55 protein-coding genes, 1 tRNA gene and 3 pseudogenes are annotated in these 48,981 nt (G+C 68.9%); 23 read left to right on the forward strand and 36 right to left on the reverse strand.

The window, feature by feature from the left end; genetic code table 11:
- Window positions 1-91 precede the first annotated feature (91 nt).
- Window positions 92-580, reverse strand: coding sequence for a VOC family protein (locus AB0367_RS34780; protein WP_366230751.1), 489 nt, complete (start codon window positions 578-580; stop codon window positions 92-94).
- 19 nt (window positions 581-599) lie between these two features.
- Here AB0367_RS34780 and AB0367_RS34785 point away from each other — a divergent pair, with 19 nt between their 5' ends.
- From AB0367_RS34785 to AB0367_RS34815, 7 genes are all read left to right on the forward strand, one after another.
- Window positions 600-1,586: a YafY family protein gene (locus AB0367_RS34785; RefSeq protein WP_366230752.1), complete on the forward strand. Its 987-nt coding sequence runs from the start codon at window positions 600-602 to the stop codon at window positions 1,584-1,586.
- A 178-nt stretch (window positions 1,587-1,764) separates the two neighbouring features.
- Window positions 1,765-2,301, forward strand: coding sequence for an RNA polymerase sigma factor (locus AB0367_RS34790; RefSeq protein ID WP_366230753.1), 537 nt, complete (start codon window positions 1,765-1,767; stop codon window positions 2,299-2,301).
- Window positions 2,301-3,272: a CU044_5270 family protein gene (locus AB0367_RS34795; protein ID WP_366230754.1), complete on the forward strand. Its 972-nt coding sequence runs from the start codon at window positions 2,301-2,303 to the stop codon at window positions 3,270-3,272. The genes AB0367_RS34790 and AB0367_RS34795 overlap by 1 nt, the downstream gene beginning before the upstream one ends.
- Window positions 3,269-3,859 (forward strand): hypothetical protein, encoded by a 591-nt coding sequence (locus AB0367_RS34800; protein ID WP_366230755.1) that lies wholly within the window; start codon window positions 3,269-3,271, stop codon window positions 3,857-3,859. Before AB0367_RS34795 ends, AB0367_RS34800 begins: the two co-directional genes overlap by 4 nt.
- Window positions 3,856-4,959 (forward strand): peptidoglycan-binding protein, encoded by a 1,104-nt coding sequence (locus tag AB0367_RS34805; RefSeq protein WP_366230756.1) that lies wholly within the window; start codon window positions 3,856-3,858, stop codon window positions 4,957-4,959. Before AB0367_RS34800 ends, AB0367_RS34805 begins: the two co-directional genes overlap by 4 nt.
- Window positions 4,956-5,615 (forward strand): ABC transporter ATP-binding protein, encoded by a 660-nt coding sequence (locus tag AB0367_RS34810; RefSeq protein ID WP_366230757.1) that lies wholly within the window; start codon window positions 4,956-4,958, stop codon window positions 5,613-5,615. Before AB0367_RS34805 ends, AB0367_RS34810 begins: the two co-directional genes overlap by 4 nt.
- Window positions 5,612-6,796 carry an ABC transporter permease gene (locus tag AB0367_RS34815; protein ID WP_366230759.1) on the forward strand — a complete coding sequence of 395 codons (1,185 nt, stop codon included), beginning with the start codon at window positions 5,612-5,614 and terminating at the stop codon, window positions 6,794-6,796. The genes AB0367_RS34810 and AB0367_RS34815 overlap by 4 nt, the downstream gene beginning before the upstream one ends.
- 233 nt (window positions 6,797-7,029) lie before the next feature.
- Here the strand turns inward: AB0367_RS34815 and AB0367_RS34820 are convergent, their stop codons facing one another.
- Window positions 7,030-8,007 carry a YafY family protein gene (locus AB0367_RS34820; RefSeq protein WP_366230760.1) on the reverse strand — a complete coding sequence of 326 codons (978 nt, stop codon included), beginning with the start codon at window positions 8,005-8,007 and terminating at the stop codon, window positions 7,030-7,032.
- Window positions 8,008-8,099: 92 nt separating this feature from the next.
- On the opposite strand from AB0367_RS34820, the gene AB0367_RS34825 reads away from it, so the two are divergent.
- Together AB0367_RS34825 and AB0367_RS34830 are read left to right on the forward strand one after the other, a co-directional pair.
- A complete protein-coding gene (locus AB0367_RS34825) occupies window positions 8,100-8,618 on the forward strand; it encodes a VOC family protein (protein ID WP_366230761.1) in 519 nt (172 codons plus the stop codon).
- A 201-nt stretch (window positions 8,619-8,819) separates the two neighbouring features.
- The gene (locus AB0367_RS34830; protein ID WP_366230762.1) at window positions 8,820-9,215 is read left to right on the forward strand and encodes a hypothetical protein; all 396 of its coding nucleotides are present in this window, start codon (window positions 8,820-8,822) and stop codon (window positions 9,213-9,215) included.
- Between the two features lie 1,132 nt (window positions 9,216-10,347).
- On the opposite strand, the gene AB0367_RS34835 is transcribed toward AB0367_RS34830, so the two are convergent.
- The 3 genes from AB0367_RS34835 to AB0367_RS34845 all read right to left on the reverse strand — a co-directional run bounded on the left by AB0367_RS34835 (window position 10,348) and on the right by AB0367_RS34845 (window position 12,266).
- Window positions 10,348-11,229, reverse strand: coding sequence for a hypothetical protein (locus AB0367_RS34835; RefSeq protein WP_366230763.1), 882 nt, complete (start codon window positions 11,227-11,229; stop codon window positions 10,348-10,350).
- Window positions 11,219-11,740 (reverse strand): SigE family RNA polymerase sigma factor, encoded by a 522-nt coding sequence (locus AB0367_RS34840; protein ID WP_366230764.1) that lies wholly within the window; start codon window positions 11,738-11,740, stop codon window positions 11,219-11,221. The genes AB0367_RS34835 and AB0367_RS34840 overlap by 11 nt, the downstream gene beginning before the upstream one ends.
- A 169-nt stretch (window positions 11,741-11,909) precedes the next feature.
- Window positions 11,910-12,266 carry a hypothetical protein gene (locus AB0367_RS34845; protein WP_366230765.1) on the reverse strand — a complete coding sequence of 119 codons (357 nt, stop codon included), beginning with the start codon at window positions 12,264-12,266 and terminating at the stop codon, window positions 11,910-11,912.
- 234 nt (window positions 12,267-12,500) lie between these two features.
- Between AB0367_RS34845 and AB0367_RS34850 the strand changes: the two genes are divergently transcribed.
- A complete protein-coding gene (locus AB0367_RS34850; protein WP_366230766.1) occupies window positions 12,501-13,307 on the forward strand; it encodes a hypothetical protein in 807 nt (268 codons plus the stop codon).
- Window positions 13,308-13,861: 554 nt separating this feature from the next.
- Here AB0367_RS34850 and AB0367_RS34855 read toward each other — a convergent pair.
- The 14 genes from AB0367_RS34855 to AB0367_RS34920 form a co-directional block, all read right to left on the reverse strand.
- A tRNA-Lys gene (locus tag AB0367_RS34855) sits at window positions 13,862-13,936 on the reverse strand.
- A 341-nt stretch (window positions 13,937-14,277) separates the two neighbouring features.
- Window positions 14,278-14,616: a GntR family transcriptional regulator gene (locus AB0367_RS34860; protein WP_366230806.1), complete on the reverse strand. Its 339-nt coding sequence runs from the start codon at window positions 14,614-14,616 to the stop codon at window positions 14,278-14,280.
- Window positions 14,617-14,859: 243 nt separating this feature from the next.
- Window positions 14,860-15,261 carry a winged helix-turn-helix domain-containing protein gene (locus AB0367_RS34865; RefSeq protein ID WP_366230767.1) on the reverse strand — a complete coding sequence of 134 codons (402 nt, stop codon included), beginning with the start codon at window positions 15,259-15,261 and terminating at the stop codon, window positions 14,860-14,862.
- A 275-nt stretch (window positions 15,262-15,536) separates the two neighbouring features.
- Window positions 15,537-15,812, reverse strand: coding sequence for a hypothetical protein (locus tag AB0367_RS34870; RefSeq protein WP_366230768.1), 276 nt, complete (start codon window positions 15,810-15,812; stop codon window positions 15,537-15,539).
- A gap of 2 nt (window positions 15,813-15,814) precedes the next feature.
- The gene (locus AB0367_RS34875; RefSeq protein WP_366230769.1) at window positions 15,815-16,294 is read right to left on the reverse strand and encodes a tetratricopeptide repeat protein; all 480 of its coding nucleotides are present in this window, start codon (window positions 16,292-16,294) and stop codon (window positions 15,815-15,817) included.
- A complete protein-coding gene (locus AB0367_RS34880) occupies window positions 16,291-16,620 on the reverse strand; it encodes a hypothetical protein (RefSeq protein ID WP_366230771.1) in 330 nt (109 codons plus the stop codon). Before AB0367_RS34880 ends, AB0367_RS34875 begins: the two co-directional genes overlap by 4 nt.
- Window positions 16,617-16,877, reverse strand: coding sequence for a hypothetical protein (locus AB0367_RS34885; protein ID WP_366230772.1), 261 nt, complete (start codon window positions 16,875-16,877; stop codon window positions 16,617-16,619). Before AB0367_RS34885 ends, AB0367_RS34880 begins: the two co-directional genes overlap by 4 nt.
- Complete coding sequence (locus AB0367_RS34890) at window positions 16,874-17,830, reverse strand: hypothetical protein (protein WP_366230773.1); 957 nt, start codon at window positions 17,828-17,830, stop codon at window positions 16,874-16,876. The genes AB0367_RS34885 and AB0367_RS34890 overlap by 4 nt, the downstream gene beginning before the upstream one ends.
- Window positions 17,831-18,221: 391 nt before the next feature.
- Complete coding sequence (locus tag AB0367_RS34895; protein ID WP_366230774.1) at window positions 18,222-18,431, reverse strand: hypothetical protein; 210 nt, start codon at window positions 18,429-18,431, stop codon at window positions 18,222-18,224.
- Between the two features lie 735 nt (window positions 18,432-19,166).
- Window positions 19,167-19,490 (reverse strand): GNAT family N-acetyltransferase, encoded by a 324-nt coding sequence (locus AB0367_RS34900; RefSeq protein ID WP_366230775.1) that lies wholly within the window; start codon window positions 19,488-19,490, stop codon window positions 19,167-19,169.
- A gap of 288 nt (window positions 19,491-19,778) precedes the next feature.
- Window positions 19,779-21,329: an APC family permease gene (locus AB0367_RS34905; protein WP_366230776.1), complete on the reverse strand. Its 1,551-nt coding sequence runs from the start codon at window positions 21,327-21,329 to the stop codon at window positions 19,779-19,781.
- A gap of 96 nt (window positions 21,330-21,425) precedes the next feature.
- Window positions 21,426-22,262, reverse strand: a complete 837-nt coding sequence (locus AB0367_RS34910; RefSeq protein WP_366230777.1) for a GPP34 family phosphoprotein — start codon at window positions 22,260-22,262, stop codon at window positions 21,426-21,428.
- 883 nt (window positions 22,263-23,145) lie between these two features.
- Entirely contained in the window at window positions 23,146-23,811 is a 666-nt protein-coding gene (locus AB0367_RS34915; RefSeq protein ID WP_366230807.1) for a helix-turn-helix transcriptional regulator, read from the reverse strand.
- Between the two features lie 146 nt (window positions 23,812-23,957).
- On the reverse strand, window positions 23,958-25,166 hold the full coding sequence (locus AB0367_RS34920) for a helix-turn-helix transcriptional regulator (protein WP_366230778.1): 1,209 nt from the start codon (window positions 25,164-25,166) through the stop codon (window positions 23,958-23,960).
- Window positions 25,167-25,235: 69 nt separating this feature from the next.
- On the opposite strand from AB0367_RS34920, the gene AB0367_RS34925 reads away from it, so the two are divergent.
- Complete coding sequence (locus AB0367_RS34925) at window positions 25,236-25,943, forward strand: haloacid dehalogenase-like hydrolase (protein ID WP_366230779.1); 708 nt, start codon at window positions 25,236-25,238, stop codon at window positions 25,941-25,943.
- A gap of 571 nt (window positions 25,944-26,514) precedes the next feature.
- A complete protein-coding gene (locus tag AB0367_RS34930) occupies window positions 26,515-26,640 on the forward strand; it encodes a hypothetical protein (protein ID WP_366230808.1) in 126 nt (41 codons plus the stop codon).
- 177 nt (window positions 26,641-26,817) lie between these two features.
- On the opposite strand, the pseudogene AB0367_RS34935 reads toward AB0367_RS34930, so the two are convergent.
- The 7 genes and pseudogenes from AB0367_RS34935 to AB0367_RS34965 form a co-directional block, all read right to left on the reverse strand.
- A pseudogene (locus tag AB0367_RS34935) lies at window positions 26,818-26,991 on the reverse strand (helix-turn-helix transcriptional regulator); the annotation flags it as partial.
- A gap of 72 nt (window positions 26,992-27,063) precedes the next feature.
- Window positions 27,064-27,651, reverse strand: coding sequence for a class IV adenylate cyclase (locus AB0367_RS34940; RefSeq protein ID WP_366230780.1), 588 nt, complete (start codon window positions 27,649-27,651; stop codon window positions 27,064-27,066).
- A 28-nt stretch (window positions 27,652-27,679) separates the two neighbouring features.
- Window positions 27,680-28,327, reverse strand: coding sequence for a hypothetical protein (locus AB0367_RS34945; RefSeq protein WP_366230781.1), 648 nt, complete (start codon window positions 28,325-28,327; stop codon window positions 27,680-27,682).
- The gene (locus tag AB0367_RS34950) at window positions 28,245-28,817 is read right to left on the reverse strand and encodes a hypothetical protein (RefSeq protein WP_366230782.1); all 573 of its coding nucleotides are present in this window, start codon (window positions 28,815-28,817) and stop codon (window positions 28,245-28,247) included. The genes AB0367_RS34945 and AB0367_RS34950 overlap by 83 nt, the downstream gene beginning before the upstream one ends.
- 61 nt (window positions 28,818-28,878) lie before the next feature.
- Window positions 28,879-29,745, reverse strand: coding sequence for a radical SAM protein (locus AB0367_RS34955; protein WP_366230783.1), 867 nt, complete (start codon window positions 29,743-29,745; stop codon window positions 28,879-28,881).
- A gap of 142 nt (window positions 29,746-29,887) precedes the next feature.
- Window positions 29,888-30,580 (reverse strand): haloacid dehalogenase-like hydrolase, encoded by a 693-nt coding sequence (locus AB0367_RS34960; RefSeq protein WP_366230784.1) that lies wholly within the window; start codon window positions 30,578-30,580, stop codon window positions 29,888-29,890.
- Window positions 30,581-30,726: 146 nt separating this feature from the next.
- Window positions 30,727-30,918 (reverse strand): hypothetical protein, encoded by a 192-nt coding sequence (locus tag AB0367_RS34965; RefSeq protein WP_366230785.1) that lies wholly within the window; start codon window positions 30,916-30,918, stop codon window positions 30,727-30,729.
- Between the two features lie 15 nt (window positions 30,919-30,933).
- Between AB0367_RS34965 and AB0367_RS34970 the strand changes: the two genes are divergently transcribed.
- Together AB0367_RS34970 and AB0367_RS34975 are read left to right on the forward strand one after the other, a co-directional pair.
- Window positions 30,934-31,506: a hypothetical protein gene (locus tag AB0367_RS34970; protein WP_366230786.1), complete on the forward strand. Its 573-nt coding sequence runs from the start codon at window positions 30,934-30,936 to the stop codon at window positions 31,504-31,506.
- Window positions 31,507-31,513: 7 nt separating this feature from the next.
- Complete coding sequence (locus AB0367_RS34975; protein WP_366230787.1) at window positions 31,514-31,906, forward strand: NUDIX domain-containing protein; 393 nt, start codon at window positions 31,514-31,516, stop codon at window positions 31,904-31,906.
- Here the strand turns inward: AB0367_RS34975 and AB0367_RS34980 are convergent.
- Window positions 31,894-32,457, reverse strand: a complete 564-nt coding sequence (locus tag AB0367_RS34980) for an HD domain-containing protein (protein ID WP_366230788.1) — start codon at window positions 32,455-32,457, stop codon at window positions 31,894-31,896. The genes AB0367_RS34975 and AB0367_RS34980 overlap by 13 nt on opposite strands.
- A gap of 287 nt (window positions 32,458-32,744) precedes the next feature.
- Here AB0367_RS34980 and AB0367_RS34985 point away from each other — a divergent pair, with 287 nt between their 5' ends.
- The 4 genes from AB0367_RS34985 to AB0367_RS35000 all read left to right on the forward strand — a co-directional run bounded on the left by AB0367_RS34985 (window position 32,745) and on the right by AB0367_RS35000 (window position 37,024).
- Window positions 32,745-33,443 (forward strand): carbamoyltransferase C-terminal domain-containing protein, encoded by a 699-nt coding sequence (locus AB0367_RS34985; RefSeq protein ID WP_366230789.1) that lies wholly within the window; start codon window positions 32,745-32,747, stop codon window positions 33,441-33,443.
- Between the two features lie 96 nt (window positions 33,444-33,539).
- Window positions 33,540-34,901: a GDSL-type esterase/lipase family protein gene (locus AB0367_RS34990; protein WP_366230790.1), complete on the forward strand. Its 1,362-nt coding sequence runs from the start codon at window positions 33,540-33,542 to the stop codon at window positions 34,899-34,901.
- 58 nt (window positions 34,902-34,959) lie between these two features.
- Window positions 34,960-36,393, forward strand: a complete 1,434-nt coding sequence (locus tag AB0367_RS34995) for a PfkB family carbohydrate kinase (RefSeq protein WP_366230791.1) — start codon at window positions 34,960-34,962, stop codon at window positions 36,391-36,393.
- A gap of 238 nt (window positions 36,394-36,631) precedes the next feature.
- Window positions 36,632-37,024, forward strand: a complete 393-nt coding sequence (locus tag AB0367_RS35000) for a hypothetical protein (RefSeq protein WP_366230792.1) — start codon at window positions 36,632-36,634, stop codon at window positions 37,022-37,024.
- 104 nt (window positions 37,025-37,128) lie between these two features.
- Here AB0367_RS35000 and AB0367_RS35005 read toward each other — a convergent pair whose 3' ends face one another.
- The 3 genes from AB0367_RS35005 to AB0367_RS35015 are packed head-to-tail and all read right to left on the reverse strand — an operon-like array spanning window position 37,129 to window position 38,881.
- On the reverse strand, window positions 37,129-37,971 hold the full coding sequence (locus tag AB0367_RS35005; RefSeq protein WP_366230793.1) for a helix-turn-helix transcriptional regulator: 843 nt from the start codon (window positions 37,969-37,971) through the stop codon (window positions 37,129-37,131).
- On the reverse strand, window positions 37,968-38,501 hold the full coding sequence (locus AB0367_RS35010) for a DUF6879 family protein (protein ID WP_366230794.1): 534 nt from the start codon (window positions 38,499-38,501) through the stop codon (window positions 37,968-37,970). Before AB0367_RS35010 ends, AB0367_RS35005 begins: the two co-directional genes overlap by 4 nt.
- Complete coding sequence (locus AB0367_RS35015; protein WP_366230795.1) at window positions 38,492-38,881, reverse strand: hypothetical protein; 390 nt, start codon at window positions 38,879-38,881, stop codon at window positions 38,492-38,494. Before AB0367_RS35015 ends, AB0367_RS35010 begins: the two co-directional genes overlap by 10 nt.
- 218 nt (window positions 38,882-39,099) lie before the next feature.
- Here AB0367_RS35015 and AB0367_RS35020 point away from each other — a divergent pair, with 218 nt between their 5' ends.
- From AB0367_RS35020 to AB0367_RS35030, 3 genes and pseudogenes are all read left to right on the forward strand, one after another.
- A complete protein-coding gene (locus AB0367_RS35020) occupies window positions 39,100-40,035 on the forward strand; it encodes a hypothetical protein (RefSeq protein ID WP_366230796.1) in 936 nt (311 codons plus the stop codon).
- Between the two features lie 183 nt (window positions 40,036-40,218).
- Entirely contained in the window at window positions 40,219-40,524 is a 306-nt protein-coding gene (locus AB0367_RS35025) for a hypothetical protein (protein WP_366230797.1), read from the forward strand.
- A 7-nt stretch (window positions 40,525-40,531) separates the two neighbouring features.
- Window positions 40,532-40,800: pseudogene (locus AB0367_RS35030) on the forward strand (DDE-type integrase/transposase/recombinase); the annotation flags it as partial.
- 111 nt (window positions 40,801-40,911) lie between these two features.
- On the opposite strand, the gene AB0367_RS35035 reads toward AB0367_RS35030, so the two are convergent.
- Together AB0367_RS35035 and AB0367_RS35040 are read right to left on the reverse strand one after the other, a co-directional pair.
- On the reverse strand, window positions 40,912-42,546 hold the full coding sequence (locus AB0367_RS35035) for an amidase (protein WP_366230798.1): 1,635 nt from the start codon (window positions 42,544-42,546) through the stop codon (window positions 40,912-40,914).
- On the reverse strand, window positions 42,543-42,851 hold the full coding sequence (locus tag AB0367_RS35040) for a hypothetical protein (protein ID WP_366230799.1): 309 nt from the start codon (window positions 42,849-42,851) through the stop codon (window positions 42,543-42,545). Before AB0367_RS35040 ends, AB0367_RS35035 begins: the two co-directional genes overlap by 4 nt.
- A gap of 224 nt (window positions 42,852-43,075) precedes the next feature.
- Here AB0367_RS35040 and AB0367_RS35045 point away from each other — a divergent pair, with 224 nt between their 5' ends.
- Complete coding sequence (locus AB0367_RS35045; protein WP_366230800.1) at window positions 43,076-43,606, forward strand: hypothetical protein; 531 nt, start codon at window positions 43,076-43,078, stop codon at window positions 43,604-43,606.
- Between the two features lie 457 nt (window positions 43,607-44,063).
- On the forward strand, window positions 44,064-45,128 hold the full coding sequence (locus tag AB0367_RS35050; RefSeq protein ID WP_366230801.1) for a hypothetical protein: 1,065 nt from the start codon (window positions 44,064-44,066) through the stop codon (window positions 45,126-45,128).
- Between the two features lie 18 nt (window positions 45,129-45,146).
- On the opposite strand, the gene AB0367_RS35055 is transcribed toward AB0367_RS35050, so the two are convergent.
- The 4 genes and pseudogenes from AB0367_RS35055 to AB0367_RS35070 form a co-directional block, all read right to left on the reverse strand.
- A complete protein-coding gene (locus AB0367_RS35055; RefSeq protein ID WP_366230803.1) occupies window positions 45,147-46,082 on the reverse strand; it encodes a DUF3883 domain-containing protein in 936 nt (311 codons plus the stop codon).
- A 113-nt stretch (window positions 46,083-46,195) separates the two neighbouring features.
- The gene (locus AB0367_RS35060) at window positions 46,196-46,852 is read right to left on the reverse strand and encodes a DUF6308 family protein (protein WP_366230804.1); all 657 of its coding nucleotides are present in this window, start codon (window positions 46,850-46,852) and stop codon (window positions 46,196-46,198) included.
- A 667-nt stretch (window positions 46,853-47,519) separates the two neighbouring features.
- Window positions 47,520-47,615: pseudogene (locus AB0367_RS35065) on the reverse strand (transcriptional regulator); the annotation flags it as partial.
- Window positions 47,616-48,190: 575 nt separating this feature from the next.
- Complete coding sequence (locus AB0367_RS35070; protein ID WP_366230805.1) at window positions 48,191-48,853, reverse strand: hypothetical protein; 663 nt, start codon at window positions 48,851-48,853, stop codon at window positions 48,191-48,193.
- Window positions 48,854-48,981 lie beyond the last annotated feature (128 nt).

Consider the following 48,981-nt stretch of genomic DNA (forward strand, 5'->3'; position numbering starts at 1 on the left):
ACAACGGCGCCAGCCGAGACCACTCCGCATCAGAGAGATCAACCGCCATGAGGGAGAACACTACCGCCCAACAAGATCCGTCAGACAGGCCCTAGTGTTGCTGCCGGGCGATCGCCTCGGCGCTGACCGGTGTGAATAGGTTGACCAGCGTTCCGTCGGGGTCGCGGAACAGCAGTGATCGGTTGCCCCAGGGCATTGTGGTCGGATCTTGAACGAAATCGCCGATCATGTCGCGCAGCCGGGCGAACTCGGCGTCGACATCGTCCACGCGGAACTCGATGATTGCCGTCCGGTTGGCGGCCGGCTCGGCCGAGCATTCGCCGAAGAGCTTGACCGTTGCGGTGCTGCCGATCGCCAGCGTCGCCCCCGGCAGAATGATCTCAGCGAAGTCAGGCGTGTACCGGCGGGCGGTCTGGCCCGTGACTTGCTCGTAGAACTCGGTGAGACAGCCGACCTGGTCTGTGATGATGCGGACCGACACGAATTTCATGACGTTGCTCCCTCGTTGCGGGTTGGCCAGCAAGACGCTAGGCCCGATACCGGGCACAATCCGCCCGGTATTGAGGGAGAATTTGACCATGACACGGCCGACCGCACGGGTGCTCGCCCTCCTCGAGATCCTGCAGACCGGCGGCACTCACACCGCTACTGACCTGGCCGAACGCCTCGGCGTCGACGAGCGCACCGTACGCCGCTACGCCGAGCACCTGCTTGATCTGGAAGTGCCGGTCGAATCGGTACGCGGCCGCTACGGCGGATACCGGCTGGCGCCCGGATTCCGGATGCCACCGCTCATGCTGACCGATGAGGAAGCACTTGCCGTCCTGCTCGGCCTGGTGGCAGGCCGCCGAGCCGGCCTGGTGCCGACATCGCCGGAAGCGGCCGCAACCGCAGCCGCCAAGGTGCGCAGGGTACTGCCCAAAGCGCTGGCCTCCCGGCTCGAAGCACTGTTGGCGACCACTGACTTCACCACACCGGGGCGTGAGGTGCCGACGCCGGAGGCCTCGGTCATGCTGCGGCTGGCGGAAGCGACGCGACAGCACCAACCCGCCGTCATCAGCTACACCGACCGCACCGGACGCCGCAGCGAGCGCACCGTGCATCCCTACGGGCTTGTGACGCACTCCGGGCGCTGGTACGTGACCGGCACCGACTCCGCATCCAGAGAACTGCGTACCTTCCGGCTCGACCGCATCATGCAGGTACGAATCGCGCACGGCACCTTCGCGGTACCCGAGGGCTTCCAGCCCGCCGACGTTGTCCTGACGAGCCTGGCCGGCACGCCATGGCGGCATCAGGTCGCCGTCGCCGTGCAGGGCACCGCCGACGAGGTACGGGCGCGCCTGCCGCACGGAATCGCCAGGGTCGAACCCGATGCCGACGACGGCCCGGACTGGGTTCTCGTGCGGCTGCGGGCGGAGCGACTCGACTGGATTCCCGGCGTCCTGGCCGGGCTCGGACTGCCCTTCGTCGTGCGAGAGCCCGCGCAACTCCGCGACATCGTGCGCGCGTGGACGGCTCGCATCGCCGGATGCGCAGCCGCGACGTCTCCCCAGGAGGCGATCGCCGCCTGGGGACCGAGGTGATCAGCGCCGTTCGCCGCGCCTGCGACCCCTGCAGCACAGTCAGCCCACCACATCCGCGCTCTACGCAGCGTGATTGAACAGCAGCTGTTCAGTCGCCAAAAAATGCCGTGAACCCGGGCCGGGGGAAGTGGAAATACCTATCGTGATCCGGGAGGCAATGGGCGTCGACGCTGAGTCGATGCGCGCTGCCCGTACGGACCCGGACCGGTTCGCGGATCTGTACGACCGCTACGCAGCGCAGCTCTACCACTACGCGTACCAGCGAGTGGGCGCGCAGACCGCCGAGGACGTCGTCGCCGACACGTTCCTCGCCGCGTTCGCGCAGCGCGACTCCTACGACCCGGAGCGGCTCGACGCCCGGCCGTGGCTGTTCGGCATCCTCACCCGCAAGCTGGCCCGGCACTTCCGGGCGGAGAAGACGCACTACCGCGCGCTGTTGCGGACCGCGGCGGAGTCCGCCGTCGACGGGCACGCCGATCGTGTCGCGGCCCGCGTCGCCGCGTCCGCCGTTCGCGCCCCGCTCGTCGCCGCGCTCGGCAAGCTCTCCACCGGCGACCGTGACGTGCTGCTGCTCATCGCCTGGTGCGACTTCAGCTATGACGAGGTGGCCAGAGCGCTCGACATCCCGCTGGGCACCGTGCGGTCCCGGCTCAACCGCGCCCGGCGCAAGGTCCGCGCCGTGCTGGGCGACATCGACCCCACCGGGGAGGCGTGATGGACCCCGACCTGCGACTCGTGCGGGAACTCGGCGAGCAGCTCGCGCCGCCGACCGGAGCGCTGCCGGCCGACCTACGGCGCCGGGTGCTGTCCGCGCCCGTCCGGGCGCCGCGGCCACGGAGCTCGGTCAGGTCGCGCATCTGGCAGACGGCGCTGGTCGGCGCCGCGACGGCCGTGGCCATCACCGGCCCCGTGGTGATCACCAGCTCCGGCGACGGCCGGCCGCCGCCGGCGACGGTGGACGTGGTGCGGCTCGCGTCGGAGCGGGCGGCGGCCGTACCGGCGGCGACCGCTTGGCCGGACCAGTTCATCTATACGGAGTCGGTGGTGCTCTACCGGACCATCGACGGGCGGTCGACGCCGACGCCGGCCGACGAAGGACCGCTCCTCGTGCGCGAATGGCGGTCCATCGACGGTACCCGCGATGGCCTGGTGCGCGAGCGCCCGCGCGACCAGCCAGCGGCCGCCTGGCGCGACGCGACGGTCGCCGGATGCCGCGACGGCTACCAGAGCACGGCCGTGCCGGAGTGGCGTGTGCCGTGCATGCCCGACCTGGGCTCCGACGGCAGCCTGCCGGTCGACGTCGACGCGATGCTCGCCTACCTGCGCCGGTCGGGCACCAGCGACTACCAGGCTTTCGACAACGCCGCCCGCGTGCTCTACGTCAGCCAGCACGCGGCGGCCGTGCAGGCGGCGGCGGTCGCGGCGCTCGGGCGGATCCCGGGCGTCATGGTGCGTCCCGGCGTCGTCGACGCGGCCGGACGTCCGGGTGTCGCGCTCGCCTACCGGAGCCGCGATGCCGAGACCGAGCTGGTCTTCGACGCCTCCACCTACGCCTATCTCGGCGTGAACCGGACGATCCTCCGGCTCACGACACCCAACCAAGCCACCGAGCCGGCCTCGCGGATCCTGATCCGCCAGGCCGTCGAGCACGTGGCGATCGTCGACTCAGTCGGGAGTGTGCGATGAGACGCGCTGTCATCGTCGTGGTTACGTTCTTCGGCCTCGCGGCGTGCTCGTCGTCCCCACCGACACCCGAGGTGGCCAGCGCGCGACAACCCTCGGCCTCCGCGGCGGCGGGCCAGTCGGCGGCAGCCAGGGAGACCGACTACGACAAGGCGCTGCGCTACACGCACTGCCTCACCGAGAACGGGGCTGAGACGCCCGACCCGGTCGAGGGGGAGCCGCTCGTCACCGCCTACGTCACCACCACCAGGACCTCCGTGGAGGGGGAGCCGCTCGTCAAGACCTACGACATCACGCCCGGTCTCTCCGTCGAGACGACGGTGGCGCGCATCGAGGCGCACGAAAAGTGCAAGCAGTTCCTGCCGACTACCTGGCCGGTCAAGGTGGACCAGGCTGAGATCAAGCGGTCCCGTCCCTACTTCGACTGCATGCGCAGCCACGGGATCGACGAGCCGATACCCGACGAGAACGGCGTGGTCCAGGGCCGGACCGACCCCTCCTACAGGTCGACGCCGGAGTACCAGGACGCGGTGGCGAAGTGCCGGCACCTGTACGCCGACCCGGCCAACGACCTTCCCGAGAACCGATGAGGCGGTGGCTCGTCGCGGTCGCCGCATCCGGCGTCGCGGTGCTGGTCGCGGCCGGTGCGGTGGCCTACGCGTGGCCGTCGGGCCCGGCCGCCGGACCCGGGCCGGAGGCCGAGACGACCACGATCACCCGCACGACGCTGGTCGACGTGACCGTGGTCAACGGCAAGCTCGGCTACGGCCCAGAGCAGGAGCTGATCAGCCGCCTGACGGGCACGGTGACGGCGCTGCCGGAGGTGGGCACGACGATCGAGCGCGGTGCGGGTACCGTCCGGATCAACGACCGGCCAGTAGTGCTCCTCTACGGCACGCTGCCCGCCTACCGTGACCTCACCCCGCCGACCACCTCGGACCATAGGTCGGACAGTGACCAGTCGGCGGCAGCGAGCCCGACCGGTTCGGCGGCGCCCGCCGGCGGAACCGTCGGAGCCGACGTCAGGCAGTTCGAGACCAACCTGAAAGCGCTGGGATACACCGGGTTCACCGTCGACGACGAATACACCGCGTCGACCGCCTCGGCGGTCAAGCGCTGGCAGCACGATCTCGGCCTGCCGGAGACCGGGACCGTCGAGCTCGGCCGGGTCCTCTACACGCCCGGCCCGATCCGGGTCGCGTCACACGTCGTCAGGGCCGGTCAGGTCGCCGAGGGGCCGCTCCTCACCTTCACCGAGACCACCCGGCTCGTCACCGCGTCGCTGCCGGCGCGCAGCGCGAGCCTGGCGGCGGTGAAGACGAAGGTGACCGTGGAGCTGCCCGGCGGGTCGACGGCGCCCGGGACGGTCCAGTCGGTACGGACACCCGACGCCGCGTCCGCCCCGGAGCCCACCGTCGAGGTCGTGGTCGCCGCCGACGACCCCAAGGCGTTCGCGGTACCCGGCGACGGCACGGTCCGCGTCCGGTTCGTCGCGTCCACCCGTAAAGACGTGCTCGCCGTGCCGGTCGGCGCCCTGCTCGCGCTCGCCGAGGGCGGCTACGGTCTGCAGGTCGTCGAGGGCTCCACGACCCGGATCGTCGCCGTGACCACGGGGCTGTTCGCCGACGGCCGCGTCGAGGTGAGCGGGCCCGACATCCGCGAGGGCATGACCGTGGGGATGGCCCGGTGACCGTCGTGGAGCTCAGAGGGGTCACGAAGACGTACCAGGGGAACGTCACGGCCGTGCGCGGTGCCGACCTGACCGTCGGCCGCGGCGAGCTCGCCGCGATCGTGGGTCCGTCCGGCTCGGGGAAATCCACATTGCTCAATTTGATCGGCACGCTCGACCGGCCGACCGAGGGCCGCGTCATCGTCGCGGGGCGCGACATCGCGACGCTCGGCGACCGCGCACTGTCGGCGCTGCGGGCGGCGTCGATCGGGTTCGTGTTCCAGCAGTTCCATCTCGCGGCCGGGGTCAGCGCGCTCGACAACGTCGCCGACGGGCTGCTGTATGCGGGCGTGCGGCGCAAGGAGCGCCGCACGCTGGCCGCCGCGGCGCTGGCGCGGGTCGGGCTCGCGCACCGGGCACACCACCGGCCGCACGAGCTCTCCGGCGGCGAGCGTCAGCGGGTGGCGATCGCCCGCGCGGTCGTGGGCGAGCCGGATCTGCTGCTCGCCGACGAGCCGACCGGCAACCTCGACAGCGCCGCCGGAGCCTCCGTCATGGACCTGCTGCGTACGCTCAACGCCGGCGGTACCACCGTGATCGTCATCACCCACGACGGCGCGATCGCCGACACGCTCCCCCGCCGCATCCGGGTCCACGACGGCATGGTCACCGGATGAGCCGGCCGGGGCGCCGTCTCGCGGTCGGTGACGTGCTCCGGCTCGGCGCCGTCGGCCTGCGATCCCGGCCACTGCGGGCCGTGCTGTCAGCCCTGGGCATCGCGATCGGAATCGCCGCGATGCTCGCCGTGGTCGGCATCTCCGGCTCGGGCCGAGCCGACCTGCGACAGACCCTCGACGCGCTGGGCACCAACCTCTTGAAGGTGGCCCCCGGCGAGAAAGCTGTGCTGCCCGACGGCGCCGTCGGCATGATCGAGCGGATCGGGCCGGTGACCAACGCGGCCGCGCTCCGCAAGCTGCCCGACGACGTGCACGTCTACCGCAACGACCGGGTACCGCCGCGGCGGACCAACGGCATCGTCCCGTTCGCCGCCGACCTCGACCTGACCGAGACGGTCGGCGCGACCGTGGCGCGCGGCGTCTGGCTCAACCCGGCCACCGCCGACTTCCCGGCGGTGGTGCTCGGCGCCGAGTCCGCCCGGCGGCTCGGGATCACCACGCCCGACCCTCGGACGGTGGTGTACATCGGCCACGAGGGGTTCACGGTCGTCGGCATCCTGGCGCCGGTCACGCTGCTGCCCGAGCTCGACAGCGCCGCCCTGATCGGCACGAACGCCGCACGGACATACCTCGGCGCCGAAGGCCGCCCGACGACGATTTACCTGCGTACCGTCGACTCGCAGGTCACAGCCGTCCGCGACGTGCTGGCGGCGACCGCCAACCCGGAGGCGCCGTACGAGGTCGCGGTGTCCCGACCCTCCGACGCGCTGGCGGCCAAGCTCGCCACCGAACGCGCCTTCAACGGCCTGCTGCTCGGCCTCGGGGCGGTCGCGCTGCTCGTCGGCGGCGTCGGGGTGGCCAACACGATGGTGATCACCGTCCTCGAACGGCGCGCGGAGATCGGCCTGCGCCGGTCGCTCGGCGCCACTCGCGGCCAGATCCGGCTGCAGTTCCTCACCGAGGCGGCCCTGCTCTCGACGCTCGGCGGGTTGACGGGCGTGGCGCTCGGCGCGCTGGTCACCGCCGCCTACGCCATCAGCCAGAGCTGGCCGGTCGCGCTGCCCGCCTGGGCGCTGCTAGCCGGCGTCGGCGCCACGGTCGTCGTGGGTGCGGTGGCGGGACTCTATCCGGCTGTCCGCGCCGCCCGCCTCTCGCCGACCGAAGCCCTGACCGCGACGTAAGGCCTTCGGAAACGGGGTGGCCGTGTTCCTGCGCGACGTACCGACCCTCGGCAACGACGTGCACGACGTGCGGTTGGCGGCCGCCGCAAGCCGGCACCGCGGGTGTTTGGCTGCGCCGAGATCGAGCACTGCCGCCTCAGCGGCATCGAGGTCGTCAACGATCACATCGAGGTGCATCTTGGAACACATCAAACTGGCTGGCGGTGACGGTGGGCCGACGCGGCCACGCCAGCTTATGGTGACCGCGTCCCGTGCCGGCCTGGTCCCGACGTGGCGGCCTGGAACAGCGCAGCTGTTGACCTGAGGTGGGCGGCTAGCTCCGCCGGGCCGCTGACCTCGAACGACAGCCCGATCGACGCCAGTCGCAGCGCATGCCATTCGCCGGTGTCCGGCGGCGCGAGCCACCGGCAGGTCCCGTCCGGCTGGTCGGTCAGGGTACCGGGCGGCGGCCTGCCGAGACGGTCCACCACGTGGGCGGCCGGTGCGTGGATCACTACGTCGGCCGGGTAGGTCGGGGCCATCCGCATCGTCCGGCTGGCGACGAAGGCGGCGACGTCCCCACCAGGTAGGTCCCTCGTGGACGCCCGGGCACCGGTCGCGGCGAGCTGCGTAACCCGGTCCAGCCGGAAGGTCCGCCAGTCGTCGCGATCGAGATCGAAAGCGAGCAGGTACCAGCGTCCCCCGGCCGTCACCAGGGCACGCGGCTCGACGTGCCGGCCCTCGTCGCGGTACCGGAACCGCAGCCGCTCGTGGTTGGCGATCGCCGCGGCGGTGACGGTCAGCGCGTCGGGGTCCACGGGATCCGCGGCCAGGAAGAACGGGTGGGCCACAGTTGAGGAGGCCAGTGCGTCGACCCTGCGACGCGGCCGGTCCGGCAGAACCTGAAGTAGCTTGCGCAGCGCCCGCACCGCCGCTTCGTCCGCCCCGGCCACCGCCTGCGTCGCCGCCGTGCGTAGCCCGACGGCCACGGCGACCGCCTCGTCGTCTTCCAACAACAGCGGCGGCATCGCCGCGCCAGCCGTCAGGCGGTACCCGCCCAGCCCGCATTGCTCGGCGTGCACCGGATAGCCCAGCTCCCGCAACCGGTCGATGTCGCGCCGCACGGTCCGGCCGGACACCCCGAGCCGCTGCGCCAGCTCGCTTCCCGGCCACAGCCGAGGAGTCTGCAACAGCGACAGCAGGGACAGCAATCGGGCACGCGCGCCGGACATGGCTGCCATTGTGCCGCTCAAGTAGGACCGAAATTGACCTACACGAGATCTACCGTGGGCGCAGGTCCGCTACGACACGAGGGAGATTCGCCATGAGCATCACCCCACCGGCCGGGTACACGACCGTCGCGCCGTGGATCGTCACGCCGGACACCGGGCAGCTGCTGCACTTCATCACCACGGTGTTCGACGGGGTCGAGCTGGGGTGCGTACCGCTGGAGGACGGGACGATCGGTCACGCCGAAATCCGCGTCGGCGACACCGTCCTGCTCGCCTTCGACCGGCTACCGGACTGGCCGGCCATGCCGTCGCTACTGCGGGTCTTCGTCGCCGATGCCGACGAGACGCTCGAGCGCGCGGTCGCCGCCGGAGCCCGCCTAGTCACCGCACCGGCCACCCAAGCCTTCGGCCAGCGGGGCGGTCGAATACGTGACCCGTTCGGCAACATCTGGTGGATCAGCGCGGTGGTCGAGGACGTCGCACCCGAGGCAGGAATGCGGCGGCTCGCCGAACCGCCGTACGCCGAGGCGATGCACAACGCCCAAGAGACCCTGGACCAGGAACTGAGCGGCCGCACCGACAACGTCGTCAGCCGCCCGCTGATCGACTGAGCCCGTACCTGTCCTGACGCCACATCGCAGAAGCTTCTGCGCCCAATCGCCACACCGCATTACCCAGCTTCAGACACGACTCTTCTCGGCATGTCCGCGAGCCAGCCGACAAACTCGTCGTAACGTTCCGTAGTAAGCCGATCGCGGCATATGCGGATGTCCGCGCCCACCCTCAACGCCCCGCCGGGCATCATCGATACCATGCTCGTCGAGGTGGAGAAGATCGCCAAGTTCCCATGGAGTCCTGTTCTGGCCCAGATCAGTACGCCCTTCGGGCGAGCGGCGGTTCGCTGGTGCGGCGATCCGAACGCCGCCGCGGGGCAGCACCATGTCGAGTGGGAGATCGACGAGGAAATCACCTGGGGCAAGAACGCCAAACCGGCCAGTGAGGCTGCTGCGGGGCTGCGACAAGGAGGTCACTGCGTGATCGTTCGTGGCCGGCTGGACGTCACCGTCGATGGCGCGGCGGTTCTGGATCTGGCCGGCACGGGGATCCTGCTGGACCTCGCCGCTCCAGTCCCCACCGAGGTCGCCGGCACATGGGTCGAGCTGTTCATCCGACGCGAAAACATCGCTCTGTACCCCTACAACCTCTGATCTGGACGCGCCCAGAGCCAACCAGCACGAACGGCCGGCGCACTACTTTCAAGCAAATCCGGATACCCGCCGGGTAGTGCCAGCGCCGATCGGCCTTGACCGCCTGGACGCGGGTTGCCAGGTACCTTCACCGAACTGCCCGGCCATGAACTCGAGCAACCAGTCGAGCAACCGGGCGGACAAAAGGGGCGAAATCGCACCAGAAATACGCTTGCGCGTGCCTATTTTTGCTGGTGGGCCGCCAGGGACTCGAACCCTGAACCTACGGATTAAAAGTCCGAAGTGGACGATCAACTCGCTCAAAGTCAAGCATAGCAAGGAAAAGTCCGTGAAGGGCGCGGCTCGTCCGAGTTGATCCGGCAACGTCCGTGCTGGTCAGATGGCTCGGCTCCCCGCAAACGCCAATGCCCGCTTTGGATCGGACGCGGAAGTTCCTGAGCCGTACGACTCCGTCCGTGCCAGGTAGCGAACATCCGAGCAACCTGCGAGCAACCGATCATGTGCGAGCCCACGCCCGCACGGACTCTGTAGTCTCGCCTGCATCCGGATCCGTCAAGACAAGACGCTACAGTGCGTTACGGCCTGACCGGTGAGGGTGCTTGATCAATTCACTCATCTGCCGAATACAGTGCACCGGATCATGACGCCGGGTCACTCCGGTACTTCGCCCCGACGTCTTGGTGCCTGACCCAGGCAAGATGGATCGGGCCTGTTCAACCCGGACAAGATGCGCACCACGCGCTATCGCTACCGAGGAACAGCCATCCCCACGCCGTGGGCGGCCCCGGGATGAACCACCACGGAACCCCTAACGTGACTTGTGGAGAGCCCGGTGCCGGGACGACCGGCACGCCGGGTTCGGGAGGCGACCCAAGGAAACGGGCTGGTCGAAATGCCGGTATCGTGCCTCGGGTCGACCTCACACTTCCAAAGCGCCGTTCCTGCCGACATAGGCGATCTAGGCGGGGGTCCAACGTTGGGGGTTGTACCTCTAAGCTCTATCGATCAGAAGGTCGTACCCGGTCCAACGCCGTACCAGAACGCGGCCAGCTCTTGTTGGAGCCGCCGCACGGATCTGTCTACCGGCTGTCCGGGTCGTTGATCTCGACGGTCGTGTCTGTCCGTATGAAGGTCAGCCGACCGCGCCGCTGGTCGGGCCGCTGCTCGGGCCGTCGATCGGCTTGTGGGTGAAGCCGGCCGGTGGGGTCACGGCGAGCGTGGCCAGGTTCTCTGGCGTGCGGGCGAGCCACGCGTAGTCCAGCGTGTTCCGATGGCCGGCCTTGTCGACGGACAGCCGGACAGGCAGGTACGACTCACTGTCCACCAACAGATCCATGGTGCCCGTGGTCACCTTCGCGGCCGGGGTGACCCGCAGACGCAGGGTCTGGTGCCCGTCCACCACTTCCGTGCCGAGCACCTCCAGTTGCCCACCCGAGATCGCGGTCCGGATGTTGACGCGGTCCTCGAAGACCCCTGTCACTTGCGCCATGGTCTTCGCATCCGAGGGCACCTCCAGCCGGTAGGTGGACCAAGCGTGGTGCTCGTAGTCGATGACGGTCACCATCGTGGGATTCGTGGACGTGCTGGAACCGCTGAGCCGGGGGCCGTCCTTGGTCGAACTGTCGAACCGGAACTGTCCGGTGGCTCGGTCGATCTGCATGACCTCGGTCACCCCGCCGGGCACGACGGTGGTCGTCCGCTCGATGTACCCGGAGAGGTTGTCCAGCGCGGCCGTGACATGCGCGGTGACGTACGCAACATCGTGCAGGTCCACCGTCTTCGTCGGACCCACCGTGGCCGGGGCGGCGTCTCGCCCCATTCCGCCGACGGTGATCAGGCCGGTGGCCACGACCGCGGCCAGGGTCGGGACGATCACCGCGGCGCGCACGGTCGCCACGTGGCGTGCGTGCCGGCGGCGCAGCGCGGCCGGCCGGCCGGGCTCGGGTTCCACATCGGCCACCTCGGCACGCAGCCGGGCGCCGAGTCGCTCGCCGAACTGCTCGTCACTGAGCATGGGGTACCTCCGCGAGGGATTCGGTGTCGTCCTCGGCGAGGAGTTCGCGTAGCCGGGACAGGGCGCGGGACGTGTACGACTTGACCGTCCCGGTCGAGCAGCCGAGCAACTCGGCGGTCTGTTCGATCGGCAAATCCTCGAAGAAGCGCAGCACGACCACTTGCCGCTGGCGGACCGGCAGCTGTGCCAGTGCCAGCGTCACCACCCGGCGCTCAATGACGCCGTCGAAGCCGGGATCGCCGCCGTGCAGCGCCTCCAGGTCCTGCGGCGGCTCCTCCCGGGGCCGCCGGACCAGGCTGCGTATCCGGTCGTGGGACAGGTTGATCAGCACCCGACGCACGTACGCCTCGGGTGCCCCGCGGACCTGCCTCCAGCGGCGCATGGCGCGCAGCAGCGCCGTCTGCACCAGGTCCTCGGCATGCTGCCGGTCGCCCGTGAGCAGGTACGCGGTGCGCAGCAGGGCGGCGAACCTGGCCTCGACAAAGGCGTCGAAGCTCGAATCAACTTTCACGCCGACAAGGACTCCACCCGCCCCGGATAGGTTGCCACGGCGCGGCCTGACTGATGCCTCGACGAGGCCCGTGGTCGTTCCGGCCGCAGCAGAAGCGCATCCGCTCATGCCGCCGATCGTGCGTGATCCTCCGCTGGAGGCGCCTTCCTCATGGGGCTATCGAACGGCCTCAGCCTGGAGCCTCGCATCGGACACCGACGCTTGCTATCGCTCCGGTGCGCACGAGTTCCCGGATCGCCGTAGTCATGGCCCTCACGCCCGGCTCCGGCACGATCAGCTGGTCGACGGCCCAGAAGTAAACGCCGTTCGCGACCTCACCGGTCTCCTTCCACCTCGCCAGCAGGCGACGCACCTCATCAACGGTGAAAATCGTCAACGCCCAGCTGGAGCCGTCAGGAAGGTCGACGAAGGCGTCGACGTTGGCCACGGACTCCTCGGCGTCCTGGTCGGGATCGAGAAGGAACCGTGCCACGAACGTTGGTTCGGTGATGGCCACGTACGGATCGGCAGCGCCCACGAGCGCCATGATGTCGCACCCCACCCGGTGTGAGCGCGATCCACCTCCCGGCATCCGCTTCTGCGATGCGCTTGCTACCTGTCACCCGATGGCGTGACGTACGGCCGTTCGCCGCTCGTCAACGCTGATTATCAGGGACTTCTGACCGATCGGGAGGTTGCGATAGCGATGTCGGGCGTGTTCAAGCAGTGCGGATGCCGCGACGCGGTAACTGGTCGCCGGTTGGGCGTGCGGTGTGGCCGGTTGCTCGAGCGCGGGCACGGCAGCTGGCACTACCGCTGCTACGTGCCGGACCTCTCCGGCCGCGCCGTGCAGGTACGCCGCGGCGGCTTCACCTCCCAGACAGCCGCCCTGGCCGCGCGGAAACAGGCCCTGGCGGAGTCGCGGGAACAGTACGCCGGGCGGACCTGGACCGTGGCCCGCTGGCTGCGGTACTGGCTGACCACCCGCGCCGCGATCCGCCCGACCACACTGCGCGCCTACACCCAGCACGTCGAAACCCACCTCATCCCGACCATCGGTGGCCTGCGCCTCGCGGAGGTGACCAGCCGGCACCTCACCGCCATGTTCGCCGAGCTCGCCGCCACCCCCACCCCGACCGGCCAGCCCAGATCCGCCGCCACCCTCCAGCGCATCCGCGCCACGCTGCGCGCCGCCTACAACGCCGCCATCCGCGACGGCATGGTCACCGACAACCCCGCCCGCCGGGTCGAGATACCGCCCACCCGCCGGCCCCACGCCGTGGTCTGGAACCCAGCCCGGGTCGAGCAGTGGCGCACCGCCGGCACCCGCCCGGCGGTCGCGGTCTGGACCACCGCCCAGCTCACCGAGTTCCTCGACGCCGTCGCCGACGATCCGCTGTACCCGCTGTGGTGGCTCATCGTCCTACGCGGGCTGCGCCGCGGCGAGGCGGCAGGGCTGCGCTGGCAGGACGTCGACCTCGACCGGCGGCAGCTGTCGATCACCACCCAGCGCACCACGATCGGCTACCAGGTCATCGAAGGCCCACCGCCAGCCGCCGCACGATCGCCCTGGACCGGCGCACCGTGACGATCCTGCGCGCCCACCAGCACCGCCAGCGGCAGCTGTGCAGGGCCGAGGGTCTGCCGTGGCGGGAATCGGGCTACGTGTTCACCCGCCCGGACGGGCAACCGTTCCACCCCAACAGCCTCACCAAGCGGCTGCGCCACCTGATCACCGCCGCCGGACTGCCACCGGTCCGGCTGCACGACCTCCGGCACGGCGCCGCCAGCCTCGCCCACACCGCCGGCGCGGACCGTCCAGGACCAGCTCGGCCACGCCAGCATCGTGCTCACCGCCGACCTACACCAGCGTGCTCCCCGCCACCCAGCACAAAGCCGCCGAAGCCACCGCCCGGCTCATCCTCACCACCGCCAGAGAACTGCGGGACAAGATCCGCCGCCGCAACGCGCACCGACCCCGCAGCAGTCCACCACCGTTGCGACCGGACCCGCCCCGAAACCGCAGGTCGAACCCGCTATAGACGGCGTCAAGCGGCCGAAACGACGCAAGCGGCAACGAGCAGCCAACGAGCATCCACGGTCCACATCGGACCGATAGGCAGGAAGAAACCGCAGGTCACGTGGTGGGCCGCCAGGGACTCGAACCCTGAACCTACGGATTAAAAGTCCGCAGCTCTGCCATTGAGCTAGCAGCCCGTGCCCTGACAGGGTACCTGCGTGCCGTGCATCGTTCCAGGCGATACTCCACACGCGGCGTTTCGGCAGCTCAACGTGCATGGTGGCCATAGGCACCGGGGCGTTGTGGTATGCCGGTCGGCGGCGGGGCTTGGTATTCGTGCCGACAGGCGAGCAACCACCGAGCAACCACGAGCGTGGCGATGCCCTGCTCCAGCGGGGCGCGGGCCGGTCAGCTCGGCTCACTGGCTGCCAGCGTCAGGGTCCGGCGCGTCTACTCCGACCCGTGGTCGCAGTGCGGCTGGTCACGAGCGGCGGCGGGTCGGGCGTGACGAGCAGGACCCGATCGGCCGGGTATACCGTCACGGCACCGGCTGGGGTGGTGACCTGTAGCAGCGGCATCTCGGCTCGGCATCTGAGTTGCTCGAGTTCGGGCTGGTAGGGCATCCGGGCGGTGACCTGTGCGCCCGCGGGGAGCGTGAAGACCTCTGGGTCCACGACCCGGGGGTGCTGGAACGCCGGCCGCGTCCGGTGACGATCAGCAGTTCGCGGCGCAGGACTTGCATCGCGTCCCGCACGGTGTCCTTCGCACACCCGAACCTCGCCACGAGCTGCCCCTCCGCCGGCAGGTACGCGCCGGGCGGGTATCCGCCGTTGAGGATCTCCTGCCGGAGGACTGCCGCAACAGCCTGGTAGCCCATCGGTGTGTAGTCGTATTCGCTCACACCCTGGACTATAGGGCCACATGGCCCTATAGTCGAGGGTGTGGACCGCGAGCCACCTCGCCCTGGTTCGCGCCAGGCGCGGAAGCGAGCCGGCGGCGCGCCGCGATGCCGGCGTCGAGACCTGCCATGGAGTCGTTCGAGCTCACAACCTGCACCCGACGTCGCGGGTGCTGGGTGCCGGTGGCGCGTGCGGGTCGGTTGACTGCGGCGGCGGTGGCGTCATGCGGTGATGTTGTGCCGGTCGGCGCGGACGGTGGTGATGGTGCCGGTGGGGTGGTGGATTTCGAGCAGGGGTACGCCGGCCGGCAGGCCGTGGTCTCGGGCCTCGCGCCGGGTCGGCATTCTGGCGATGAGCCGGTCGCCGAGGGCGAGCGGGATGGTGGCGCGGTCAGGTTGTGCCCGGACTTTGGCGGGCGTGCCGCGGCGGGTGTCGATGAGTCCCTCGCTGGCCAGCAGCCGCAGGGCACGCTGGACGGTCATCAGACCGACGTGGTGGCGTTCGCTGATCGCGGCTGAGGACGGCAGGAGCGTGCCGGGCGGGACGTGCCCGGTGGTGATCTGCTCGCGCAGGGTGTCGGCGAGTTTGACATAGATCGGGTCGGATCTGTGGTCGGGGCTCATGAGGGTGTCCTCCATGTCGGTTGGGGATGGCAACGGTGGAAGGTGTCGGGAGTGCTGAGGCGGCGCAGCCGCCATTCGCATGGGGTTGCTGCGGCCCCGGCACAGGCGCGGGTCGCCGGTCGGCTGCGGCAGGCCGTGGGTGTCGACGTGCCCAACAGCGGCTAGCGTTGCCGTCCCGGCCGCCGGCGGCACGGGATGCCGCGGCGCTGGGCACGGGAGCCGGGCGGTGAGCGCCGGCGGTTGCCGCTCGGCCGTCGGGTCGGCGGCGCCGCTGGTCACGGGAGGTCGTCCAGGTAGAGGTAGGCGATGGCGAACACGTCGCCGGGCTGCGGTTCCACACTTCGTACGAGCCACTCCTGCGCACCTGCGTGTGCTTGTACCGCGTGCCGCAGCCGCGGGTCGGCGATCATCGGGACGAAGACGAGACGATGGTTCCTGCCGCCGCGGACGATCAGTCGGAGCAGTTGCCAGGCGAGCTGCCCGACCGTCATACCGGTTGTGCCGGGGTGACGACGCTGGACGAGGTGGTCGGTGGCCGGATGCTGCTGCATGGTCACGCTCCGGTTCGGTTGCGGTCGGCGGGTTGCCACGGTGAGCGGTGCTGTTGTGCCGCTGGCGCGGCAGGCGATGGGGTGTGGCGGCGGTGCCGGCCGGCTGGGCTGTGGGATGAGGCCCGGCTGGTGAGGACCTGCTGGTAGCAGCCCTTTGCCTCGTCGAGACGGCCGAGGTCGTGGTAGACGGCGCCGAGCACCGCGTGTGCCTGGACGGTGAGTGGGTCGCCGGTTCCGCGTCGTGTGTGCAGGTCGGTGGCGAGTGGTTCGAGGATGTCGATGGCGGTGGTGAGCTGGTTAGTTTCGCGGAGGACTTCGCCGTACAGCACGGCGATCTGCGCGGCCGTCACCTCCGCGTCGGGGGTGGGCTGGGTGCGTGCGGCGGTGTAGGCGGCACGCAGTACCTGCAGTGCGGCCTCGAACCGCCATCCGGCCAGGTGTTCCCGGGCCGTGTCGAGTAGCTCGTCCAGGGACCGTGTCACGGCCGCACCCGCGGCTCGCGACCGCTGCGGTCGTCGGACGGTGACGCCAGTGGTTCAGCAGGGCTGATCGCGGCCGGCGAATCGGTGTGGAGATCCTCGCGGGTGTGCATAGGCTGCAGGTCGGTGTCGCGGGCGGCGGTGTGAGCGATGCATACGGCCATGGCGGGCAGCAGCGCCACGGTGCACAGCCCGGCAATGGCGAGCAGGACGGCGAGCTGCCGTCGGCTGGGTGGCTGATTCCACCGCGCGAGCCACACCAGTACGCGTCCGCAGACCGCGACGCAGCGCCGGTCGCCGGGCCACAGCCGATGATCCGCCCGGCTCACGGTCGCGCCCCAGGTAGGTCGGTTCCGCTGTGTGCGCCGTCGTGCCGCTGGGGTCGGTCTGTGCTGCAGCGGGACAGGTCGCGGAGGTGCCGCCAGATGCCGGTGCTGCGGTCGTGGAATGCCGGCGTGGAGCAGTCGATACCGTCGCAGCCAGGCGCGTCCAGCGCCAGCAGCAGCCCGGTCAATGACGCGAGCGGGCCTGCCACGACGCAGAGGTCCCGATCGGCCACTGGGGGCAGCACGGTAGTGGGGGTCATCGGACGCCCGCCACCGTGTCCTGGGTACGGGCTGCGGCGACCAGGATGTGGTGCGCAAACACGGGCGTGTCCTGCGTGGTGCAGTGCGCGGCGATCATGGCCGCGGTGAGCGGTGTGGTAAGGCCGGGACGGGGCCAGACGCGCAGCTGGGCGCGGGGCCGGTTGTATTCGTCGGGAACGATGTAGACCGCAGCAGCGGCGACGTCCGGATGGGCGGTGACGGTGCGGCGCAGCGCGGCGCAGCGGCGCTGTCCGGTGGGGGCGAGGTAGTGCTCGGCGGATTCGAGCCGGTGCAGGGTGAGACGCCCGCTGAGGGTGAGGGTGCCGATGTCGCCGCTGGTCCGCCACGCCGAGGACGGTGGGCAGGGTTGGTCGGCGCGGTGCGCGACGGCGGTGCAGCTGGCGCTGGCGGCTTCGATGAGTCCGGCGACACCGGGTGGGGTGGGCTGTCCGGCTGGGTCGATGGTGCGGAGTCGCAGGCCGGGCAGCGCGTCCAGGGCGGTGGCTGTGGTGCTGGTTGTGGTGGTGGCGCCGTCGTAGGCGGGTGCGTGGTACCAGGTGGTGACGGTGACGTCGGCGGCGGTCGCGAAGTCGGCCAGATGGTTGCCGGCACCAGGCAGCGGCACGGTGGCGGGCACCACGACGCGGCGCAGCGCTTGGGTGGCGGCGGCAAGCCGGCCGGGGCGTTGTTCCCGGGTACGCAGCAGGGCTTTGATCTGGCCGGGGGCGAGGACGGCCCAGTCGGCGCGGGTTTCCGCGGCGGTGTGCAGCCAGCCAGCGGGGGTGAAGTCGGGCTGCAGGACGACGGTGCCGCCGGCGAGGAGCTGCCGGATGACGGTTTCGAAGATCGCGGCAGCGTGCAGCGGCGCGGCGATGAGGGCGGTGCCGCCCGGGGTGAGGCCGATGGCGTCGCCGAGCCGTGTGCTGGTGGGGGTTCGCCGCCAGCGAGCCACAGGTGCCGGCCGCCGTACGCGGTGTGCAGGTGGGCCCGCCACGGCTGGCACCAGTGCGCGGTGCGGGCGGCCTGGTCGATCACGGCGTCGAGCGACTTCGCCCGGACGTCGAGGGGAATGGGCAGCGGGATGGCGCCGCAGAGCCACACCGCGAGCGCCTCGGCGATCGTGTCGGCGGTCGGCTGGGCCTGGATCGGCACGATCGCACGAGTGGGCGGCCGGTAGCCGATGTACTGGTAGGCCAGCTGCCACAGCTGCCCGAACGTGACGGCCCGGTCGCCGTCGATGACCGCGACGCGGTGGTCGTTACTCCTGGCCAGCTGCTGGAACCGGTCAATGATCGCCTGCGTGGTCGCCGAACCCGCCGCGTGCCGGAGCACAGTGATCCGGCTCATGAACGACCCCACACCTCGGGCGGCGCGGTCGCACCGCGTCCGGTCCGGGCCGCCGCCAGTGCGGCCAGCGCAGCGTGCGCGGGATCGCCCCGGTCGGGAGCTGCGGCCGTGTCCGGCCAGCTGGCCAGCGCACCGACAAGCGCCGCAGCGGCCAGGAACTGGGAGAGATTGGTGACCCAGCAGGACTGTCGAGGCTGCCGGTTCACGGATTCCCATCGTGGCTGCGGCATGCGTCCCGGCGGCCATCGGTGATCGTTTGGTTCGCCGGGTGGGGGACGCCATGCGGGTCGTGCGGGCGCGGGAAGCAGGTCGAGGAAGACCGGGCGTCGCCGCGGCGGGTGCAGCCGGAGCCGCTGGTACAGCCATGTGATCGGCGTCGCGCCGGTTCGGAACATCGACTCTGTCCTCTTCGATTGCTGGTGTGTCTGGCTGCTGGTGGTCTGGGTGGGCCGCCCGCGCCGCGTTGAGCTGCGACAGGGCGCGGCGCGGGCGGCCCGAGGGTGGGGCCGGCGGCGCCTCCCATCCGGACAACCGGACCGGGATGGGGCGGAAACGCAGGCTGGTCGGGGCGGCGGCCACCGCGGATCCCCTCATGTCCGCGGTGGCCGCCCGGACTGGCCAGCGCGGGTCGGGCCGTGGCATCCCGACCGACGCCAGCCAGTCGTGCGCAACGAACGTGGCCACCACGTAATCCACCGCCGTACCGGTCACGTAGCCACCTCGCCTGGTCGCGCAGCGACAGCAATGGCAGTTCCAGTGGGGCCGCCCACGATGGGTCCAGACCCCCTTCGGGCGGCTCCGGGCGGGAGAAACGGTTACGGCACGGGCGCCGGACCCGCCGTGTGGTCCGCTGCGGCACACCAGTACCTGGCTGTCCGGAACCGCAGCCTGCTGTGCTGATGGGACGCCGCGTATGCGGAGGGACGCGCAGGCGGCTTCGGTCATTGGGGCCGGCGCAGCATCGGGTACAGGGCTGGCCCGTCACCGATGTGGAACGGTTCGTTCTCGACATAGCCGTGGCGGGCGTACAGGGCGGCGTTGCGCCGTCCGGTGGCCTCCAGATATGCCGGTAGCCGATCGTCCCGGTCGCTGCGGTGCTGGTGGGCCTGCAGCAGACGGCTGCCGATGCCGTGGCCCTGCCGGTACGGGGCCACCCCGAGGAACGCGAGGTAGTCGTGCCGCATGCCGTCCGGGTGGGCTTCGTGCATGTCCTCGTCGAGCTGAAGGAACCGGCCGAGCGCCGGGCCGCAGGCGCGCCAGCTCAAGGTCGTAGTCGGCGATGTCGGGCTCGAACTTGCCGTCGATGCGGGCCCAGAGCGCGGCGCCGGACCGGTCGTCGGCGACGTCTACGGTGCCGTTGTCGAAGAACCACGGCGTGACCAGCGCGAAGTACCGGCGGTAGACGTCCACCCGTTCGGCACGGTCGGGCACCAGCCAGCGGGCGACGTCGGTGTCGTCCAGCGCCGCGGCGAGCACCGCGATCACCGCCGGCAGATCCTCCGGTCTCGCTGGCCGGATCGCCGGAACCGCGGTGGTCTGGATGTCGGTACCGGTCATCGCGCCGCCGCCGGTTCCGCGCGGTGGGCCGCACCGCCGTCGGATTGCCCGGCGAGGAGGTCGGCGCTGGCGCCTTGGCCGATGCCGCGGTAGACGGCCGGACTGGTGGCACGCAGGACGGCCGCCCAGCCGGCGCCGACGACCGCGGCGGTCGCGAACGCGGCGGGGAAGATCCACCGCCACAGGCTGTCGGCGGCGACACCGAGGAGAGTGTCGAACTCCCACAGCGTCACGATCAACACGACGAGCAGGACCAGGAACCCGAGGACCGGGGCGACGAACCGCCGCCACGCCGGCACCCGCGCCACCTCGCCGGTGCGGTGGCGCACGAAGTACACCACGACGGCGAGGGAGGTGATGGTCATCAGGATGAGCACCCCGAACCCGCCGGTGACCGTCCACCAGAAGAAGAAGAACAGGTAGACGAACGGGTCGAGGCCGGTGACGGCGAACACCGCCAGGACCGCGATCGCGAGCATCGACTGCGTGAGCGAACCCCACAGCGGTGCCCGGAACCGCCGCCCGGCGGTGCCGAACCAGCCGGGCAGGACCCGTTCCCGGCCGAGGGAGAAGGTGTAGCGGGCGGCGGTGTTGTGGAAGGACAGCAGCGCCGCGAACAGGCTGGTGATGAACAGGCCGTGGCCGAGGTCCAGCCAGATCTTCGCCATATGCGGGTCCACCAGGGTGAACATCGTCTCCGAGCCGTGCTCGGCGGACAGGGCGATGATGTTGGCCGGGCCGGCGGCGACGGACATCGCCCACGAGCAGAACGCGTACAGCAGCCCGATGATGATCAGCGACAGGTACGTGGCGCGTGGGATGTTGCGCTTGGCGTTGCGGGTCTCCTCGCTGTAGACGGCGGTGGACTCGAACCCGACGAACCCGGCCACCGCCGTGGCGAGCGCAGCGCCGGTGCCGGCGCTGAACAGCTGCGACGGGTTGAGGGTGTCATAGGTGACCGTGCCGCCCGCCGGGTGCAGGACCTCAACGACGGCGAAGAGCAGCGCGATGACGACCTCCGCGCCGAGCAGCACACCGAGCACGGCCCCGCTGAGTTCGATGCTGAGCACGCCGAGCACCGCGATGACCGCCCAGCCGATCGCGGCGACCAACCACCAGGCCAGGTCCACACCCCAGCGGTCCTTGAGGAAGCCGCTGGCGACCGCCCCGAACCCGCCGTACAGGCCGATCTGCATGAAGTTGTAGGCCAGGACGGCGACGCCGGCGGCGCCGAGACCGGTGATCCGGCCCAGCCCTTGGGCGACGTAGGCGTAGAACGCGCCGGAGTTGACGATGTGCCGCGACATTTCGGTGTAGCCGACGCTGAACACGCCCAGCGCGACGGCCATGGCGACGTACGCGTCCGGGATGCCGAGCACCTCGGTGACAGCCCAGCCCGCCGTCGCGCCGCCGCCGATGACGGTGAACGGCGCCGCGGCGGCGATCACCATCAGAATGACGGTGAGGACGGTGAGCTTGTTGCGGTTCAGCGCCGAATCGACCTTGCTGACGTAGCCGCCTGGCGGCGGCATCGTTGCGACGGACATGAGATCTCCCGTGAGGTGAGGGGAAGGGGTGCACCGGGCCGGCCGCGGACGGCACGGATCAGCACCGGCGGCTTTCGCGTGGTGCTGCAGCGGACTTCAGCGCCGGCCCATGACCTTGTTGCCGATCACGGCCCTGGTCTCCTGGACCAGCGCCTGAACATCCGAATGTGCCTGCTGGAAGAGGTGGGTGAAGTAGTCCAGCGCCGCCTGACCACCCCAATCCACGATCTTCGGCAGCAGACCGGTCGCGTCCGCGATACCGAGGAGGTGCACGTCGCGCGGATCGAGCGGCCTTCGCTGCCCCAGGCCGGTCGCCAGCCTCGCTCGCGGCCAGACGTAGTCATTGGCGTCAGTAGGTAGGTAGTACGTGTAGCGGCGCAGCAGCCGCCGGCCTTCATGCGGCAGCAAATGGTTACCAGCGACCAGACGCCGAGCGACCCGGTCGTAGGCTTCCATCGACAGATACGTCAGCCAGGTCCGCACATCGCGTGGTTTCCGCTCGCCGCGGATGTCGTCCAACACAGCATGCGCCAGGGCGTCGCCGGGCAGCGGCCCGCCGCGCACCACCAGCAGCCCGTGCTCCACGGCGATCCAGCCCAGCCAGCCCAACTCCCCGAGCAACGCCGAAGCCAGGCCGATACGCGCGGCGTCGTCATCGAGCAACAGACCACCGGTACGGTCGTCATGGCACAGCCGGAAGAAATCGTCCGCAAGCGGCTCCACGGACCGCCCTGCAGTGCTCATGGTCATCCCGCTTTCCGCCAGCGCGGCATCCGGGTGCTGCCGCCGTCGGGACTCTGTTGATGGTGTGCCGGGTCGTGGCTGGGCACGCCCGACGATCGGCAAGCTCTGCGTCGGTACGGCAGCGAAAGCCCGGTGGAAGGTGGCCGCTGCGATGGGCGCGGTCCGGACCGGCGCGGTAACAGCGTTCATGGACGGCCATCCCCGACGGTGGGCGGATCGGCATGCTGGTATCGCAGCGGGCCCATGGAGGATGGAGACGCGACTGGCACCCTGACGCCGCACGAGCGTGCGTCGTACCTGGCGCTCCATCGGCGGATCCATGAAGCGGAACTCGCCGCGATCAACTGCTCGGCAACCGGACGCACCCGGCGCGCACCGCGCCGGGCGGACCGGCACTCGACATCGGCGCACCCATGCTCCAGCTGCGGGTCCTCGCGATGACGGGCGACCAAGTCGACCCCAAACCGCCATAGCACCAGGCCCGCGATGTTCGCCGGAGGACGGAACACGGGTTGGACGGACACTGCCATGCGCATCAACGCGACCTTCCCGCCTGTGGTGTGGACAATGGCGGTTCGAGATGCGATGGCGTGCCGACTGCGTGGTCTGCCGGCACGCCACCGCGACACCTGTGGGGCCAGTGGATCGAGCCCATCAACACCGCAGGTGGGCACAGCCGGACCGCCTGCTCCTCGCCCAAGGAACGTGGGCGCCGGCCGTGAACTTGCTGGCCGAAGGCGGACGGCGTCATCGCAAGCACCCGTCCCCGGCCAAGTCGACAAGCCTCGGGTGCGCTGGAGGCGCGAGCGCCTCGGTGCACCCGGCATAGGTCGATGGCTCGTAGCTGCAGCGCTACGGCCACGGCAGCCGCCGTCGTGGCCTCATCCACTGCGTCCCCTCCCAGCCAGCTCCCCGGTGGCATCCTGCTGAAGCCACGACATGCGATAACCTTCGACGATCCCGCTCGATGTCCGCGTGCCCGTCCGCCAGCACGCTCGGCACAGCAGGTCCTGTGTCTGCTTCGCGCACTTGCGCCTCTATTCCGCCAACCCACCAGCCGGTTGACCAGACGCTATGGCGGTACAAGCAGCACGGCAGCGCCTTGTACCACCCGGGGCCGTCCATGCCTGCGAATCGCCGAGGCCGACCTACGCGCAGACGGCTCGGAGCACATCGCGCGATCTTGCCGAGCGCGGTCGGCGCTGGCGCGAGGCGGGGTGCGCCTGGTGACGGACGCTGGCGGAGGCGCGACGGGCCGACGGGCCGACGGCGGGCGGCCCTTCGGCTGACGTAGCGGTGCAGCGACGCCAGTTCGCGTATGCCAGCCACGGTCTTCAGGGCGGTCCACGATCAGGATCGCCCAGAGGATGACGACGCGGACCACCAGCCGCTCGGCCGAGTCACGCTGCGGTGCACTCGTTGCGCGGCGTGCCGAACATGACGTCGGCTGCGGCGGGGTGGTGATCGGTGCCGAGCACCATGCCGCGTACAGCTGACCGTCGGCGTCGAGTGCCTGATCAGCCGCCCGGGCGAATGCCTCGCTCGCGCGGCGACAGCCGTTCTCGACCAGGTTGACCAGGGAACGCGAGTACAGGATGCGTGCGGCGAGAGCCGCCTGCGACAGCTGCCGGGTCGCGCGCCACTCGCGCAGCGACGCTCCGAAGTCCGCCTCGCGGCCGGATGCCGGCGAGATCGTCACGACGGGCGCCCGGCTGTTGGAAGGTGCAGCATCCATCATGTCGTCCTCACGGCCTTGACTTGCGCCAGCCCAGGTCAGTGGCAGACGCGGATTCGCAACGCCGAGACGATATGCACCGCAATGGATGGCATGAGTCACCAACGGTGAGGGACACTGCCTGTGTCCCTCACCTACCGGACAGCGAGTTACGGTGTCAGGCTCGCCGCTTCCAGCAGCGGTTCGAGGTCAGGGCGAATCGCCGCAGTGGACCGGACGCTGAGCTGCCGCAACGTCTCCCTGGCGATCGGGTTGTAGCGCAGCTCGTCGGGCGAGTCGCGCAGCACCCGGCCCATCATGTGCACCGCGGCGACCGGGTTGTCCCGGCGGGCGAAGCACCGCGCCGCGTCGATGTGGAACGTCAAGCACCGCTCCACCGAGGCTGCGTTCCGGGCATCGGTCCGCTCGATGAGGTCGAGCGCCTCGCGTGTGCGACCGAGCTCGATCGCGGTAGAGATCCGGTGCAAGGCGACGTTCGTCGGGCCGAACACCATCCGGTGATAGTTGGTCTCACCGACCCGGGCGGCGATCGCCGCGGCCCTGTCGAGCAGCCCCCACGCGTCGCCGGCGTCGTCCTCGCGGGCCGCCTCCGTAGCACCCAGCAGGTGCAGCCCTCCGAACACGGCGAGCCGAGCCGGTGCTGAATCATCACTCAGCAAAGGAACGAGCTGTTCCATCGCCTTACGGACCACGCTACGCGCCTGCTCGGTCTTGCCCTGCGCCGACAGGATCATGGCCAAGTTCCATGAGGCAGCCCCGGCCAGGTCAGGATCATCGGCATCCAGCGCGTACGCAACCGCCCGATCAGCCACCACCCAGGACAGGTCGTACTCGCCGACCCGCTTGGTCCAGGTGCGCGCCAGCTGGTACACCGAACTGGCCAGCGCGAGCGCCTCCCGCCGTTCCTCGCCGGCCGAGGCGTTCACCTGGGCCTGCGCCAGACTGATCACCTCGGTGAGGTACTGCCCGACCGCGTCGTACCGGAACGTGGAGGGCTCCTGCCACGTGCTCCACGCCCTACCAGCGAGGCGGCGCAGCCGCTCCATACCGACCGGTTCAACGCCGTGCCCGCGCTCGAGCACCGCCGTGCGGACCGCCTCGGCGGATGGATGACCACGTCTACCGTCCGGCATCAGCGGCATCGGCACCCCGGTCAGGTCCCGCAGGTCGGACACCCGCAGCACCTGCGCGAACAGCACCAGCTGCGCGAACCGGGTCACCGGCCGGGTACCCGCTTCGATCTTCTTCATCATCGACAGCGAGATGCCAACCAGGCCGGCCAGCTCATCCTGAGTGAGACCGCGGCGCTGGCGATACTGCGCGATGCGCTGCCCGATCGCCCACTCGTCAATCTCCACACCGTCACCCCCGTACGAATCGGGACCGGCTTTCCCAGCAGGCTACGCGCACCCTGGCAAAATCAGAGGATGATCCTCAATCGATCCGCCCGCCGGCTGATCCTCTGGGACGTCGACCATACCCTCATCGAAACCCGCGGCCTGGGCGGCGAACTGTACGCGAACGCCTTCCAGACCGCCACGGGGCACCGCATGGTCGAAAAGGCCGACGTAACCGGGCAAACCGAACCATCGATCCTCACCGCGACCCTGCGCCTGCACGGCATCGACGAGAATGAGCCGTACCTCTCCCGCTACCAGGCCGAACTGCCCGCCGAGTACGACCGGCACCGCGACGAACTGGCCCGCCGCGGCCGGGTCCTGCCCGGGGCGACAGCAACGCTCGCGGCCCTCGCCGCTGAGCCCGGCCTGGTGCAAGCGGTGCTGACCGGCAACCTGCGCGACGTCGCACGGATCAAGCTCGAGGTCTTCGGCCTGGACCGCTATGTCGACCTCGACGTCAGCGCCTACGGTGACGACGATGCCGACCGTCCCAAACTCGTCGCCATAGCCCGGCGCCGAGCCGCGGCCAAGTACAGCACCGCCTTCGACCACGACAACACGATCGTGATCGGCGACAGCCGACACGACATCACCACCGCTCTTCACGGAGGCGCCTACGCCATCGGCGTCGCCTCAGGAAACGAGTCCGTCGACCAGCTTCGCAGCGCAGGCGCCACGGTCTCCTGGCAGGACCTGACGGACACCGCCGCGATCGTCGAATTCCTCACCACGTAGGGAGGCGCGAGATTGTGGACGGAAGGTCCAGTGAATGTCGCCTTCGGTGCTGATGCGCGTTGTGGGGAGGCGGACGGGGAGGCCCACCTGGCGCAGCTGCCGCCGACCAGCACGACGTAAACCGTGTCGGGCGTTCCGCACGACGCAGCGCCGTTGATCGCGCACGTTGTGCCAGCCCGCTGTACACAGGACTCAGTGATGACACTACGGTCCGCTGAGCACGGAGATCGACATTCGTCTCCACCGAGGCGTCATGTGCGAGCGACTCGGCCGTCGCGGCAGCATGGAGGTCTTGCGTTGTGCCATCGGTTGCATGCTGCCGCGCATACGTGGTGGACAGTCGGGCAGCAGCGTCGTACCACTCGTCAGCCTCGCCGACTCTTCCCAGCATGACCAGCGCGTCGGCGGTCAGTTTTGCGAATCGGGCAGCTACGACCGTCAACCTTTCGTGCAAGTCGCCGACGACCGGCCATTGCAGCAGGGCGCTACAGTCGCTCAGGCCGAGAGCTGCCGTGCAGACCATCTCCTCCCATGAGGTGTCCTGACCGTAGCATTTGATCAGGTCCGCGCATTGTTGCTCGAGTTCATCGAGTCGCCAGCGCACATCGCCTGGCTCCAGATCGGCAAGGAGCGTACGAAGAAGATCATCGAGTGCGAGCTGCACCGCGTCGAACGCCTCGTCGCGACTGCAGGGTGACTTCGAAAGGGCGCGGCGGAGACGACAAGATGCGTTCGCCGAGGTGGACGACTGCCGACGCCGGGCCGGGTGTTGCCGCGCGCTGTCCACTCGCTCTCGTTCGATCGCAGTAAACAGGTTTCGCAGGACACCCCCGGCTGCGAGCGTCGACTCAGCGCGTTCGACGAAGTCTGCCGTCGGACGACGTTCGCCGCGCTCGATCAGCGCCACGTACTCACGACTGAAGAAGGTGGCGGCGCCAAGTTCGCGCTGGCTCAGGTGTCGCTGTTGACGCCACCGACGAAGCTGACTGCCGAACGTGGCCGGCTCTGACGGCGTGTCGAGCGTATGCGACCCCGCCGAATCGGGCATCACGAATCATTCTCCGTTGCAACAGGGGGACCGCTCGGGGTTCGTCGCGATAGGCGGCGTTGCACGCTCGAATTACCGCCCGTGGGCGCCATCGATGTTTGAGCCGCTGTGCTCAGCGTCGGTGAAGAGGAGGGTGGGTTCCGCGAGAATGTCGCGGCCGGTTTCGCTTTTGTAGATCTCGTCGACGCTGCCGAACCGGGCTTCGGAATAATCCAGCTCCAGCAGGTCAGCGGCGTGGCGGACCGATGCCTCGTCGGGTCCCTCGATCTCGATGAAGGTCGGCAAGTCGGGCCAGGTGTCAACGTCAAAAATGATCTCTCCTAGCCGCCACTCCTCGCGGTAGTTCTCCTGGTATCGGACCTCGCGCATACCGAGGCACCGCAGGATCTCGGCCATCGCGTGGAGGTCGGCGACCTCGGTTTCGATTTCGGTGGTGCCATCGATCGTGGTGGCGTCTGTGACTTGTTTGAGTGTCAGCGTCGAGCGGGTGCCTTCGTTGCGCAGGCGGACCCACGCGCCTGTATCGAGAGTGTCGTTTTCGAAGATCTTCCGCGTGAGGAGGGTCCGGGGAAGCGCTTGGACGGCGCCAAGTGAGATCAGCTTCGCCTTTAGGCCGGCGACGTCGATGCGGAGGAATTTGGCTTCGTACTCGTGCCTCATGATGCCCCTTCTTGGCATGCAGATTGGACTACTCCGGGGCGCGGGTCGCGAGGATCAGGCCCATGCGGTGCGTGTGGTCGTAGGGCTGACCGATATGTGCCCGCTCGGTGAATTCGTCGGTTTGCAGGGTCAGCATAATGTTCCAGAAGCTCGCGAAGTAGCGGCGCAGGTCCTCAGAAGTCGTGTAATTCTCGATCATGTGGTGCGACGGCTCGTTCGGCATCATGAATTCCGCACCGAACAAGCCGTTCGGGAGTACCAAGTGCTGCATGCGGGTGATGAAGTCGGCCAGCGGGCGGTGGTGGTTGGCACTGTAGTGCCATGAGCAGCTAGTCCAGACCGCTTCACAAATAGTTCCAAGCGGTTCGGCGTCGAGAAAGTCTTGATCGACGATTTGCACACGGTCGTGGAAAGCTTCGAGCTTGAGCCGATCTAGGAGTCCCATCGCGTAGGTGCTGACGTCACCCGGCAGGTGGACGTTGCCGCCATACAGCGCCTGTGGATCCCGTTCTATGGCGATGACCCGGTAGCCGGCGGCAACCAACGGAAGGACAAACTTGCCGTCGCTCGCGCCCACGACCGCGACGGTGGCGTTAGGAGCAGCGTGCTCCTTCAGCCGCGCCAGGAACTGCGGGAAGAACGTGAGCGTGTGTTCCCAAAGACTCTGTGTCTGCACGGCAGGGGGCTCCTTGCGTACCGGTGACGAGGATGGCGTTGACGACCTGCTCGGGCTCGAGCCCGGTGGTGTCAACCCGGTGCATCGGGAACTGGGCATACGCGGCGGTGATCCGGTCGGTGAGGCTCTCGCCGAGTTCGTCCCAGCGGGACGTCGGCTTGTTCCGTTGGGCCAGACGACGCTGGCGTTCGTCTTCCGCGCACACCAACTGGTAGGTCACCGGCTGGGGGAGGTCGAGCGGCAGCATGACGTCCAGCCGGGTCCCGAACGCTTGATGGTTAACGAGGCAGCGAGCCAGGTAGCTCTCTACGACGACGGGGATACCGGTAGACAGGTAGTGCTGTACATCCTCGATCGCGGTGAACAGCGCGGAGAGGTAGAAGCACATCCGCGCCTCAACGTTCTCCTGCGCGTCGATCTGCCGCCGCAACGGCTGATAGAACGACGGCACGGTCGGAACCAGCACGGCCTGGCGTGCAGCTGCCAGCATCGGCGCGATCGTTGACTTTCCGGTCCCCCGCAGGCCTTCAAGACACTCAAACGTGGGTGGGTCAGACACGGGCGTACACCACGTCGGGCACCGCGAGGGTCAATTCGTCGGTGGCGGAAGGTCGATGAACGATGTGGTCGGCCAGTTTGTCGTACCAGAAGGCATGCGAATCCTTCCCGACCGCCTTGCAGGACATGGTGAGCGCTCCACGCGGGTCCACCTCGATCCGGTCAATCGCCTCCGGCCGACCCGCGGGCGCACAGCTCTGAGGAGTCTCAGCGGCAGACAAGTCTTCATCGACGATGACCTCGATGGCCAGTTCAGCGGTCTGAAGCTGTTCGCGCAGACGTGCATAGGAGGCAAGATCGGTGACGAGGAGGTCGGGGTGGCTGGCGGCGTTGCCGACCGGTCGCAAGCAATGCAGTTTCAACTGCCGCGCGCCGAGGTCCTGGAGGGTGCGCGCGAGCGGCAGCACCTCGTCGAGGTTGCGGGAGGTGACTGTCATGGTCGCACCCGTGGCAACGCCGAGTTCGCGAGCGAAGGTGAGAGCGCCGAGAGCAGCTTGATAGCTGCCAACCTTGCGGATGCCGTCGTTGGTGGCACCGAGCCCCTCAAGTGAGATACGTAGCAGATCCAGGTATGGGGCGATCTCGGCGAGTCGACGCTCGATCCGGTAGCCGTTGCTGCAGATCTCGACCGTCAGGCCCAGCTCCTGCTTGGCGTACCGAACGACTCGGGTGAGGTCCTTGTAGACGAACGGCTCACCGCCGAGCACGGTGACGGATTCGGTGCCGTACTGGTCGCGCATCAGGGTGAGGAGGTTGATCGCTTCCGCTGGCGAGAACGCGTCGGCGTGCTTGAGACGCTCACCGTGGAAGCAATGTAGGCACTCGAAGTTGCATCGGTAGAGCAGTTGCAGGTACAGCATCCGGATCCTGTGGATCCCAGCGACTTCCCGAATCACCTGGGCCTCCCTCGGCGAGTTGCCTGGTTGGAGACCCGATCGTGGCCCGGCATGCGCGGACGGCATCACCGCGTACCCGGACGCCACGAGGACGTCCGGGACGTTTTCAGAAGGCTGCGGATGCCTCCAGCCGCGCAAGGAGTCCAACGGTGTCCGAAAGGTCAGGCAACACCACGGACGCGCCGGCACTCGCCAACTCCAGGGGGCTATGAATGCCGGTAGCCACCGCAATGATCCTTGAGCCTGTGACGAGAGCCGCCTCGACGTCCAGGGGCGTGTCACCGACCAGCACAAGTGGCGCGCCGTGCGGTAGGCCGCGATCACGCTGGATGCGCCTGCGAGCGACGGCAACAAGATCCGAACGCTGTACGGCGTCAGCCCCATAGGCTCCAACGGGTAGATCCAACAGCCGGTCGAGGTCAAAGGCCGATAGCTTCACCTGGGCATTGGCCGCGATATTGCCGGTCAATACCGATGACACCCAGCCGGCCTGGACCGAAGCCGCCTTCAGCGCCGCACGCACGCCCGGAAGTGTCGATCCACGCCTTGCCAACTCGTCGAGTCGATCCTGCCCAGCTCGCGCTAGAGCAACTTCGACCAGTTCCCACTCCGGCAGCGGGAGGTCATGCCGCAGGAACATGTTGCGCATGATCAGACGATCTGTACGACCTTCGGTCGAGGCTGCGGCAACCGGTGGGGCACCGGTCAATGCGGTGAACGCGGCAGCGTAGATCTCCTTGCTCACCCCCGCGTTGTCGATCAGCGTGTGGTCGATGTCCCACAGGACGATGAGCGGCATACCACCAGCGTATGCACCCTTTCACCCGTCAATGCCACCGATAGGTCCGATAACGTCCTTGCGCGCCGCCACCCGCCTCAGCTTGTATAACCTCTGTGAACGAGCGACTGCACTCGGTACTCGCCCAGCGTGGCGTCTCACCCGAGTCACTCGCCGAAGCCTGCGAAGTAGATCCGAAGACTGTCAGCCGTTGGCTCGGCGGTCGTCTGCCCCATCCAAGGCACCGCTTCCGAGCCGCTCAACACCTGCGTGTCGAGGCGACCTTTCTGTGGCCCGAGCCGCAGCTCCTGACAGAGCGGCGAACCGGCGGGTCCGCCGGCGAGTTCGTCGGCATCCATCAGAACCGGGCCAGCGTGCCGAGGGAGACTTGGCTCACGCTGCTGCAGGAAGCCCGCGCGCAGATCGACGTGCTCGTCTTCTCCGGCACCTTCTTCGCCCAGTCCAACCCGCAGGTCACCAGGATGCTCGCCGAGCGAGCGGCGGCCGGCGCCCGAGTGCGTCTGTGCTTCGGTGATCCTCATGGCCAGGCGGCTGCCATCCGGGGCAGGGAAGAGGGCATCGGTGACACTCTCGCCGCCAAGATCCGCGCCTCGCTCACCTACTACCGCCCGCTGCTGCTCGAAACCGGCTGCGAGGTACGGCTCCACGACACCACGCTCTACAACTCGCTCTTCCGATACGACGACAACCTGCTCGTCAACCCGCATGTCTTCGGCCAGCCGGCCAGCGCCAACCCGCTGATCCACCTCAAGCGAGTCGATGCCACCGGATGGTTCGACAACTACGCTCAAAGCTTCGAACTCGTCTGGGCCGGTGCGCGGCCGTGGACACCCGAGCAAGAGGAGGGGACTGCCATCCATGGGCAGGACGGAGTACTACCACGATCCCCGAGCGCCGAAGGCCAACACCCTCATCCCCGCCAGTAACCTGCTCGTGATCGACGACGACGGCGCCATCCTTCTGCAGCGTCGCCGCGACACCGGCCAGTGGGCCTTGCCCGGCGGCGCCCAAGACATCGGCGAGAGCGCAGCTCAGTGCGCGGTACGCGAGTGCCGCGAGGAAACCGGCATCGTCGCCGAGATCACCGGATTCCTCGGCGTCTACAGCAACCCGAACCACATCGTCGCCTACACCGACGGCGAGATCCGCCAGCAGTACGAGACCACCTACATCGGCCGCCCGATCGGCGGGCAACCCACGATCAACGACGAGGCCGACGGCGTCCGCTTCGTACGGCCGACGGACCTCGACCAGTACGACATCCACCCCAGCATGCGTCAGCAGATCGGTGACTACCTCGCCGGGACCTACCCCTACATCGGCTGAGCGGCCAGCGCAGCGTCCACTCGCCTCACCGCGGCGAAGATCTCTGGTGATGCTCGACGGATGAACCGCCCCACCACGCTGCCAGCGCCGTAACGGGCCAGGATTTCCGCCACCCGCGCCTCCGCAGTCGTCGGCTCCCCGTCGGGCGTCGTCGTCATGTCACACCACACCAGCGCGTCCACCAGCCGCTGATCCTCCAGCAGCGGGAACTCGGCCTCCAGCGCCCCTCGCAATCCGCGTTCCTCGGCCTCCAGCAGTGCGGACGAGTGATTCGCGACCAGCCGCACCAGCCGATCGTCTGCCCGATGGGCGTCACGCAGGAATCGGGCACCGTCGAGTGGGTGGAACCCGGTCGTGGCCAGCCGCGGCGCGTACCCGACGTCGTGCAACACTGCCGCCGAGGCGAGCAGCACACACTCGTCTTCGCGCAGCACCGCCATGAGCCTGACCGCACGCTGCGCGACGCCCAACGAATGCGCCCAACGTCGGGGCAGCGCCTCCGCGAGCTCCGTCTCGGCGACCGATCTCGCCCAATCGAGTTGGTTCCGCACACATGCCGTTGTACACCTCCCTGCGCTGGACAACCGAGTTCGCAGTGCACCTCCGCATGATCCGCAGCGCCGCCGTCAATGCCGCTTCGGGATGACCGCGTCAACAAGCGCGACCCAGTTCGCCTCGATGAACGCCTTGACGGCTGCCGGTTTCAGATCGACGGGCAGCGCGCCGTCCGTGCCAGGCACGACCTGGTCAAGGTCGTAGCCACCGCGACCGACGTCGGAGTACTCCGGTCCGCATCGCCGCTCGAGGTTGAACCACCTGCGCCAGCACCACGTCGCACATGTACAGCAGCCTGCCGACCTCCACCTTCAGCCCGGTCTCCTCCCGCGCCTCGTGTACCAGGGCCTCCTGGGCTGCGACTCTCGACCGCAACCGCATCCGCTATCGCGAGCACGGGGACGACATCGCCGACGTCACCGCGGAGCTGCTCGCCGAGGGGCACATCGTCGGCTGGTTCCAGGGAGCCGCCGAAACCGGACCCCGCGCCCTCGGGCACCGCAGTATCCTCGCCGACCCGCGCGACCCCGCCGCACGGGATCGGATCAATCGCGACGTCAAGCACCGCGAACTCTGGCGGCCCCTGGCACCCAGCATCCACGCCGACGCCCTCGCCCGCTACGTCCGCGACCCAGGCCCCGCCGAGTTCATGATCGTCGCCTATCCCGCCACCGACGAAGCCGCCGCCACCATCCCGGCCACCGTCCACGTCGACGACACCCTCCGTCCGCAAGCCGTCGACGGCCGGGCCAACCCCCGCTACGCGAGGCTCCTGACCACCTTCGGCGAACTGACCGGCATCCCGGCCGTGCTCAACACCTCGTTCAACCACGAAGCCGAACCGATCGTCTGCACCCCGGCCGACGCCCTGCGGACCTTCGCCAGCACCCCGCTGGACGCCCTCGCCATCGGCGGGTTCCTCGTCACCAAGGAGGGCGACCCACCACCCCACCCCCGACCGACCCAACCAGTTCGTCGCTAACGTTCCAACCACCGCAACACCGCCCACCGCGCTGGCTCGGCGACGCACCTAACGACCGCGAATCCGCTCCCGACCCGTTTGCGAGGCACGAACCACATGACCTCCGTCCAGCACCACATCAGCGCCGACTTGCGACAGCGGCACGGGACAGCGATCCGCATCGGCGACGACTGCGACCTCGCCGCCGACGTCGCCGTCGAGATCGACGACGGTGGCCTGCTGGTACTCGGCGACCGCGTCTCCATCCGCCGCGGCACCACCATCCAGGTCCACCGCGGCGCCACCATCACCATCGGCGACGACGTCGCGATCGGCGAGCACGTCTTCCTGTCCGCCATGATCGGCATCCGCATCGGCGCCGGCGTCGGCATCTCGAACATGGTCGACCTGCACGACCACAGCCACCGCGACCGCAGCACCACCAACGTCCCCGACGGGGACCTCAAGCCCTGGGCGAGCGGGTTCGCCGGCGCCCCGATCATCATCGAGTCCGGGGCGGTGCTGTCCAACAAGGTCACTATCACCGCCGGCGTGCGGATCGGACAGAACGTCATCGTCGGGGCGAACGCCGTGGTCACCCGGTCCGTCCCGCCGAACACCGTCGTCGCCGGCGCGCCTGCTACGGCCGTCCGCACCTTTGACGGCCCCATCCGTGCAATGGTCGAACGACACACGGTCCGGTTCGGCTGGTTCGGCACCAGCGTCATGGAACACCTCGAAGGCCACAGCCCTCAGCTGGTCAACCAGGCCAACCTGCCGCCGGTCGGCTCCACCGTCCCGGTCGTCGCGTGGCGCAACCGCGGCTATGTCCAACGTCTGCAGCTCGCGTTGCAAGTCGACTGGCCGCACCTCGACATCGTCTTCGCCAACCACGGTGAAGGCGGCGCCACCTCCCGAAACATCCTCCGCACCGTCGAGGCCCACATCGAACCCGGCGCCATACCGCTCGATCTCGCCGTCTTCGGCTGCGGCATCAACGACGTCTGGCGACGCTTCCAAGGCCGCCACGCCGAAGCGGTCGACCCTGACGAGTACGCCGCCAACTACCGCCACATCCTCGCCCGGCTCATCGGCACCGCCCGGCAAGTGCTGTGCATCGGAGAGACACCGTTCGGCTGGGATTCTGACCACGACATCGCCGCCATGAACCTCGAACTCGCCCGCTACAACACCATCGCCGCCGAGGCGGCCACGGCCGCCGGCGTCCCGTTCCTTGACATCTGGCCGACGTTCGTCACCACCGCCCGCCAGCTCGCCACCGCCGAACCCGGACTATCGCTGTGGAGCGACGGCGTCCACCTCTCCGAACTCGGCGACACCCTCCTACTCGGCCTCGTCACCGACCACCTCCGCGAGCAGGACACCATGCGCACGCTGAGCCGCTACCACATCTTCGAACGCGACCAAGCGCAGGCCACGTACCGGCACTTGTTCCGCACCGGCACCTCGGGCGACTGACCAGCACGCAATACCCCCGACAGCAGCGTTCCTGCCCCGATATGCGACAGGAGGCCCTGTGAACGGTCCACTGGTCATCGTCGGCGACACCATCCTCGACCGCGACATCGACGGCACCGCCCACCGGGTCAGCCCGGACGCCCCCGCCCTCGTCCTCGACGAGCAACACACCGCAGAACGACCCGGCGGGGCAGGGCTCGCCGCGCTGCTCGCCGCCCGCGACGGCGTCGACGTCATCCTCGTCACCGCGATCACCGACGATCCCGCCGGCGCCCGGCTCACGAAGCTGCTCACCACCGAAGGCATCCAGCTGTGCGTGATCCCAGCCAGCGGCCACACCCCTGAGAAGATCCGGCTCCGCGCCGACGACCAGGTGCTGCTCCGGCTCGACCGGGGCAGCACAGCACGCACCCTCGGCCCGCTTCCCGCGGCCGCGCAACGCGCGCTCCAGGCAGCCGCCGGAGTGCTCGTCAGCGACTACGGCGGCGGCATCGCCCAGGAACCAGCCGTCCGCGCCGCGATCAGCACGACCCGCGCCGGGATCGTCTGGGACCCACACCCACGCGGTCCAGCACCCGTCCCCGGTACCCGCCTGGCGACCCCGAACCAGCATGAGGCCCGCCATCACACCGGCAATACCACATCCGTATCCGGGCTCGCCGCGGTGATCCAGGACGGCGACGCCCTGCGCCGCCGATGGAACGTTCAAGCCGTCGCGGTGACCATAGGCGCGGCAGGAGCGGTCCTCTGCCAGGGCGACCCCGTCCCGCTCATCGTCCCGACCGAACCGGCACGCGTCCGGGACACCCGCGGTGCCGGCGACCGATTCGCGGCCACCGCCGCCATCGCCCTCAGCCGTGGTGCCCTCATCACCGAAGCCGTCGAACACGCCGTCAGCGACGCCACCCGCTACGTCGCTGACGAACGCTGCCGACCTCAGATCGGCAACGCCGAGACCACCACGTACGTCGCACCCAACACCGACCTGGCCAACGCACAGCAGCTCGCCGACGGCGTGCGTGCCCGCGGTGGAACCGTCGCGGCCACCGGCGGATGCTTCGACCTGCTCCACACCGGACACATCGCCACACTCAACGCCGCCCGGCGCCTCGGCGACTGCCTCATCGTCTGCCTCAACTCCGACACCAGCGTCGCCAACCTTAAAGGCCCCGGCCGGCCAGTCATCAGCCAACATGACCGCGCAGCAATGCTCCTCGCCCTGCGCTGCGTCGACGCCGTCGTCATCTTCAACGAGCGCACACCCATACCCACCCTCAACCAGCTCCGACCAGACATCTGGGTCAAAGGCGGCGACTACACCGCCACCGGCATGTCTGAAGCCCAGCACCTGCAACGCTGGGGTGAACAAGCCGTGACCGTCCCCTACCTCTCCGGCCGGTCAACTACCACGATCCTGACCAGGGCCCACCGAACGAATCCTGCGGGCGCCGAACCAGAGGCCGACGGCCACGGACGACCCTCAGCACTTTGACCCTCCAGGTAACAGCTCAACGTGCGATCCCACGGGGACAAGCTGGAGGCCGGTGTCGATCCTGGCGACATGTCCCGACACTGGCCGGCCCGTGCAACGTGTGGAACAGTGCGCCACATGCATTCGATGTCCGTCACGTACCAGCGCAGGTACGGCGGTGTCTGGGCTGTGCTCCTATCCACCGGGGAGCAGTTGACCGTCGAGGCCGGCGGTGACGAGGCCGGGCTGGCCGAGGCACGTGCAGCGGCTCGGCGGCATGCCGATCGCAGCGGAGCGGGTCGACACCAGCACCGGCGGCATCGAATGGCACGGGCTGCGGTTCGAGCCGCTCCCCACCACATTTGGCATAACGGACCCATCGCCAGCCCAGCTCGACCAGCTCACCGCATGCTGGCAGCACTACCGGACGAACCTCCCACCAGACATGCGCATCGAGCTGTACGGCAACCGGGCCCGCATCGAGCCGGGCGCGTTCGGCGCCCGCGCGGAGCTGATCAACACACTTGGCGGGTTTCTGGCGAGCGCTGTGCCCGACGAGCACTCGTGCTGGGGCCACAGATTCGGGGCCTGGATCACGCCCGGGAGCAGTTCAGTCTCGGTATCGCATCTGCCTTTGCGAGCAGGTCGTTGACGGCGGTGAGCGGGAGGGACGGTGGCCGGTTCCCATGCCCGGCAACCGGCCATTCCTCAGGCACCCCGGGCGCGTCTCCGGCGGATCGAGCCTGTCGGCTGCGGCTATGCGATCGGGTTGCACGCCGCGATCACCGCTCGGGCGTCCTGGCCGTATACCGCGGATTCCTGCAGCCGCTCGAATCTTTGTTCGAAGGCCGCGATTTCGCTGCGCTGGGTGATGGTCAGTTCGGCGGAAGGTGTCTCGACCCGGACGGTGCCCTGATCGAAGATCCAGAACCCGGCGGACGGCCATATCCTGCGTTCGCCCATCGCGGGCACGATGCCCAGGCTGACGCGCGGTAGCGACGCCAGCGCCAGCAGCCGGTCGAGTTGGCCGCGCATCGTGTCGGCGCTGCCGACACGGGTGCGAAGCGCCTGCTCCTCCAGGACGACAAGAAACCGCCGATCGCCTGCATACAGGTTCTGCTGGCGGTGTAGGCGGGCCGCCACTGCGGCGTCGAGATCGTTGGGTATCCGGTTGAGCTCGATGGCGGTGGCGATCACGGTGGCGGCGTATTCGGCGGTCTGGAACAGGCCAGGGACGATGCCGGACTCGTAGATGCGAAAGAGTGTGGTGCGCTCGTGCAACGCGTTGCGCGCCTCCTGACTGTGGCGCATGCCCGTGCTCAGGGAACGGCGCCACTCCACATACATCAGGTCGATCGCCCGTACCGTGGCGATCAGGTCGGATGTCTGGCTGTCGGCGCCGCATGCCTGGCACCACAGGCGCAGGTCGTCTTCACTCGGCGTCTGTATGCCGTGCTCCAACTTGCTGATCTTGCTGAAATGCCAGCCACAGCGAGCAGCAAGCGCTCGCCCCGACAGGTTCGCATCCTTGCGGATCTCCCGGAGGCGAGCGCCGAGCGCCTGCCTGGCGTGCTGTGACGGGCCGGCCAGTGCAGTCAATGCGGTGTGTACTCGTGGTGCGGTACGGCAGCCGACCACACCGACTCGAACGCCGACCGGCACAGCTGTATGGTCGCGGCGTCGGTGACCAGCTGCCGCTCCGCGATGTCGCCCTCGCCGGTGAAGACCGAGAACACCACCATCGTGTCGTCGAAGAGCCAGAAGTCGTTGCCCGGCAAGGCGATGGCCGACGCTAGCCTCCGGGGCAGCCATCGGATCTCCTCGCCGGCGTCGATGTTCGTGCCGGTACCGGCCCACTCGAAGCGGATGTAGTCGCTGACCGGCTCGGAGATGATCCGCGCGCGACGTACGCGCCTGCCGGTCGCCGTCACGCTGCGGACGAGGTCCAGCCAGTACCGCCTGTCAGGTCCCGGTGATGCGTCGTCCTTGCGCTGCCCGGTCGCCAGGAATGCCGCGAAGCGTTCGGCCTCACTGTGGATGGCGTAACTGTCGCGCATCTCCAGATGCACCGCCTCGTGGGTGCAGTTGGCCAGCAGGGCGTCGCGTGCCTCGGCGGTGGTCAGTTGCACGCCGGTCCTTCAAGTAGGGCGACGATGGCGGCCTTGGGCACCTCGACGGCGTCTTCGTGCCCAGGGATGGCCATCCGGTTGCGAGCGGCATCGTCGGACAGACGAGGCCCCTGAATGATGTAGTTGCCGTTCTCCCTGACGCGCACGATGGGCGGCCTGCGGTCCGTCACCGCGCCGGACACCCCGTCCTCCGACAGGAACTCCAGGAGGCGGGCGTACACCTCCACCACGATCTCACCGCCAGGGATGTCGAGCCTGGCCAGGACTTCCTCGTCGGTCACCGTGTACCCCTGCACGACATAGCTGTCGCGGTCGGTGGCGTACAGGGTAGGGCTTTCGCCGTTCTCGGACGCCTTCCCCAGGAACGTCAGTCGCACCACATGCTCCAATCTTCGGATGTGTCAGCGGTTGCTGCACTGCTGCCAACTGTTGGGGGACTGCGCGAACAGGTCAAGCATTGTTGCGCGAAGTTGCTCGGGATCCTCGGCACGGTCCAGCCGGCGCCAATCCGGCGCAACAACGTTCACATCGATCGGCCGCATCCAATACCGTCCGGATCGATGAACGTCAGCGATAGATCGCGTGTTGGGAGGCCATCGTGGTGACGATCCTGCACCCAGACTGGTGTGTGGGCGAGGTCGGGGGTTGTACCGGCCCGTCGCATAGATCCGTCGAGGTCGTTGTGCCTGGTGATGAGATCTCCGGTGTCGAGGTCGCCGTGTCGCTGTGGCAGAGCAATGGCGGTCGGGGATTCGTGCAGCTGATGATGACGCCGTTGTCTTACGACGCGACAGACCGGGAGCTGGCCCTGATGCTGGCCGACGCGGTTGCGCCAGGGCGCGCTGGAGGCGGGGTCGGGGCAGGCGATGGCGTCTTGCCGGTGTTCTACCAGCACTCCGATGATCCGGAGTTGATCATTGAGCCGCATGGGCATGACCTGACCCTCGGCCAGGCCGAGGTGCTCCACCAGGCGCTGGGCCGACTGCTCGGGCAGGCACGGACCGCCCGCCCCGCTACGGCGGGGACAGCCCGACCGTCGAGCCGGCATGCGGCCGGCGCCGAGATCGTGGTGGAGCGGGTCGACACCAGCACCGGCGGCATCGAATGGCACGGGCTGCGGTTCGAGCCGCTCCCCACCACGTTCGGCACAGCGGACCCGTCACCGGCACAGCTCGACCGGCTCACCGCGTGCTGGCAGCACTACCGGACGAACCTGCCACCGGACATGAAGGTCGAGTTGTACGGCAACCGGATCCGCATCGAACCGGGCGCGTTCGGCAACCGCGCGGAGCTGATCAACAAACTCGGCGGGTTCCTGGCCGACACCGTGCCCGACGACCACGAACTCGCGCTCGGGCCACAGGTCCGGGGCCACGATCACGCACGGGAGCAGCTCCGCCGAACCTGCGCCCTGCCGGTACCGGACGGGTTCATCCGGATCGTGCAGGAACTGAACGGCTTCGAGGAGGACGGCTCGATCGGCGCCATCTACCTCGTCCTCAAGGACCGCTGGGACATCGACCGACCGTTCTAAACCAGCCGGCCACCGCGGCGAACGACCTTCCCCGCAGGCTGAGGCCGATGGCCGCCAGACCGCTGGCAGATCATCCGCCACACCGACGCGGCCACCCGGCAACGCCGCGTCCCCGACGAACTGCTCGCCAACGCCACCACCGACGAGGACGTCGCCGCGCTACCGACACTCAACTGCTGGGCGGTGACCGTCTGCGTGGCCGGGTCGTTGGTCGCGGCGATCGGCGTCTGCGTCCGGCAGGCCGGCAGCGAGGGGGTGGCAGCCACCTTCCCGTTCTCCCATGGATTCGAGGTGAGCGCATTGGAAGAGACCGACGAGCCGGTCGAACTGGTGGCCGGGTCGCCGCGCTGGACATCGGCCAGGCCACAGGGCTCTGTTGCATTGAGCGTTGGCATGATTGCGGCATGCTTGACCAGTGAAGCTGACGGCCCGTCCTCATCCCTGGCTGCCACCGAAGTCGGCGTTTGCCGGGTTCCGGTTTCCGCCTGAGGTGATCATGGTCGGGGTGCGCTGGTACCGTACCTGCGCTACAACCTGTCCTACCGCGACGTGGGAGAACTGCTGGTCGAACGCGGCGTCGAGATCGGCCACGTCACCGTGTTCCGGTGGGTGCAGCGGTTCACCCCGCTGCTGGCCGACGCTGCCCGGTTCTGCCGCCATTCACCAGGCGACAGGTGGCACGTTGACGAGACGTACGTCAAGGTCAACGAAGTTTGGCGGTACGTCTACCGGGCGGTCGACCAGTACGGGCAGGTCATCGACGTGCTGCTCTAATTCATCGCGTCGCGGTCGCGGCGAGCACGGAAAGTTCGTTGGCGCTCGCCGCGTGGGTCCGGCTCGGATGCGGAACCCACGCGGCGGCTCGTCAGCCTTTCGTCAGGCGCTGGTCGCGGCTGCCTCCTCGGGGGTCAGGCGTAGCGGGCCGGCTGCCGCAGCCGTAGCCGTGAACATCGCCGCTTTCGTCGCCGCCGGCGCCTTGGGCGTCGGATCGGCCGGGCGCCGCGTGTGCCAGTCGGTCACGGCCTGGTACGCCGCGGCCACCTCCAGCAGGCGGTCCTCCTCGTACGGGCCGGCGCCGAGGATGGTGCCGACCGGTACCGCCGGATTCGCACCGACCGCGGTAAACCCGATCGGCAGCCCGAGCTCCGGCAGACCGAGGATGTCGAAGGGCACCGGGCCGGTCTGCAGCAGCACGTCGCACGAGGTGAGCACGCCGTCGAGCACCTCTCGCAGCAGGTGGTGCTTGGCCCGCTGGCCCGTGATCCACTCGTCGCCGGACAGGAAGAGGCCCTGCAGCCAGCTCAGCAGGGAGACGCCGAACAGCTTCGGATCCTGCTTCAGGTACGGCAGGAACGGCTCCGTGCGCTCGCTGAGCCTGATGTTGTTGAAGGTGCCGGTCAGCAGGCTCCAGTCGGCCGGGTAGGTCACGTCGACCACCCGCGCGCCGGGGATCGTCGCGAGCGTGTCAAGGAATGCGCGGCGCAGCGCCAGCACGCCCGCGCTGCCGCTGGTGAGGTAGTCGGGGGGTACGCCGATCTTCGTCGGGCGGCGTAGTTCGACGCGGCCCTTGCGGCGCACGGGCAGCGCCGACGTGATCAGGTCCGGCACGCCGGGCAGGCCGAGCGTGCGCGGATCGTTCGGGTCCGACCCGGCGAGCACGGTGAGCATGATGGCGGCGTCGAGCGCGTCGCGGGCGAGGGGGCCGCTGTGGTCGCGGGTGTACGACAGCGGGATGACGCCGTGGATGGACGTGCGGCCCATCGTCGGCTTGAGGCCGGTGAGGTTCTGCTGGTTCGATGGGTTCACGATGCTGCCGCCGGTCTGCGTGCCGATCGAGGAACATGCCAGGCGCCCGGCCACCGCGGTCGCCGGGCCGGTGGAGGAACCACCCGGGTCGACCGACTGGTCCTGCGGCGTCCAGGCGTTGACGCTCGTTACCGTACCGTTGGGAGTGGTGGCCCGCGTCGTGGCGAGGGGCCCCATCTGGCCCTTGCCGACGACGATGCCGCCGGCCGCCTTGAGCCGCGCGACCGCCGTGGCGTCGTACCGTGGGACGAAGTCGCGGAAGATGAACGAGTTGGCGGTGGTGAGCACCCCGGCCGTGAAGTAGTTGTCCTTGATGCACAGCGGAATGCCGCTGAGCGGGCCGGTCCGGCGCCGGTCGGCGGCCTTCGCCTCGGCCCGTGCGGCGTCCGGCGTCGTGGCGTTGAATGCCTGGTACGTGGTGTCGAACCGGGCTATCCGGTCCAGGTGAGCCTCCACGAGGTCGACGGCGCTCAGCGAGCGGCGCCGCAGCAACGTGGCGGCCTCGGCGACGGTCGCCTCGGTCGGGTCGTTGCGCGCCTCGGGCCGCACGGCGACGTCGGGCAGCTCGACCGGCCGTTGCCCGCTCCCGGTCAGCGCGGGTGCCGCGCTCGAAGCCGCGGCCGGCAGTGCGGTCACAGCGGCGGTACCTGCGGCGACGGCCGCCGACCGGGCGAGAAACGACCGCCGGTTCATCTCGCGGTTCATCGTCCGGCCACCTTCCCCGTCACTCGCCCGGTCCAGGCTTCGGTGATCGACGGATACTCCAGCGGCGGGTCGAGTTGTTGGCCCTGGGCGGCGTCACCGTCACCGGGCCGCCACGAGTTGATGACCGCCGGGTTGTTCAGCAGGAACGACCGTAGTGAGTCGAGGACCTGGGCCTGGGTCGGCGCGCCCGTGACAGGGTCGGACACGGTCGGCAACAGGTTGATGTCGACGCCCGAGATGGCGAGCCGGGCAACGATAAACGCGTTGAGCTGGTCAGTGGACAGCGATAGTGGACCAACGGCCATGTGCAGCCTCCGTAATGCGATGTACTCGGCGGCACGGGGCCGCCCGATGAAGATCGCAACCGGCGGGGGTTTCTTCGCCGCGACACGGCCGTAACGATCATGTTTCTCGGTTCCAGCAGCGCGGCCGGAGTGACGAAGAACGCCAACCATTGACGTCGGGGCAGCGGCCATGACAACGACGCGGGCCGGGTCCGTTGCGTTGAGCGTTCCCTGGTCAGGCAGGCTTGAGCGGTGAAGCTCTCGAACCGTCGGCGTCCGGCTCTGCCACCGCGTTCGGCGTTTGCCGGGTGGTGGAGCGGGTCGACACCAGCACCGGCGGCATCGAATGGCACGGGCTGCGGTTCGAGCCGCTTCCCACCACGTTCGGGATAGCGGACCCGTCACCGGCACAGCTCGACCAGCTCACCGCGTGCTGGCAGCACTACCGGACGAACCTCCCACCAGACATGCGCATCGAGCTGTACGGCAACCGGATCCGCATCGAACCGGGCGCGTTCGGCAACCGCGCGGAGCTGATCAACAAACTCGGCGGGTTCCTGGCCGACACCATGCCCGACGACCACGAACTCGCGCTCGGGCCACAGGTCCGGGGCCACGATCACGCACGGGAGCAGCTCCGCCGAACCTGCGCCCTGCCGGTACCAGACGGATTCATCCGGATCGTGCAGGAACTGAACGGCTTCGAGGAGGACGGCTCGATCGGCGCCATCTACCTCGTCCTCAAGGACCGCTGGGTCCTCGACCGACCGTTCTAACAGTGGTGTCGGCGGCCTATCGCCTTCAAAGCGATCGCCCAAGCCATCGCCGCGGCACTCGGTGGCGGGAAGAAGGGTGGTGGCGGCAATGACGGCGGCGGAAGCGAGGGATGGGGCGGGGTCGGCTCCGTCAACAACCCGAGCGACGGACCCAGCGGCAGTGCCGAAGGATCCCGCCAGCTCGTTTGGTGCATGGACTACGGCCTCGGTCCATGTCTCATCGCCGCGTAGGCCGCCCGTGACGCCAAGATTGCCACCGCCAAGCGGGTCAAGGAACCAAGCTCCCGAAGGGTGTATTTAATGCATTCCGCCGCTGTACGGCTCGCGGGACTCGAACATCGTCTCCACAACAACCCCGTCGTAGCAGCCATCGGAGACGACGAGACCAGCTGGTTTGACAGTTTCCTCGGTTCTTGGGGGATCTACACTATCGACACCGATCAGGAGCACCGCATCAATGATCGGCTATGGGGATCGGCCACAGACCAGATCTGCGACAGGATTGGCAGGCTTGATACATCAAGTGCATTCGGCTAACGATAAAGCACAGGGTGTCGGGCCGTTTCGGCTCGGCACCCTGTGCCGCCGCCTCAGCATCGGCCTAGCAGCCCTGATCATGGCCAGCGGCTGCGGGCTGACCAGCCTCGCCGCCGTAGACAGAACCGACACCGACCCGGTATGGCTCACGGACGGCTGGGTGTACTTCCTGCACCAGGACAGTTCGGATGCACCCTGGCAGATCTGGCGCAGGCGCCCCGACGGATCCGCCGCCGGCCTTTTCGCCGCAGTGAAGCCCGACCCCTGTCCGGCGTCTGCCTCGGTATTCCTCTTCGAGGGTTCGAGCGGCCGTCTCGGTGCGGGATACAGCTGCGACTTCACTCGGCTCGACACGACCCTTGTGGAGTACTCAGCCGACGGCCGCGAGACCACCACTCTGGCGATCCAGCCCACGGCACGGGCTGCCTCGTGGCGGGGTGGCCCGTCGGCCGCCTACCTCGAAGTCCTCAACTCCTCGTGCTGGGGGATCGTCCCCATGCGCAACGGAACCCCCTCGGTCTTCCCCGCACCGGTCACCCTCGCGGGGTTGAGCTGGCCGCTCGATCCCGCCAGCTCCGCCAACAGGTGCGACTCCCGTGGCATCAGCCGCGCACCGGCGGTGACCCGGGACGGCAAGACGGTGTATTTCCTCATCAGTGCCGCCGGGGGAGCGAAGGTCGGCCAAGACGTCGGGTCAATCCCGTGGCGGCTGGCCAGCTGGGTGACCGGAGAACCGCAGCCGTCCATCGGGACCGATGTACTCGTCGGGGCCAGCTCACTGGTGCTCTCCCCGGACGACAAAACGGCCGCCGTTGCCGTCGATGGACCCGGCGGCCCCCACCTGCTCACCATTGCGCTGGCCACAGGCCAGACAAAGCAGGTCGGGGCGAGAATCAACGCCACAGGGCTGAGCTTCTCTCCGGACGGCAAGCAACTGATCGCGTCGACCGTCGAGGGTGACCTGACAACCGTCTCGCCCGACTAAGCCCGTCTAGCGGCACTCCTACGACTTCGGTGGGACCTCTACGGGCAGCACGCTGTCAAGGTCCGCCCGGAAGACGTACGGCGTTGCGGCCGCCACAGCCTGCTCCCGACTGAACTCGCTGATCTCACAGCTGGCGCTCAGCGCGTGCGTGACCACCAGTAACACCCAATCGTGCTCGTTCGTGGCGGCACGTATCTCGTTGGCGGTGAGCAACACCGTGGGCCGACTCCCGCTGACGCCCTTGACCTCGATCTTGGCGGTCCTGCCGTCGGGATGCGTACAGGAGAGATCCCAACCGAGTTTCTCCCCGCTGACGTCCTCGACGCTCCAGCCCTCGTCTTCATACGTCCGAACGGCTGCGTCCATTGCGGCGTCTTCAACTGCCTGGTTCTGCAACGGATCGCCGAAGCCGGCGCCCCGATCTGTCACGGTGATCTCGGCGAACGACCCCGGCGGCTCCGGCCATGCCCCGAGCAACCTCTCGAGCCTGGCCAGCTGGTCCACCGAAACCCACGACGGGTTACTGCCGCTCGGCATTCGTTGGACCTCAAGGTCGTCGATGCCCGCCGCGCGCAGGTCGGCATCGGTCATCGGTGCGTCGAGCCGGAGCGGGATGTACACCGGCACGCAGTACCTGACCGCCCGTCGGGCGTCCTCGTCGAGCCAGTAGCTGAACTCGTCCTCTTCCTCGGCAAAGCCCGCCACGCCGCCGGCCTCGCCCGTGACATAGCCCGCACCCCAGATCCCCCTCGGGAACCTCGACTGCGTCCCAGACAGCCAGAACAGAACCCGGTCGCCGGGCTGCATCATGTCGCTGCGGTAGTTCCGATGCAGCGACCACGTGTCGAGGACGAGATCGTTGCCATCGTCGACGAATCCGGGAAAGTCCCACACCAGCGGGTCACACTTGATCAGCCACGAACCGAGATTGTCAGCTCTGATCGCTCTCGCCATCGCCGCCCCCTGTCCTCCTCACTACGTGATGATCTCGCCTGGAATGCGCAAGGTGACGCTGAAGGCGGCATCGCCCGCGCACCTCGACGTTTCGCGCTCTGAGCCGTCGGGTGTCAACGGGAGGACTGGTGGGGTTGGCCGCTCATCCAGGCCAGCACATCAAAGACGCGCAGTGCTGAGATCGACGGAGGCAGGCCGGCGGCGGCGCGCAGCCGTAGCAGCCGGTGGTGCAGTGCCGAACCGTCCGCCCTCAGTGCCTGGTGCAGTGCCGGCCAGAATACGGCCGGAGCTCCGACGACCTCCCGCACGACGCTGTCGTAGATCGGGATCAGCCGAGGCCGTTTACGGGCCAGCAACTTCCCGGCGGTGACCCAGTCGACGCCGTCGATCGTGCAGAGCCGATCGTGCAGCCGCCACGCAGGCCACTGCGATCCGCCAGCGAGCTCACTATCCGGCAGGTCGGCCAAGTCGTGGTCCGGGCCGATGTGCTTGAGCAGGTCGTTGAACTCCTCGGCCCGGTCACACAGCAACGCGCCTACGGTCTCAGCGGTGACCTTGATGCTGAGGAAACGCAACGCAACGAGATCGTCCGCGGTGAACCGGTCGGTGTCCCGCGCCCGGGTACCGGTGGAGTCCCAGTCGTCGAACCGCGCGCCGGTGTAGGCAACACCAAGCGGACGACCACCGTCCCGGCGGTAGTAGGCCCGCAACAGCGCCACCGCTCGTTCGTCATCGTTAGGTTGCAGCGCCTCCGGCAGTTGCCATGTCACGGCGGCCACGGTATGCGGCGTGCTCGCGGATCGGGAGCACCAACCAGTCCGACAAGAACGGCAAACGGCCAGCCGTTGCCTGACACCCCCGACCTCGGACCAGGAACCGTGCGGCTCACCGACGACACGCGCCTCGTGGCAAAGCAACGAATCTGCGCAACTCGCCGCGCCCGGCTACCCACCGACGCCGCAGCTGGACACCGTGAGAGCCATTCCGATGCACCCGTCGCTCCGCCGCTACGGCGTCTCCGCCCAGACGACGACGTCACTGCTGACCGGGCTGACCGGACCACCCGGACGGGTGCCGGCGAGGTCGACGGTGTAGGCGCCCGGGGGCAGCCCCTCCACGGTGACGTTGCCGGCGCCCGCCGGGTCCAGTTTGGGCAGCCGTGCGTCGGCGAGCTGGCCCTACCGTGCCGCTTCGTGACCACCTGCAGGTACTTGTTAGCCTCGGCTCTTCAGTAAGCCCGGCCGCGGTTCATGATCAGAAATGAGGAGGTGCCTCCCCCATCTGGGATGATCTGGCTTGCCAGCTGGACCACCGAGCCGAGCCCCTGGATCCCGCCCGACGCGGAGCGCGACATCTGGAACCGCACCGCCGGGTAGCCCGCGTCAGCGCGACTCGACGACCAGGTCCAGCAGGTCTCACAGATATGGGACGGCGCCGCATCGACATGAGCTGCAGGCGGACCAGATCGCCGAGGGAATTGAATGCGGGCGCGAGCACGGTCGCGGTCTCGGCCGACCGCCGCCACTGGGCGATCGGCGGGCAGCACGGAGCCGAGCTCCTTGGAGACGATGCCCAGCATGTTGAGCACGGCCGACTCGTCGTGGTTCGACAGCTCGAGCGCGCGCCGAAGCACCGGCGTCGCCTCGGCCACCGTCCGGCTCAGCGGCGACAGTCGGCGACGTCGACCAAGGCCCAGTCAGCCGCCGGTCGCGGTCCGGGCCGGACGGCCTCGCGTCGAGGTCGGCAACGGCCTGGCGCAGGCGGACGTAGCTCACCTCCGGATCGTCGCGGTCGCGCCCGATCCGGGCGATGGTGAGCGCCACCTCGGCGGTGAGCGCTGGCGGGCACGGCAGCGCCCGGTACGCCTGCCTCGCCGCCTCGTCGAGGCCGCCCCGGCCGTACCAGAACCGGGCGAGCCGAAGCCGCCGGCCCACTCACGACCCCAGACGGCCCACCGGGTAGCGCTCGTCACAAATGAAGATCAAGAAACTTGTGTAATCCCCCTGGGGCACGGTCCTCTTCAATCTCTCCAGCTTCGACACCTGGATTATCGCCAACGTCTCTCTACCGCCACGGCCAGGAGTATCTTCCCAAAACGCCTGCACCGGTCAATCGTCGCCTTGCCGGAGCCCTGCGGCCGATAGGGCCGCATGAATGCCTTGCCGCACTTCGCTGTGGAAATCCTCGGCCAGGAGGTCGCCGGCGAAATCGCAGCCGGCGAAGTGCCCGATGGCCTGACCGACCTTGAAGCCGGCCAGGGCGAGCGATCCGTCCCGGGCGGCCTGCCACAGCACGTCCAGCGCCCGTGGCTCACGCCAGTTCACGATGTCGGCCACGGCCTCGGCGCGGATCTCCAGATCCTCCGACTGGTCCAGCACCGCCGTGGCGAGGCGGTCGGCCCGCCAGTCCCATTCGAGGCCGCCCTCCGGGCCGAGGTCGGCAAGGAACTCCGCCGGCGGGCGGTATTCATGCTCGCCCACGTAGTGCAGGATCATCATCGGAGCGGAGTAGATCGCTCCCCCTCGGCAGTAGTAGCGATACTCGCCGTTGCCCTGGAAGCGCGCCGGCGCCGGACAGAACTCGCATTCGTGCCATCCGAGCGAGATGCTGACCAGGTTCCACGACGCGGCCCGCAGCCGCGCCCGGCCCGGATCGTCGAGCCGACGGGAACCGCCGCCCTGGATACCGAGCTGCGGGCCGAGCCAGCCGACGCAACGCATCGGCATCGGCAGCTCGCGATAGACGTACGGCGACAGATCCGGGTACTCCACATTGCCTCCACCACTCTGCACCCGGGCCGGGGGGGGCGCCCCGGCCGCCCGCGGGGGGGGACAGCCCCGGGGGGGCGCCCGCGCGGCGGGGCAGCGGGGGGTACGCGGGCGCCACCGCGGGCGCACCC

The organism is Dactylosporangium sp. NPDC051484 (assembly GCF_040689395.1).
Taxonomy (GTDB): domain Bacteria; phylum Actinomycetota; class Actinomycetes; order Mycobacteriales; family Micromonosporaceae; genus Dactylosporangium.

Excerpts from the sequence above, each read along its gene's own strand:
- AB0367_RS34780 (WP_366230751.1), bottom strand. The coding sequence starts at position 580 with ATGGTCAAATTCTCCCTCAATACCGGGCGGATTGTGCCCGGTATCGGG.
- AB0367_RS34790 (WP_366230753.1), top strand. The coding sequence starts at position 1,765 with ATGCGCGCTGCCCGTACGGACCCGGACCGGTTCGCGGATCTGTACGAC.
- AB0367_RS34795 (WP_366230754.1), top strand. The coding sequence starts at position 2,301 with ATGGACCCCGACCTGCGACTCGTGCGGGAACTCGGCGAGCAGCTCGCG.
- AB0367_RS34800 (WP_366230755.1), top strand. The coding sequence starts at position 3,269 with ATGAGACGCGCTGTCATCGTCGTGGTTACGTTCTTCGGCCTCGCGGCG.
- AB0367_RS34805 (WP_366230756.1), top strand. The coding sequence starts at position 3,856 with ATGAGGCGGTGGCTCGTCGCGGTCGCCGCATCCGGCGTCGCGGTGCTG.
- AB0367_RS34815 (WP_366230759.1), top strand. The coding sequence starts at position 5,612 with ATGAGCCGGCCGGGGCGCCGTCTCGCGGTCGGTGACGTGCTCCGGCTC.
- AB0367_RS34820 (WP_366230760.1), bottom strand. The coding sequence starts at position 8,007 with ATGTCCGGCGCGCGTGCCCGATTGCTGTCCCTGCTGTCGCTGTTGCAG.
- AB0367_RS34825 (WP_366230761.1), top strand. The coding sequence starts at position 8,100 with ATGAGCATCACCCCACCGGCCGGGTACACGACCGTCGCGCCGTGGATC.
- AB0367_RS34830 (WP_366230762.1), top strand. The coding sequence starts at position 8,820 with ATGCTCGTCGAGGTGGAGAAGATCGCCAAGTTCCCATGGAGTCCTGTT.
- AB0367_RS34835 (WP_366230763.1), bottom strand. The coding sequence starts at position 11,229 with ATGCTCAGTGACGAGCAGTTCGGCGAGCGACTCGGCGCCCGGCTGCGT.
- AB0367_RS34845 (WP_366230765.1), bottom strand. The coding sequence starts at position 12,266 with ATGGCGCTCGTGGGCGCTGCCGATCCGTACGTGGCCATCACCGAACCA.
- AB0367_RS34860 (WP_366230806.1), bottom strand. The coding sequence starts at position 14,616 with ATGGGCTACCAGGCTGTTGCGGCAGTCCTCCGGCAGGAGATCCTCAAC.
- AB0367_RS34865 (WP_366230767.1), bottom strand. The coding sequence starts at position 15,261 with ATGAGCCCCGACCACAGATCCGACCCGATCTATGTCAAACTCGCCGAC.
- AB0367_RS34870 (WP_366230768.1), bottom strand. The coding sequence starts at position 15,812 with ATGCAGCAGCATCCGGCCACCGACCACCTCGTCCAGCGTCGTCACCCC.
- AB0367_RS34885 (WP_366230772.1), bottom strand. The coding sequence starts at position 16,877 with ATGACCCCCACTACCGTGCTGCCCCCAGTGGCCGATCGGGACCTCTGC.
- AB0367_RS34905 (WP_366230776.1), bottom strand. The coding sequence starts at position 21,329 with ATGTCCGTCGCAACGATGCCGCCGCCAGGCGGCTACGTCAGCAAGGTC.
- AB0367_RS34910 (WP_366230777.1), bottom strand. The coding sequence starts at position 22,262 with ATGAACGCTGTTACCGCGCCGGTCCGGACCGCGCCCATCGCAGCGGCC.
- AB0367_RS34915 (WP_366230807.1), bottom strand. The coding sequence starts at position 23,811 with ATGATGGATGCTGCACCTTCCAACAGCCGGGCGCCCGTCGTGACGATC.
- AB0367_RS34925 (WP_366230779.1), top strand. The coding sequence starts at position 25,236 with ATGATCCTCAATCGATCCGCCCGCCGGCTGATCCTCTGGGACGTCGAC.
- AB0367_RS34940 (WP_366230780.1), bottom strand. The coding sequence starts at position 27,651 with ATGAGGCACGAGTACGAAGCCAAATTCCTCCGCATCGACGTCGCCGGC.
- AB0367_RS34950 (WP_366230782.1), bottom strand. The coding sequence starts at position 28,817 with ATGCTGGCAGCTGCACGCCAGGCCGTGCTGGTTCCGACCGTGCCGTCG.
- AB0367_RS34955 (WP_366230783.1), bottom strand. The coding sequence starts at position 29,745 with ATGCTGTACCTGCAACTGCTCTACCGATGCAACTTCGAGTGCCTACAT.
- AB0367_RS34960 (WP_366230784.1), bottom strand. The coding sequence starts at position 30,580 with ATGCCGCTCATCGTCCTGTGGGACATCGACCACACGCTGATCGACAAC.
- AB0367_RS34965 (WP_366230785.1), bottom strand. The coding sequence starts at position 30,918 with ATGGATGCCGACGAACTCGCCGGCGGACCCGCCGGTTCGCCGCTCTGT.
- AB0367_RS34985 (WP_366230789.1), top strand. The coding sequence starts at position 32,745 with ATGTACAGCAGCCTGCCGACCTCCACCTTCAGCCCGGTCTCCTCCCGC.
- AB0367_RS34990 (WP_366230790.1), top strand. The coding sequence starts at position 33,540 with ATGACCTCCGTCCAGCACCACATCAGCGCCGACTTGCGACAGCGGCAC.
- AB0367_RS35035 (WP_366230798.1), bottom strand. The coding sequence starts at position 42,546 with ATGAACCGCGAGATGAACCGGCGGTCGTTTCTCGCCCGGTCGGCGGCC.
- AB0367_RS35040 (WP_366230799.1), bottom strand. The coding sequence starts at position 42,851 with ATGGCCGTTGGTCCACTATCGCTGTCCACTGACCAGCTCAACGCGTTT.
- AB0367_RS35050 (WP_366230801.1), top strand. The coding sequence starts at position 44,064 with ATGATCGGCTATGGGGATCGGCCACAGACCAGATCTGCGACAGGATTG.
- AB0367_RS35055 (WP_366230803.1), bottom strand. The coding sequence starts at position 46,082 with ATGGCGAGAGCGATCAGAGCTGACAATCTCGGTTCGTGGCTGATCAAG.